Genomic DNA, 56,634 nt, shown 5'->3' on the forward strand with positions numbered 1-56,634 from the left:
TGCCAAAGCACACTTAATTCATTGATTAGGTATTGCCCAGACGTTGACATCACATTCAGGCCGTTTCGGAAAAGGAGTTTAGGGATGCCGGCGACTTTCAAAATCAGACCAAGAATGCGTACACTGCTATCACCAGCGGTAACCAAGATTGAAATGGCGGGAATTGTTTCCTGGCTTTGTGTGTTGCTGATTGAGCCTGCGACAACGTTAAATCTGTTAAATATGTTGGTTACAGCATCGTTGTTGGTTATTTGGTACGTTCATCGCGTAGTTGCTGATTTTCGCATATGGAGAATGCTCGGCGGCGTGTATATATTGATTTTGTCACTCGGCTTTGCGCATGTGATTGACACCAATGTGCAGCTGCGCGTCTTTACGCTGCCCCTAGCTGTGATCATCGTGGTAAGCAGTGCTATCTTATTCGTCACGGTTCAGGACTATCTTCTCTCTACATTGCTGGTCTGGATACTGATGTGGCCCAATTTGGACGTTGGCTTTTACCGGGAACTGGAAGTTTATCTGGTCATTTTTTGCGTTGCTTCCATGTCCATAGGGTTTACTCTCAGCTTTACCTATCTAAGAAACATGCGCTCAGTGTTGTTGGTCGAAAGTGAATTCAGGACATTGGCGGAGACGGATTTTCTCACATCCTTACTTAATCGACGGGCCTTTATGGGGTTCTTCCAAAATGCATTGGCAGAAGGCCGCAGCGGCTACTTTATAATGTTGGACATTGACGAATTTAAATTAAAAAACGATCAGTACGGTCACGATGTCGGTGACAAGATTTTGTGTGCCATGGCCGCGTGCCTGAAATCCACCCCTGGCAGCCACAGTGTCGGGCGGATTGGAGGTGAGGAATTCGGTGTCTTGTTGTTGGGCGAAGATGATGCGGTTGCTCATGAGTACGCATTGCGCCTGCTGGGCAACATCCGTTGCAGTGTATTGCCTCCGCATCAGTTCACTTGCAGCGCGGGCGTCGCGCAGTTCCGAGCGACATCGGACATGTCCGCAGTGCTCAAATGCGCCGACAGCAATATGTATAAAGCGAAGCATGATGGTAAGGATCGGGTGTTTCAGGATGGAAGGCAGGTCAAACCGCTACGTCCTGTAACTACGTAATTAAGGTTTGACTGGAGGACGTCTGTGAAAATCGTTTTCGAAGAAATCGAATCTCCCCCTTGCTGCTTGCTTACTCTGGGCACCTTCACTTTAATGTTCCAGAACCGCTCAGAGGCTGAAAGCTTTCTCAAGCTCCTGATGGGGGCGCAGACATCGTTTAGCCCCAATCGCTGAACGTCTGCTTCTGGCCGATTGCTGCCCTTCGTTGAGGGCAGGTTAGCGTCGGATGCTCTCCTTTGCCTCGTAGCATTCGATCACCGCCCAACTCAGTTTGTGACGGTGATCGTCGCAATCGTTATTCCTTCTCCAGCTCTGCAATACCTCTCACCGGATAGATCACTTCATGGGTGTCCAGATTTCGAATCTCGGATTCGATAGTAATGGTCGAGACCTGACGCCCCGGGGGCCCATTGATGTCGTCGCGGGTGGTGAAGTCCACGACATATCGCTGGCCTGCGCGGAATTCCACATCGCGAGCACCGAAGCCGCACTTGGCGCCACCGGTACCCAAGGCATTCATCGATACCCAACACCAGCTCAAGGAGTGTTTGCCTGGGGTCAAGCGCAGTGCCTGCTTGCCGGAAACGTCAAGGATTGAGCGCCGCCCGGAACCCTCTAGTAGTTGGTCGTCCACATGCGTGGCCAGCAGCAATCGATGGAATTTTACTCCCAATCCGCGAAAACGGGTGGTGGCGAAATACACCACTGGCGCATTGGCCGCGTTATTGGACAGGTCATATGGCGTCATCAACTCCGGTGCCCAATCGCCTTGGTAATCCTTGTAGTGGTAGTTGGAACAAGCGGTTGTGAGACCGACAATCAGCAGAACAGCTGGGAGTTTGAGATACGACAGAAATGACGACGAGCGCGTTATTCTTCCTTGTTTAACGAGTTGGTTAGGATACCGCATCGCGAAGCCAGCTAGTACTTGAGCGGATTAGGAAACTCATCGCCCATCAGTTTCGAGCCAGCGAAAGTACAAGCGCACTTTTAAAGCAGTCGTCGCTCTCGTCATCGCAGAGGGCTTTGTGCTGAGGCTGAATCCACCAAAGCCATCAAGCGCCAAATCGTCGAGTCGTTGTATGTGGCTTACAACGACGCGACGAGATCATCGATCTAATGAATTGAAGAGCTGATCATCAGCCAGGGCAGGGCGCTTCGCGGTCCAGGAGTCTGGCGGTGAGGAGTACGCCCAGTTCGCTCAGTTGGTGTATGGCGAGGGCGATGTCGCGGTGTTTGCCGTTGAGGTCTTCGGACAGGTCGAGCAGCAGGGTGCTGACGCTGGTGAAGGTTTCGTAGCTGTTGGTGATGAGGGTTTCGTTGCTGGTGTTGGGGGCGACGGTGAAGAGCGTTGTTGAATCTGCTTTTGGCATGAGTAGACATCCTGAGTGATGCCACCACCTTTCCGCTGCTAAACAGTGGGTGGCAGCTGTACGCAGGTTAGTAGACCGGTGGATATCTAAAGCCGGCGCGCCCGAAGACGCCCTACGCACAGCCACCATCAAGCACAGACGCACTGTCTGATTGATGAAACTCATGCACTAATAGATACCCAAGCTCAGGCTACTAAACCCGAATCACTGAACAATTCAGCGACCGAGCCACCTTAGAGACGGCCACCTCAGCGCACAAGCCGGCGGATTCTGACGCAGGCGTAGGCAATGGAGCAAGGCGCGGCAGGGGAATCGGATTTTGCCTTCAGGCGCTGCGTGATCGTTTGGGTTTTTCGCGAGCAAGCTCGCTCCTACAGGAGTGGGTTGTTATCAAGGTGCGGGTAGCTGGACAATAGAGGCCGACGAGCCAGCAACGAAGCATCAGATGTGCGAACGTTTGGTTCGCTCGGCTGGGCTCCACGAACTGCAAGATTACTGATCGGAAAAAAAACCAATGCTAGGGAAAGTCAGCAGTAAACATCTTGTCTGGGCCGCAGTCGCACTTTGCGCGACGCTTCTATCCGGGTGCGCTACGTCACGCTACGACGGCAAGCACGCACCGGACCCGAGTAAGGCGATCATCGTGGGTTCGGTTGGTGAGAGCTTTCCGATGATGCAGCCCCATGGGCTGGTGGTTGAGATCAAGCAACAGGGAGCCCCGGGCACCGTATTACGGCTGACGACGCTGGGCAATGAAGATGATCAGCCATCCCCCTCTGTGCTGGGCCATTACTTCATATATGAAGTGCCACCGGGTGAGTATGAGTACACGCAGTGGCATTACGTGTATTACGCGGGTAAGTCGATGCCGCGCCCGGTGCCTGCGGTTTTCTCGGTGAAGGCCGGGGAAACTCTCTATATCGGTGATCTGCGCGTCGATGCCCTGCGCTTTTGCCTGTCAAACGTGAACAATGCCGAGGACACGGTGCAGGCGCTCAAGCGCAAGTACCCGATGCTCAAGGACCGGAACATCGTGAATCTGACGCCGAAGAGTGGTTTTGCGCCTTGGCCGAGTTCTGATGCCACTGACTTCGGTAAAGGGCTGTGCACGATTTGAAGCCGGTACCGGTGACAGTCATCGACCCCAACGCCCATTGATCCACGTTCAAGGAATTCATGCATGAAGCGCTCTACGCTACTTTGGGCCAGCCTGTTCGCAGGCCTGGTCTCACTGACCGGCTGCATCAGCGGTCCGGACCTCAAAGGCCAACCGTTCTTCACGTCACCGGCTGAACCTCGTGCGGATGAGGCCACGGTTTACTTTTATCGCACGGCGGCGAGCATCGGTGGCGGGGTCGCCCCGACTATTCAGGTCGATGGCCGCACCGTCGGCAGCTTGCCTTCCGGTAGTTTTTTCAAGGCCGGCATTCCCGCCGGCAAGCACAGCGTTGCCTCCACCTCGCCACCGATCATCAGCGGTATGGTTAACCAGCGTTTCGATATCACCGTTGAGAATGGCAAGGTGTATTACATCGCCGATCAACTCAGCACCTCTGACTACAAGGATGGACAGACCTTGGGCGAAGTCGACGGCCGTCGTTTCAGCGGAACAATGTTTTACTCGCGCTACGCGCTTGTGCCTGCCGAGGAAGCGCTGCGTTCTATCAAGTGGTGCCAGGAGCTGCCGGCAACCGCACGGTAACCCCCCGCCCCACTTCATCAACATCCAACTCGCCGAGTCGTTTTACGTGGTTTAGGAAGACGCGGCGAGTGGCCGAGCTATTGAGTGAAGGGATAATCATCAGCCAGGGCAGGGCGCTTGGCGGGCAAGCTTGCTCCTACAGGAGTGCCATATTCAGGTGTTATGGTTGGCGCTGACGATGGAGGACTGAACATGACATTGACTGTCGACACCTTGCTCGAATTGGCCATGGCCAATCCTATCAACGCGCAAATCACCGCGCGCCTGCCGGATCTGGGTGTGCAGCAGTGCTTGCTCACGGCGGGCTGTTTGTTCCAGGCGGTGTGGAACCATCAGGCGAATCTGCCGGCGGCTCAGGGCGTGAAGGACTATGACGTTTTTTACTTTGACGAGGACCTGTCCTACGAGGCGGAAGACGCGGTAATTCGTGCGGCGCAGGTGCTATTCCAAGACCTGGGGGTGAATGTGGAGGTCAGGAATCAGGCGCGGGTGCACCTTTGGTATGGGCAGCGGTTTGGCCGGCCTTACCCGCAGTTGCATTCGGCCCGGCAAGGGGTTGACCGTTACCTGGTGGCGGGTACGTGCATTGCGCTGGATATTGCCTCGGGCGAGGTGTATGCGCCTTATGGCTTGGAGGATGTGGAGCAGGGTGTCTTGCGCATCAACCCTTTGCATCCGGAGCCGGCGCTGTTTTTGCACAAGGCCAGGAGTTATCAGGCGCGTTGGCCGTGGCTCAAGATTGTCGAGCCGGGCTGAGCCCCCGCTCACAAATCCAGTAACCCCCCGAGTACGCCGCAACCTAACACCACCAACCATGGCGGCAGCTTCCACACCATCAGCGCGATCAGTGCGAGCAACGCCAGTGCGGCGTCATAGCCAGTGAAAACCGCACTGGTCCACACCGGCTGGTACAGCGCCGCCAACAACAGGCCAACCACCGCCGCGTTCACCCCGGCGAGCGCCGCCTGGGTACGCGGGCTTTTGCGCAGGTCGGCCCAGAAGGGCAAGGCGCCGAAGATCAGCAGGAACGACGGGGCGAAGATCGCCAGCAGCGCGATCACCCCGCCAAGCCAACCGCTCGGGGCGTGGGTCATGGAGGCGCCGAGGAAGGCGGCGAAGGTGAATAGTGGGCCGGGCACAGCTTGAGTGGCGCCGTAGCCGGCGAGGAATACATCGTTGCTGACCCATTGGCTGGGCACCACTTCGGCTTGCAGCAATGGCAACACCACGTGGCCGCCGCCGAATACCAGCGCGCCGGTGCGGTAGAAGGCGTCCACCAGCGCCAGCGTGGGGTTGAGCGCCCATGCGGCGAGGAGTGGCAAGGCCACCAGCAACAGCAAAAACAGCATCAACCACAGGGCTCCGGTGCGGCGGCTGATGGCGATGGGCAGGGCGTCGGGCTCGGCACTGCTCTCGGGCTTGAACAACAACAGGCCAGCCACGCCTGCAGCCACCATGACCCCGACCTGAGCCCAGGCGGAGGGTTGCAGCACCACCACGCAGGCGGCGATCAACATCAACGCCACCCGTAAAACGCCTCGGCACAGGTTGCGTGCCATGCCCCACACGGCCTGGGCCACCACCGCCACGGCGACAACCTTGAGGCCGTGCAGCGCGCCATGGGGGAGGGCGCCGCCGTAGTGGGCCAGCCCCAGGGCAAACAGAATCAGGGCGATGGCCGACGGCAAGGTGAACCCGGCCCAGGCTGCCGCCGCGCCCCGGTAACCTGCTTGGGACAGGCCCAACGCGATACCGACCTGGCTGCTGGCCGGGCCTGGGAGGAACTGGCACAGGGCGACCAGTTCGGCATAGCTGCGCTCGCTGAGCCAGCGGCGGCGGGTGACGAACTCTTGGCGAAAATAGCCCAGGTGTGCAATCGGCCCGCCGAAAGAGGTGAGGCCCAGGCGCAGGAAGATCAGGAACACTGACCAGGGGCGGCTGCGGTGATCGGTAAGCTGGGGCAAGGGGATGTCTCGGGCAACGGTGCTGGATTTCGCCGACCATAACCAATTTTCATGACGCGTAGAAGCGCGGGTATTTTGCCGCCCCCATTGAATTTATCCGCGGTTGCTTGAGTCACTTAAAAGCAGTGTACTGTTTTCCATCCACTGGACCTCAAGGACCGACCATGACCTTTTTCATCTTCCTGCTTGCCTGCGCCGCCGCCGCCAGCACTGGCGTGATCTTCAAACCCGGCGCCTGGTACGAATCCCTGGTCAAGCCCAGTTTCACCCCACCCAATTGGCTGTTCCCAGTGGCCTGGACGATCATCTACCTGCTGCTGGCCTGGGCCGGTTACCGCTTGACCCTGATCCCCGGCAGCGAAATGGTGTTGGCCCTGTGGGCGGCGCAAATTGCGTTGAACACCCTGTGGACGCCGGTGTTCTTTGGTGCCCATCGGTTGTTCGCCGGGATGGTGATAATCGTGCTCTTGTGGCTCACCGTGGCAGCGATGGTGGTGCTGGCCGTGCGCCTGGATTTGATCACCGGGCTGATCCTGTTCCCGTATCTGGCGTGGCTGTGCGTGGCCGCGGCGTTGAACTTCTCGATCCTGCGCAATAACCGCTGATGGCCTACCAGCATTGGCCTGCCAGCGAGCCCGAACTGGCCCAGATGCGCCGCTTCAATCAGAGACTGGCGTGGATGCCGCGCTTTAAAGTACGCAACCGCGTGACGCCGCGTCTGATCCAGGCACTGCTACGCGCTAGCCAGACGTTCAAGAAGGCGCCCGTGGTTGAGCTGAAAAGGCTGGGCACGGTGCCCGTGCGCATCTTGCGCCCCAATGGCAGGCCCAAAGGCGTAGTGCTGGACATCCATGGCGGTGGCTGGGTGATCGGCAATGCGCAAATGGATGACGACCTGAACCTCGGCATGGTGAATGCGTGCGACGTGGCGGTGGTGTCGGTGGATTATCGGCTGGCGGTGGATACGCCAATTGAAGGGCTGCTGGAAGACTGCCTGACGGCTGCGCGCTGGCTCCTGGCGGACTGCCCGGAGTTTGCCGGCCTGCCGGTGTTTTTTGTCGGTGAATCGGCCGGCGGGCACTTGGCGGCGGCCACTTTGTTGGCGCTCAAGCAATGGCCCGAGTTGCTCCAGCGGGTAAGCGGCGCGGTGTTGTATTACGGCGTCTACGATTTGACCGGCACGCCCAGTGTGCGCACGGCCGGGCCGGGCACCTTGTTGCTGGACGGTCCTGGCATGGTCCAGGCGCTGCGCCTGCTGACGCCGGGGATCAGCGACGAGACGCGCCGTCAGCCACCGTTGTCGCCCTTGTATGGGGACTTTGAAGGGCTGCCGCCCGCGTTGATGTTTGTGGGTGAACTGGACCCGCTCAAGGATGACACCCTGCTGATTGCCGAGCGATGGCCAACGGTGGAGGCTCATTTGCTGCCAGAAGCGGCACACGGGTTTATTCACTTTCCGGTGGCGATGGCCGATCGCGTGTTGGCTTACGCTCGCCAGTGGATAACGGGCCGCATCCTTGGCGATGAGCGTTAGTATCGAGGCGGTGCAGGCCGCTGACATTCCCCAGGTGCTGAGCTTTGCTTTGCTGGCGCGGGATGAACTGTTTCCCACGCTCAGTGCCACCGGCGTGCCCCACGATCTGGCGCAGTTTGAAGCGATCTACCTTGAGGGGGGCGGACGGTTTTTGATTGCTCGTGCCGAAGGCCGGATCGTTGCCGCGGTGGCTTATCGGCCCTACGACGGCCGCTTCCCGCAGTTGAACTACCAGGGGCGCAAGACAGTGGAAGTGGTGCGCCTGTATGTGCTCCCGGCAGCGCGACGCTTGGGCCTGGCGGGCCAGTTATACCGCTCGCTGGAAGCGCTGGCGCGGGCCGATGGCGTAGAGATGATGTACTTGCATACCCATCCGTTTCTGCCCGGTGCGATTGATTTCTGGCGCAGGCAGGGGTTTGAGGTGGTGGATGTCGAGGCCGACCCGATATGGCAAACCACCCACATGCATCGGCCTCTGTAGGTGAAGTGTGGGAGGGGGCTTGCCCCCGCTAGCGGTGGGCCAATCACCGATGTATTTGCTGACACTCCCTCATCGGGGGCAAGCCCCCTCCCACATTTGGACCGCAGTTGGCCGTCAGACCGTCACCAGAGCAAGCTGCCCCAACCTACGGATTCAGTTGGAGCGCAGGCGCAGGATTTGCGCGCCGTCGAACGGGTCCGTCAGGTAATGCCCCTGCACGCCGAAGGTCTCTTGCAAGCGCTGTGGCGTCAGCACTTGCAGCGGCGCGCCCAGCGCCACCAGTTGCCCGCGATCCAGCACGGCCAGGCGATCACAGGTCAACGCCTGGTTCAGATCATGCAGCGCAATCAAGGTGGTCACGGGCAAGCCTTGCACGCCTTTGAGGATCGCCAGTTGATGCTGGATATCCAGGTGATTGGTCGGCTCATCCAGCAATAAAATCTGCGGGCGTTGCGCCAGGGCGCGGGCGATGTGCACACGCTGGCGCTCGCCACCGGAGAGGCTGCGCCAGGCGCGTTGGCTCAGGTGGGTGGCGTCTACGTCATGCAGGGCCTGGTGCACGATGGCGTCGTCCTCGCGTGACCACGGGCTCAACGCCGACAGCCATGGCGTGCGGCCCAGGGCCACGGCATCGAACACACGGATGGCGTCGTCGGTGTCGGCCTGTTGCTCCACGACCGCCAATTGCTGCGCGATGGTGCGGCGCGACAACTCACCGAGCCGCTTGCCACCCAGGCGAACCTCACCGCTGGCCGGCACACGCAAACCAGCCAGCAATTTGAGCAGGGTGGATTTGCCTGAACCATTGGGCCCGACGATACCCAGGGTCTCACCCAACTGCACGTCCAGGTCAATGTCGCGCAGCAACTGCGCGTCACGCACTTTGAAGCCCAGGCCGCGGCAACTGAGCACGCTCATCGCGCATTCCTCCGGCCAATCAGGATCAGCGCAAACACCGGCGCGCCTACCAATGCGGTCACCACCCCCACCGGAATCACCTGGCCCTTGATCAAGGTGCGCGACAGCACGTCTGCAGCGATCAGAAACAGCGCGCCCCCCAAGGCGCTGGCCGGCAGCAAGCGCGAATGCCCGGTGCCAAGCAACAGGCGCACCGCATGGGGAATCACCAAGCCGACAAACCCGATGGAGCCGACGATGGACACCATCACCGCCGTCACCAGCGCGGCGCAGGCCACCAGCACAAATTGCACGCGGCGCACCGGGATGCCGAGGGAGGCCGCCGAGTCGCTGCCGAAGGTGAACGCATCCAGTGCACGCCGGTGCCACAGGCACACCGCGAGCCCCACGACCGCCACCGGCACCGCCAACCACACCGACGGCCAGCGTACGCCGCTGAGGTTGCCCAGCAGCCAGAACATAATGCCGCGGGCTTGTTCGGAACTGGCCGACTTGGTGATCAGGAACGCGGTCAGGGCATTGAACAACTGTGAACCGGCGATGCCCGCGAGGATGATCTGCCCGGTACCGCTGGACGATCCGCTGGCCCGCGCCAGCAGCGTCACCAGCGCAAAGGCCGCCATCGCCCCCACAAACGCGCCCGCCGACAACGACACCAGGCCACCGCCCACGCCGATCAAGGCCACGAGCACCGCGCCGGTTGACGCGCCGGCGCTGATGCCCAGCAGGTACGGGTCGGCCAGCGGGTTACGCAGCAGCGATTGCAGGATCACCCCGCACGTTGCCAACCCTGCGCCGCAAGCTGCGGCCACCAATGCACGGGTGAGGCGGTAGTTCCACACCACGCCTTCGTCGATGGGGTCCAGTACATAGCCGGCGGCCCAGAGTTTATTGGCGAGCACCTGCAGCACTACCTGCGGTTCGATGGCGGTTTCACCGATGGCGACGCCAGCGAGCAGGGCGAGCAGCAGCAACGCCAGGGCGAGTAGGGTGCGCATCATTGGCCCAGGTGGTAGCCGTCAATGGCGGCCGCCAGTTGTTCAAGGCCCTCGAAGGTGCGCAGGCTCGCCTGCAAGGCCAGAGCGTCGAGGATGATGATGCGGTTGTTCTTCACCGCGTCCATGTTGCGGGTCACGGGGTCGCTGCGCAGGAAGGCGAGTTTCTTTTCATGGTCGTCGGCCGGGTAGCGACGGCGATCCATGCGTGCGATCACCAGGAAGGTGGGATTGGCCTTGGCGATGGTTTCCCAGCCGACAGCGGGCCACTCCTCATCGGACTGCACCACGTTACGCAGGCCAAGGGTTTGCAGCATGAATTGCGGCACGCCTTTGTGGCCGGCTACGTAAGGGTCGCTGGCCATTTCGGCGCTGGAGAACCACACCAGTGCACTGGCTTGCTGCAAGCCCTTGCCCTGGGCCATGGCGACGGATTTGGCCAGGCGCGCCTTGAGTTCGTCGGTCAGTTGTTGGCCGCGATCCTGCACGTCGAAAATCTGCGCCAGTTGCTGGAGGCTCTGGTAGATCGTCTCGATGCGAAAGGGCTCCAATCGCGTGCCATCGGCGCCCACCAGGTTGTCCTTGCCTTCGCAGTCGGACGGCAACAGGTAGGTGGGGATCTTCAGTTCATGAAACTGCTCACGGGTGCCGACCACGCCTTGGGGGCCCACCACCCATTCCAGCTCGGCGGCCACCAGTTGCGGGCGCTTGGCGAGTACGGCTTCAAAGCTGGGCTCGTTGTTGGCCAGGCGCTCGATGTGATCGTCCTGGGCCTTGTACTGCGCCGCCACGTTGTTGAACCACAGCGAAGTGCCGACCACCTTGTCGCCCACACCCAGGGCGTAGAGCATCTCGGTGGCGGCCTGGCCGATGGTCACGCTGCGGGCGGGGGCGTGCTGGAAGGTCAGGGTGCTGCCGCAGTTTTGCAGGGTCAGCGGGTACTGAGTGGGCGCGGCTTGCGCCAGGGCACACACACTCAAACCTGCGATCAGGGCGGTAACGCGTGGCAGCATGAGGCGATCTCCTTGTGAACCGTAGGTGCAGCAGGGGAGGTACGGCTCGGAAATACGCCCATGGGCGCTGCTGATGCGCAGGGCCAGGATGTCCTTCCCGGACACCCCGCCGGTTAGTGAATTAGCTGGGCCGGCAGGTCTCCTGACTGATGCGTCGTTGCCATGCCCCGCCTTCCCGGACGTGGTCCAGTGGCATTCAAGGGCAGGCTCGGCATCTACAGTTGCGGGGGCAGTTTCGGTTCACGCCGCGTGCGGCGTTTCGAATTCCCTGTTAGTCCCATACGGGAACCGGCGGCCGTATGGTAAGCGATCATCCTTGTAGGAGCGAGCTTGCTCGCGAAGGTCGTCAACGATAACGCTGGGCACCTGATGCCCCGCGGCGCTTTCCTGTTCTTCGCGAGCAAGCTCGCTGCTACAAAAGAAGCGTCAGAGCCGAATATCCTGGGGGCCGCGGATCAGCGCTTCGATCCGGGTGCCTGTGGCGCGCTCTTCGTTGCTGAAGCCGTCGTAGTCGGCCAGGTTGGCGAAGCGGATGCCGGTCAATTGTTCGATCGCAATCACACTGCGCTGGTAGGTTCGCAGCGGGCCGAATACCAGGTCGAGTTGGCCCAGCTCGCGGCTTTGGTCGATCATGTAGGCGCTGGCGGACGGCTTGCCCTCGTCGCTGAGGTAGGCCACCACTTTCCAGAACGCCTTGGGGATTTTCACGCCACGGTAAAGTCGGTCGTCATCGGCGAACACTGGTCCGGTAAATACCGTGGCCCGGGCTTTCCAGCGCTGGGTGTTGTCGAGGATGTAGTCTTCGAGTTCCAGCCAGGTCTTCTGGTTGAAGCCGCTCATCTGTGGCGAGCAGTTGGTGAAGTGAAAGGTGTCGAAGTTGGCGGTGTTCGCCTCGTCGCCCCAATTGGGATCCTGGCGCCGTACCAGGTGTCCGCGGTCCAGGCCATTGCCGGCATAGAGCTCTTCACCTACCTGCGCCTCCAGGGGGAGGCGACCATCGTAGGCCCAGGTGTCGTTGCTGCGGGTGATGTCTACATGCTTGGCGCCGTCGATATTCACCCCCACGTACAGCGCCAGTCGTCGAGAGCGCGACAGGGTGATGGAGAAATGCGTGTAGTCCAGACGCTTGGGTTGCACGTCGCCTGCCAGTGGCTGGTCAACCGTGGGCCATGGCACCACGAAGTCGCTGAGGAAGTCGTCGGCATAGCCTGCGCGGTTTTTGAGGTCCTTGGCCGCGGTGACGCGCGGCGTCGCGGCTCTGGCTTCCAGCAGGGTGGGGCTGGCCGCGACCAATGGGCGCAGGTCGGCAAGCCTTGGGCGGTGGGAAAGGTCGATGTTGGCTGCGCGGGCGGGCATGGGCATGTTCCTTATGGGCCTGGGATAAACACCACTGAAACACAAAACCATGACAATTTGGCCCAGGTGGCGAACTCAGGACTATCCTGAAAACCGTTACCCGGACGTTCATCACACGCCAAAAAGGAGCCAGCTCATGTGTGTTCGCCAACCGCGCAACCCGATTTTTTGCCTGATCCCGCCGTACATGCTCGACCAGATCGCCCGCCACGGTGACAAAGCCCAACGGGAAGTTGCACTACGCACGCGTGCCAAGGACAGCACGTTTCGCTCGTTGCGCATGGTCGCGGTACCCGCCAAGGGCCCGGCCCGCATGGCACTGGCCGTGGGCGCCGAGAAGCAACGCTCGATCTACAGCGCCGAAAACACCGACAGCCTGCCCGGCAAGCTGATTCGCGGCGAAGGGCAGCCCGCCAGTGGCGATGCCGCGGTGGACGAAGCCTATGACGGCCTGGGCGCAACCTTCGACTTTTTCGACCAGGTCTTCGACCGCAACTCCATCGACGATGCGGGCATGGCGCTGGACGCCACGGTGCACTTCGGCCAGGACTATAACAATGCGTTCTGGAATTCGACCCAGATGGTGTTCGGCGATGGCGACCAGCAGCTGTTCAACCGCTTCACCGTGGCACTCGACGTCATTGGCCATGAGTTGGCCCATGGCGTGACCGAGGATGAAGCCAAGCTGATGTATTTTAATCAATCCGGTGCGCTGAACGAGTCGCTGTCGGATGTGTTTGGTTCGCTGATCAAGCAGTACGCGCTGAAGCAAAAGGCCGAGGACGCCGACTGGTTGATCGGCAAGGGGCTGTTTACCAAAAAGATCAAGGGCACGGCGCTGCGCTCGATGAAGGCGCCAGGCACTGCGTTTGATGACAAGCTGCTGGGCAAAGACCCGCAGCCTGGGCACATGGATGATTTTGTGCACACTTACGAGGACAATGGTGGCGTGCATATCAATTCTGGCATTCCCAACCACGCGTTCTATCAGGTGGCCACCCGGATTGGCGGGTTCGCCTGGGAGCGTGCCGGGCGTATCTGGTATGACGCACTGCGCGATTCGCGGTTGCGGCCCAATTCCGGGTTTTTGCGTTTTGCACGTATCACGCACGATATTGCCGGCCAGCTTTATGGTGTGAACAAAGCTGAGCAAAAGGCAGTCAAGGAAGGCTGGAAAGCGGTGGGCATAAACGTTTAACGAAGCCGCCTGAGCGGCGAGGAAAAACCATGCGAATTTCAATCAAGGAAAGCGGCGGACCGGCGTTTTTTCCGGGGTTGGCCAAGCCGCGCACGGTGGAGTTGGACGCGCTGCCCGAGCCTGATCAGCAGGAGTTGCGGCAACTGATTGAAGCGTCGGATTTTTTCAAGTTGCCACAAAGTACCGATCCCGAGCCTGGCAACCCAGGCCGGGTGCATTACACCCTGACAGTGGCGGAGGGCAAGCGTGAGCACACGGTTTGTGTGCTCGCGCCGGTGAATCCCCCGGCACTGGACGGGTTGGTGCAGTGCGTGCGACGGCATAGTCGGGGCTGACTTGGGCCTATTGGCTAGATGAGCTCAGCAAGATCCGATGGGCTGAAGGCTTTCAGGCTGGAGGTCTCTCCCGTGCGAATTTTGCTGGCCCACTGTGGGTCGCTCAGTAATGCGCGGCCAACGGCGATGAGGTCAAATTCTTCGCGTTCAAGCCTGTGCACTAGATTATCCAGGCTGGCGGGTTGAGAGCTTTCGCCTCCGAAGGCGGCAAGAAAGTCCCCGGACAGGCCGACCGAGCCCACGCTGATGGTCGCCGCGCCGGTGAGTTTCTTGGCCCAACCCGCGAAGTTCAGCCCCTGCTCGCCATCCAGTTCGGGGAATTCTGCTTCCCAGAAGCGCCGTTGCGAGCAATGCAGGATGTCGACACCGGCTTCCACCAACGGCACCAGCCAGTCGGACATGGCGTCCGGCGTGGTCACCAGGCGCGCGCTGTAATCCTGCTGCTTCCACTGGCTCACCCGCAATATCACGGGGAACGCCGGGCCTACTGCTGCACGTATCGCCTTGACCACCTCTGCGGCGAAACGCGAGCGCTCCTTGATGGATGCGCCATTGAACTGGTCGGGACGCTGATTGGTGCCTTCCCAGAAGAACTGATCGAGTAAGTAACCGTGTGCACCGTGTATTTCAACGGTATCAAACCCTAACCGTTTGGAGTCGGCAGCCGCCTTGGCGTAAGCCGCAATCGTATCGGCGATGGCTTCATCACTCATCGCGTCACCGCGTGGCGTACTGGGTGCGGCGAGGCCGGAAGGGCCTTCGATACCTGTCTCGGGCGCCCAGTCGTTGAAGGGATTGCCCACCGATCCGACATGCCAGATTTGCGGCCCCATTTTGCCGCCTGCCGCATGCACGCCGTCGATGACCTGTTTCCAGCCCGCCAATGCCCGGTCGCCATGGAACAGCGGGACGCCGGGGTCGTTACGTGCGCCGGGGCGATCAATGGCGGTGCCTTCTGAGAGAATCAGCCCGACGTCGTGTTCGGCACGTCGGCGATAATAGGCGGCGACGTTTTCTTCTGGTACACCGGTGGGGGAAAACGAACGGGTCATGGGTGCCATGACGATGCGATTTTTCAGGGCCAGGGATTTCAGCGCAAATGGCTGAAACAAAGCATCCAGATTCGTAACACTCATTGCCAGAGACTCCATTTGAAATGAGTCTTGATAGTATATTGTGTATACCTAATATCAATTAGGCACTTTAAAGCTATCAGGTATCCCAGAGGAAACCACATGCTCGATCATGACCCGGCGCTGACTCAAGACGGTACCGTGCCCAAGGTATTCAAAGCCGATTGCTCCAGCCGATTATTGCTTGATCAGATCACCGACAAGTGGTCGGTGCTGATACTGGGCTCTTTGTGCGAAAAACCGTTGCGCTTCAATGAAATCAGGCGTCGCCTGGACGGCATCACGCAAAAAGCTCTGACCCAGAGCCTGCGCCGTCTTGAGCGCAGTGGCATTCTGGCGCGCCGGGTCATCGCGTCTTCGCAGGTGGCGGTGGAGTACAGCATTACGCCGCTGGGGGGGACGCTGGAAGAGCCGTTCAAGGCGCTTTACGCCTGGACGCTCAGCCATTCGGAAGCGGTGCTGCAGGCGCAGGCGGCGTTCGATGCGCGCACCGACGACGCCTAGCCGTTGCAGCTTTACTTGCGGTCCAGCCACACCGTTTGTGCGTTGCAGAACTCGCGTACACCGAAGTGCGACAGCTCGCGGCCGAACCCGCTTTTCTTCACGCCGCCAAACGCCACCCGCGGGTCCGACACGCTGAACGCGTTGACGAATATCCCGCCGGTTTCCAGCTGGTCGGCAATCGCCCGCGCCTTTGCGGAATCAGCCGTGAAGATGCTCGCGGTCAGGCCAAACTCGCTGTCATTGGCCAGCGCCACGGCGTGCTCGGCGTCGCGGGCGGTGATGATCGAGGCCACGGGGCCGAACAGTTCCTGTTTGAACGACGTCATTTGGTCGGTAACGTCGGCCAGTACGGTCGGTTCGTAGTAATTGCCCGCGCCCGCGACTTTATGGCCACCCAACAGCAGCGTGGCGCCTTCTTCCAGGGTCGCCTGGACCTGGCCGTGCAGTTCGTCACGCAGATCAAAACGCGCCATGGGGCCGATATAGGTGGCGGTCGAGGTGGGTTCCCCCATTACCAGGGCGCGGCTGGCTTCGAGGAATTTCGCGGTGAAGGCTTCAACCACGCCCGCTTCGATGATCAAGCGCTTGGCGGCGGCGCAGACTTGGCCGCTGTTCTGGAAGCGGCCGATGACGGCGGCTTGTACGGCGGCGTCGAGGTCAGCGTCGTTGAGCACGATAAAGGGGTCGGAGCCGCCTAGTTCCAGCACGCATTTCTTCAACGCGGCCCCGGCCTGTGAGCCGATGGCGATGCCGGCGCGCACGCTGCCGGTGAGCGTCACGGCGGCGATGCGTGGGTCGGCGATGGCGGTGGACACGCCGTCCTGGGTTACGTTGATGACTTCAAACACGCCTTCGGCAAAACCGGCTTTGCGCAACGCTTGCTGGATCAGGTAGGCGCTGCCCATTACGTTGGGCGCATGTTTGAGCACGTAGGTGTTGCCGGCAAGCAGGGTCGGCACCGCGCCGCGCAGTACTTGCCATACCGGGAAGTTCCAAGGCATTACCGCGAGGATCGGGCCCAGTGGGCGGTATTCGATCCGGGCGCTGCCGTTGTCCACCAGGGTGGGCTCCGGGGCGAGCATGGCCGGGCCGTGGGCGGCGTACCATTCGCTCAGTTGCGCACACTTTTCGATTTCGGCACGGGCCTGGGCGATGGGTTTGCCCATTTCCAGGGTGATCATTTGCGCCATGTCTTCAGCTTGCTCACGCAGGGCGGCAGCCAGGGCCAGCAGGTATTCGGCGCGCTGGCTCACAGGCGTGCGGCGCCAGGTGCGGAAGGCATCGGTCGAGCGGGCGAGGGCGGCGTTCAGCTGTTCCGCGCTTTCATAGGGGTAGCTGCCGACTGTTTCGCCGCTGGCGGGGTTGATCGACAGGGCGTGGGTCTGGTGGGAGATAGCATTGTTCATGGCACCGTCCGGCTGAATGAGTGGAATGGGGCCAGCGTACGGGGCTGTATATTTTCTGGAAACTGAATAATATTAAGCAATACGTTCATGAATGGAGAATGATTTGGATATTAGATCGTTCCCACGCTCTGCGTGGGAATGCATCCCATGACGCTCCGCGTCAAAGACCTATGCGCCAACGATCGGACGCGGAGCGTCCGAGGCAGCGTTCCCACGCAGAGCGTGGGAACGATCATGTACATGATTGGAGAATGATTTGGATCTGGTGCAACTGGAAATCTTCAAGGCCGTTGCCGAGCAAGGCAGCATCAGCGCCGCCGCGCAGTTGATTCATCGCGTGCCATCGAACCTCACCACGCGCATCAAACAACTGGAGCAGGACCTGGGCGTGGAGTTGTTTATCCGCGAGAAAAGCCGCCTGCGCCTGTCGCCGGCCGGGTGGAATTTCCTTGGCTATACGCGGCGCATTCTCGACCTTGTGCAAGAAGCCCGTGCGACGGTGGCGGGGGAGGAGCCCCAAGGCGCCTTTGCCCTGGGCTCGCTGGAGAGCACGGCGGCCGTGCGTATACCTGCGTTACTGGCGGCGTATAACCAGCAATACACCAAGGTCGAGCTAGACCTGAGCACCGGCCCCTCGGGCACCATGATCGAAGGTGTGCTGTCGGGCCGGCTGACGGCGGCCTTTGTCGATGGGCCGGTGCTGCATTCCACGCTAGAGGGTGTGGCGGTGTTCGAGGAAGAGATGGTGGTGATTGCGCCACTGCATCACGCGCCGATCACCCGCGGCCAGGATGTGAATGGCGAGAACATCTATACGTTTCGCTCCAACTGCTCTTACCGGCATCACTTCGAACGCTGGTTCTCACAGGATGGCGCGGTGCCGGGCAGGATCTTCGAGATCGAGTCGTACCACGGCATGTTGGCCTGTGTCAGCGCCGGGGCCGGGCTGGCGCTGATGCCACGCAGCATGCTGGAGAGTATGCCGGGGTGTGCGGCGGTGAGTGTGTGGCCGCTGCCCGACACATTTCGTATCTTGAATACCTGGCTGATCTGGCGGCGGGGCACGGTGTCACAAAGCTTGAACAGCTTCGTAAAACTGCTGGAAGAACGCAATCTGCCAGCATCCTAGATCAAATGTGAAAGCTGGCTTGCCTGCGATAGCGGTGTGTCAGTTAATGAATCTTTAACTGAACCGCCTCTATCGCAGGCAAGCCAGCTCCCACAGGTATCGTACATCAGCCGCCGAACTGCAGGGTGCCCATGGCCAGTTTGGCCATGATTGCCGTCGCGCCCAGTTGTACCAGCCATAACGCCAACCCACCGAGGAATACTCCCAGCGCAACCTGCAACACCAGGCTCTTCTGGCGCTTGGCTTGCGGTGCGCGTGGGGCGTAGTCGTGCAGTTCGTCGCGGTCGGCGCGCAGGTCCAGGTCATCGTTTCTCATTAGGGTTCTCGCAGCAAAGAGGCAGTCGGCGTTCAGTCTAGTGTGTTCGCCAATAAAAAGGGGGAAGCCAGTGGCTTCCCCCTTCGTCTTACGTTTGCCGGCTTGCTTACAGCACCTCGACAATCGCCTTGGTCACGGCACCAATGTTCGATTGGTTCAGCGCCGCTACGCAGATACGGCCGGTATCCAGTGCGTAGATACCAAACTCGCTGCGCAGACGGGTGACTTGCTCAACGCTCAAACCGGAGTAGGAGAACATCCCGCGCTGGCGACCGACGAAGCTGAAGTCGTGACCTGGCGCGGCCTTGGCCAGTTCGGCGACCATCTGCTCGCGCATACCGCGGATGCGCAGGCGCATCTCGGCCAGCTCGGCTTCCCACTGGGCGCGCAGCTCAGGGTTGTTCAACACTGCGGCAACGATGGCTGCGCCGTGGGTGGGCGGGTTGGAGTAGTTGGTGCGGATCACACGCTTGACCTGGGACAGGATGCGCGCGCTTTCTTCCTTGGACTCGCTGACGATCGACAGCGCGCCTACGCGTTCGCCATACAAGGAGAACGACTTGGAGAACGAGCTGGACACAAAGAAGGTCAAGCCTGATTCCGCGAACAAGCGCACCGCAGCGGCGTCTTCGTGGATGCCGTCGCCAAAGCCCTGGTAGGCCATGTCGAGGAACGGCACCAGGTTTTTCGCCTTGACCACGTCCAGCACGTTTTGCCAGTCGGCCGGGCTGAGGTCGACGCCGGTCGGGTTATGGCAGCAGGCGTGCAGCACCACGATGGACTGTGGCGGCAGGGCGTTGAGGTCTTCGAGCAGGCCGGCACGGTTCACGTCGTGGGTGGCGGCGTCGTAGTAGCGGTAGGCCTGCACCGGGAAACCGGCTTTTTCAAACAGCGCCTGGTGGTTTTCCCAGCTTGGGTCGCTGATGGCGACGACGGCGTTGGGCAGCAATTGCTTGAGGAAGTCGGCGCCGATTTTCAGCGCGCCTGTGCCGCCCACGGCCTGGGCGGTAATCACACGGCCGGCGCTCAACAGCGGCGACTCAGCGCCAAACAGCAGCTTTTGCACGGCCTGGTCGTACGCCACGATGCCGTCGATTGGCAAGTAGCCACGGGCGGCATGTTGCGCCACACGAATGGCTTCCGCTTCGGCAACGGCACGCAAGAGTGGAATCTTCCCCTCCTCGTTGCAGTAAACGCCCACGCCAAGGTTCACCTTGGTGGTTCGTGTGTCGGCGTTGAATGCTTCGTTGAGGCCCAGGATTGGATCGCGTGGTGCCATTTCGACAGCGGAGAACAGGCTCATTTTTGCGGCAGCTCTATGGGGGGTAGGAGGGACGTGTCGCGCTCCAGCCGAATGCACTAGAGCGGTGCACAAACGGGGAGCTAGTATAGAGGCCATCACGGCTGAGAGCGACAACGGAAACGGCTTTTCGGCCATGTTTTTCGGTTTATTTGCTGACCGTTAGTCTTATTGCAACATTGGCGAGCAAGGTCGTGTAGGACGACGGCCTTGAAACCCGTCACATTTGACACCACTTCTACAGCTATCATGGTTTTTTCCTGCAACCTGCGATGATTATTCGCGGGTTGCTGAGCTATTTCGTCCCTGGCGGTGTCGAGTCTGGGGTGACTTCACGAGGTACGTTATGTCGGATTTCCAGCTCGTTACCCGTTTTGAACCCGCCGGCGATCAACCGGAAGCCATTCGTCAGATGGTCGAAGGCATTGAAGCCGGCCTGGCGCACCAGACGCTGCTTGGGGTGACCGGGTCCGGCAAGACCTTCAGCATCGCCAACGTGATCGCCCAGACCAACCGCCCGACCCTGGTGCTGGCGCCGAACAAAACCCTGGCGGCGCAGCTCTATGGCGAGTTCAAGGCGTTCTTCCCGAACAACGCGGTGGAGTATTTCGTTTCCTACTACGACTACTACCAGCCCGAAGCCTATGTGCCGTCGTCCGATACCTTTATCGAGAAGGATGCGTCGATCAACGACCACATCGAGCAGATGCGCCTGTCGGCCACCAAGGCACTGCTGGAGCGCAAAGACGCGATCATCGTCACCACGGTGTCGTGCATCTACGGCTTGGGCAGCCCGGAAACCTATCTGAAGATGGTGCTGCACGTCGACCGTGGTGACAAACTCGACCAGCGCGAATTGCTGCGGCGCCTGGCGAGCTTGCAGTACACCCGTAACGACATGGATTTTGCCCGCGCCACCTTCCGGGTGCGCGGCGATGTGATCGACATCTACCCGGCGGAATCCGACCTGGAAGCGATTCGCATCGAGCTGTTCGATGATGAGGTCGAAAGCCTGTCAGCCTTCGACCCGTTGACCGGTGAAGTGATCCGCAAGCTGCCACGCTTCACCTTCTACCCCAAAAGCCATTACGTGACCCCACGCGAAACCTTGATGGGCGCCATCGAGGGCATCAAGGTCGAGCTGGCCGAGCGCCTGGAATACTTGCGCTCCAACAATAAGCTGGTGGAAGCCCAGCGCCTGGAGCAGCGCACTCGCTTCGACCTGGAGATGATCCTGGAACTGGGTTACTGCAACGGCATCGAAAACTACTCGCGTTACCTGTCGGGCCGTGACTCCGGGGCGCCGCCACCGACGCTCTATGACTACCTGCCGCCGGACGCCTTGCTGGTGATCGACGAATCCCACGTCAGCGTGCCGCAGGTGGGCGCCATGTATAAGGGCGACCGTTCGCGCAAAGAAACCCTGGTGGAATACGGTTTCCGCCTGCCGTCGGCGCTGGACAACCGGCCGATGCGCTTTGACGAGTGGGAAGCCATCAGCCCGCAGACCATCTTCGTCTCCGCTACGCCCGGCAACTATGAAGCCGAACATGCCGGTCGCGTGATCGAGCAGTTGGTGCGACCGACTGGTTTGGTGGACCCGGAAATCGAAATCCGCCCCGCGCTGACCCAGGTCGACGACTTGCTCTCGGAAATCAACAAGCGCGTGGCCCTGGAAGAGCGGGTGCTGGTCACCACCCTGACCAAGCGCATGTCCGAAGACTTGACTGATTACCTGGCCGACCACGGCGTGCGCGTGCGTTACCTGCACTCGGACATCGACACTGTGGAACGCGTGGAAATCATCCGCGACCTGCGCCTGGGCACCTTTGATGTGCTGGTGGGGATCAACCTGCTGCGCGAAGGCCTGGACATGCCGGAAGTGTCGCTGGTGGCGATCCTGGATGCGGACAAGGAGGGCTTCCTGCGCTCCGAACGCTCGCTGATCCAGACCATCGGCCGAGCGGCGCGGAACCTCAATGGGCGGGCGATCCTGTATGCGGACCGCATCACCGGTTCCATGGAGCGTGCGATTGGCGAGACCCAGCGTCGTCGCGACAAGCAGATCGCGTTCAACCTGGAACACGGCATCACCCCCAAGGGCGTGTTCAAGGACGTTGCCGACATCATGGAAGGCGCCACCGTGCCAGGCTCGCGCAGCAAGAAGCGCAAGGGCATGGCCAAGGCTGCCGAGGAAAGTGCCAAGTACGAGAACGAACTGCGCTCGCCGAGTGAGATCACCAAGCGGATTCGGCAGTTGGAAGAAAAAATGTACCAGCTGGCGCGGGATCTGGAGTTTGAAGCGGCGGCGCAGACGCGTGATGAGATTGGCAAGTTGCGTGAGCGTCTGTTGGCTGTTTGATTTGCGTAGATTGGGCTGGCCTCATCGCGGCCAAGCCCGGCTCCCACATTGATCTGTGAACACGGTCAATGTGGGGGCTGGCTTGCCTGCGATGGCCGCGCCTCGGTTTTCCAGAAATCACCCAGGCTGTTACCATTCGCCCCTTGTTTCAATTTTCAGTTATATCGCCCATTCGAGACCTGCCATGACCACCGTCCGCACGCGCATTGCGCCATCGCCTACTGGGGATCCCCACGTCGGTACTGCTTACATCGCCCTGTTCAACTACTGCTTTGCCAAGCAGCATGGCGGTGAGTTCATCCTGCGGATCGAAGACACCGATCAACTGCGCTCCACCCGTGAGTCCGAACAGCAGATTTTCGATGCCCTGCGCTGGTTGGGCATTACCTGGGCTGAAGGTCCGGATGTCGGCGGCCCGCATGGCCCGTATCGCCAGAGCGAGCGCAGCGACATCTACAAGCAGTACACCCAGCAACTGGTCGATATGGGCCATGCCTTCCCGTGCTTCTGCACCGCCGAAGAACTGGACCAGATGCGCGCCGAGCAACAGGCCCGTGGCGAAACTCCGCGCTACGATGGCCGTGCGCTGCTGTTGTCCAAGGAAGAAGTGGCTGCGCGCCTGGCCGCCGGTGAGCCTCACGTCATTCGTATGAAAGTGCCAAGCGAAGGCGTATGCGTGGTGCCGGACATGCTGCGCGGTGACGTCGAAATCCCGTGGGACCGCATGGACATGCAGGTGCTGATGAAGACCGACGGCTTGCCGACGTACTTCCTGGCCAACGTGGTCGATGACCATCTGATGGGCATCACCCATGTGCTGCGCGGCGAAGAGTGGCTGCCATCGGCGCCGAAACTGATCCTGCTGTACGAATACTTCGGCTGGGAGCAACCGCAGCTGTGCTACATGCCGCTGCTGCGTAACCCGGACAAGAGCAAGCTGTCCAAACGTAAGAACCCGACGTCGGTGACGTTCTACGAGCGCATGGGCTTTATGCCTGAGGCGATGCTCAACTACCTGGGTCGCATGGGCTGGTCTATGCCGGACGAGCGCGAGAAGTTCTCGCTGCAGGAAATGGTCGACAACTTCGACCTGTCCCGCGTCTCCCTCGGTGGGCCGATCTTCGATATCGAGAAGCTGTCGTGGCTCAATGGTCAGTGGCTGCGTGACTTGCCCGTGGAGGAGTTTGCCTCCCGTGTGCAGCAGTGGGCATTGAACCCCGAGTACATGATGAAAATTGCGCCGTTGGTGCAGGGCAGGGTAGAGACGTTCAGCCAGGTCGCACCCTTGGCCAGTTTCTTCTTTGCTGGTGGCGTGAATCCCGATCCCAAGCTGTTCGAGTCCAAGAAGCTTTCCGGTGATCAGGTGCGCCAGCTGATGCAGTTGATTCTGTGGAAGCTTGAAAGCCTGCGTCAGTGGGAGAAGGATGCGATCACCGCGACCATCCAGGCGGTGGTGGAATCCCTGGAGCTAAAACTGCGCGATGCCATGCCGCTGATGTTTGCCGCAATCACCGGGCAGGCCAGTTCGGTGTCGGTGCTTGATGCGATGGAAATTCTCGGCCCGGACTTGACTCGTTTCCGTCTACGCCAAGCCCTTGATTTGCTTGGGGGTGTATCGAAGAAAGAAAACAAGGAATGGGAAAAGCTGCTGGGCGCTATCGCTTAAGCAGGCCGCTTAGGGCACGAAACCCCGGTTTTTCGGGGTTTCGTCGGTAAGTGATTGTTATCCCGGCAAAAAATTTTGGAAATTGTTGAAAATAAATTTGACACGTTCCCAAACCGCCATTAAGATTCGCCCCGTCCTCACCGATGAGGGGCTATAGCTCAGCTGGGAGAGCGCTTGCATGGCATGCAAGAGGTCAACGGTTCGATCCCGTTTAGCTCCACCAATTTCCAGGTTCAAGGTTCCGGCCACACCGTCCTTGAATTGATCAGGTCTCAGCTCTGATCAGATGTACAGAAGGTTTTGTCCCCTTCGTCTAGTGGCCTAGGACACCGCCCTTTCACGGCGGTAACAGGGGTTCGAGTCCCCTAGGGGACGCCAGTTTCAACAAGCAGCTCGAAAGGTCTGCTGCGTCGCGAGACGAAAAATCCGGGGCTATAGCTCAGCTGGGAGAGCGCTTGCATGGCATGCAAGAGGTCAACGGTTCGATCCCGTTTAGCTCCACCAATTTTACAGGTTCAAGGTTCCGGCCACACCGTCCTTGAATCGATCAGTTCTCAGCGCTGATCAGTTGTATAGAAGGTTTGTGTCCCCTTCGTCTAGTGGCCTAGGACACCGCCCTTTCACGGCGGTAACAGGGGTTCGAGTCCCCTAGGGGACGCCACGATTACCCGCTCTGCGGGATTTTTAAGGGTCATTCAATTATTGAATGGCCCTTTTGTTTGTCTGGCGTTTGGCCAATTCCCTCCTTTATTAACCATTTTTCTGTTCTGACCGGCGGTCGTGCTTGTCGCTTGCCAAATATTATTATGGTAATAATATTAAGCCCATGAGAGACGGAGGCTACGATGAGCGATAAAAAAGCGCAAACCCGCGAACGTATTTTGCAGGCTGCCAGCGCGGCGTTGATCCAGCGTGGCCCGGCTGAGCCCAGTGTGGGCGAAGTGATGGGGGCGGCTGGGCTGACGGTAGGAGGCTTCTACGCGCACTTTGAAAGCAAAGACGCACTGATGCTGGAAGCGTTCAACCAGTTGTTGGCGCAGCGCCGCGCCTCCATCGATGACTTGGATGACCAGCTGACCGGCGAAGAGCGCCGCACGTTGGTCGCCGCGTTTTATCTGTCACGCAAGCACCGCGACTCCACGACCCAGGCCTGCCCGTTGCCCGCGACGGTGGGGGAGATGGGGCGCTTGCCGGACGCTTTTCGCGAGGTCTTGAACGAGCACGTCGAGTTGATGGCTGCGCAACTGGCCGGCAGCCCTGAAGAGATCGACAAAGCCCTGGCGGACATGGCCTTGATGGTCGGGGGGCTGACCCTGGCGCGGGCGCTGGGGCCGGGCGAGTTATCGGATCGGGTGATACGTGCGGCCAAGTCGGCGGTACGCTGAAAAAGGGGACGCGAGATGGGCGCATTGACCTGGGTTCGTGGTTTCAATGGCACGGTGGGGCGCCTTGCGCCGCATGCGGTCGCCAGCAAGATGCGTCGCACCTTCATGACCCCGCGCGATCTGCCGCCGCGTGACTGGGAGTTGCCGCTGTTGGCCCAGTCGGAGCGCATCACCCTGCGTTTCGGCCTGTCGGCGTTGCGATGGGGGCATGGCCCGGCGGTGCTGCTGATGCATGGCTGGGAAGGCCGGCCCACCCAGTTCGCTAGCTTGATCACGGCGTTGGTCGACAACGGCTATTCGGTAATTGCCCTGGACGGTCCCGCTCACGGCCGTTCGCCAGGGCGTGAAGCCCATGTACTGCTGTTTGCCCGCGCCATGCTTGAGGCGGCGGCCGAGCTGCCGCCGCTGTATGCGGTGGTCGGCCATTCCATGGGCGGCGCCAGTGCGATGTTGGCGGTGCAGTTGGGGTTGCGTACGCAGGCATTGGTCAGCATTGCCGCACCGTCGCGCTTTCTGGATGTGCTACGCGGGTTCACCCGCATGGTCGGCTTGCCGCCACGGGCGCGCTCAGCCTTTATCCAAGAGGTGGAGTTGAGCATGGGCATGGCGCTCAAGCATTTGGACGTGGCCCACTACCAACTGAACATTCCCGGCCTGATCGTCCACGCCGAAGACGACACCTTTGTTCCGGTCAGGGCGGCTCAAGCCATTCACGAAGCCTGGTTCGACAGCCGCCTGCTGCGCCTGGAGCAGGGCGGCCACCAGAAAGTGCTCGCCGACCCGCAGGTCATCGATGCTGTGCTCGCCCTATTGGCCGGCTGCCGTCTACAGGAGCGCCAGATCGCCTGATACACTGCCCCGCCGACATCAATCGACTGGAGCAAGGCATGGGCTGGGATTTGGCAACGCCGTTCATCATCGATCTGCAGGTTGCGGCTGAGGACATCGACGGCCTGGGGCACGCCAATAATGCGGTGTACGTCTCATGGCTGGAGCGTTGTGCCTGGCGCCATTCCCAGCGCCTGGGGCTGGACCTCACCGAATACCGCCGCCTCGACCGCGCCATGGCCGTGGTACGCCATGAGATCGACTACCTGGCGGCAGGCTATGAGGGCGATGAGTTACAACTGGCCACCTGGATCGTCGACTGGGACCAGCGCCTGAAGATGACCCGCCGTTTCCAACTGGTACGCCCCCGTGACGGCGCGACCCTGCTGCGCGCGCAAACAACCTTCGTATGTATTGAGTTGTCCAGCGGCAAGCCCAAGCGCATGCCCGCCGAGTTTATTGAAGGTTACGGCCCCGCCCTGACAGGGGGTTAACGGTTGCCGCGGGAAACCCAGTAAACTGCGCCACGATTTTTGTTGAGTGTTTTCCATGCAAATTGCTTTGGCGCCCATGGAGGGGTTGGTCGACAACATCCTGCGGGACGTGTTGACCCATGTGGGCGGTATCGACTGGTGCGTGACCGAGTTCATCCGGGTCAACGACCGCCTGCTCACGCCTGCCTATTTCCACAAGCTCGCGCCTGAACTGCTGCACGGTGCCCACACGGCGGCGGGTGTGCCGTTGCGGGTGCAGTTGCTCGGTTCCGACCCAGTGTGCCTGGCGGAAAATGCCGCCCTGGCCTGTGAATTGGGCTCTGAAGTGATCGACCTGAACTTCGGGTGTCCGGCCAAGACCGTGAATAAATCCCGAGGTGGCGCGGTGCTGCTCAAGGAGCCGGAGCTGCTCAACCAGATCGTCGAGCACGTGCGCCGCGCCGTACCCGCCCATATTCCCGTGACCGCCAAGATGCGCCTGGGCTTCGACAGCCCGGATGGCGCGCTGGTGTGCGCCACAGCCCTGGCCGAGGGCGGCGCTGCGCATATCGTGGTGCATGCACGCACCAAGGCCGATGGCTACAAGCCGCCGGCTCATTGGGAGTGGATCCCGCGGGTGCAGGACGTGGTCAAGGTGCCGGTGTTTGCCAATGGCGATATCTGGAGCGTCGAAGACTGGAAGCGCTGCCGCGAAATCAGCGGCGCCGAAGACATCATGCTGGGCCGGGGCCTGGTGGCGCGGCCCGATCTGGCGCGGCAGATTGTGGCGGCCAAGGCCGGCGAAGAGGTGGTCGAGATGACCTGGGCGCAGATGCAGCCGATGCTTCAGGAGTTCTGGCGTCAGTCGGTGGCGCAACTGACGGAGAAGCAGGCGCCCGGCCGCTTGAAACAGTGGCTGGCGATGCTCACGCGCAACTACCCGCAAGCGGTGGAGTTGTTCACGGCCCTACGCCGCGAGACGGACTTGAACCAAGTCAGCCGCCTGCTGGGTATGCCGCATCCAACAGCCGTTTAACCGGCAGCCTTACTCCAGCAGTTGCCTGAACCCCTCGATCGGCAACGGTCGGCTGTGCAAATAGCCCTGGAATAAATGGCAGCCGAGCTTTTGCAGGAACGCCAGTTGCTCCAGGGTCTCCACCCCCTCGGCGATGACTTCCAGGTTTAGGCTGCGCGCCATGGCCACAATGGCGCGGATGATTTCTGCATCATTGGGGTCGTGGGTCGCATCGCGCACGAACGACTGATCGATCTTCAGCGCATCCACCGGCAAGCGCTTGAGGTAGGTCAAGGATGAGTAGCCGGTGCCGAAATCATCCATTGCAAAGCTCACGCCGAGTTTTTTCAGGCGACGCATCTTCACCACGGTATCGTCCAGGTTCTGGATCACGATGCCTTCGGTGATTTCCAGTTTCAGCAGGCTGAACGGCAGGCCGTGTTGCTTGAGGCTGTGCTCCACCCGTTCCACAAAGTCGTTCTGGCGAAACTGCCGGGGGCTGATATTCACGCACAGGCTGAAATTGAGCGGGTCTACCAGGCCATCGGCAATCAACTGGGCAAAGGCGCCGCAGGCTTCATCGAGAATCCAGGTGCCGACCTCCAGGATCAGGCCGCTGTCTTCCAATACCTTGATAAATTCCGCCGGTGACTGCGCGCCCAATTGTGGGTGCTGCCAGCGCACCAGGGCCTCGGCGCCGACTATCCGGTTGCCGCGCGCATCCACCTGGGGCTGGTAATGCACGCTGAATTCGCCGCGTGACAAGGCCAGGCGCAAGTCAGTCTCCATGCGCAGGCGTTCGCTAGCGGTTCTTTGCATGCTGTTGTGGAACATCTGCGTGGTGTTGCGCCCGGAGTCCTTGGCGCGGTACAGGGCGATGTCGGCGCGCTTGAGCAAATCGGCGGGTGTGGTGCCGTGGTCGGGGATCAGTGCCACGCCGATGCTGGGTGTGACTTGCAGCCGATGACCGTCGAGAAACATCGGCTCCGAGAGCAATTCGCGCAGGGTATCGGCCAGCGCTTGCACTTGGCTGCTGACCGTCTGGCGGGTGCCCTCCAGGCCGCTGAGCAATACCACAAACTCATCGCCGCCCAAGCGCGCCACGGTGTCCTCCATGCGCACGCTGGCTTCCAGGCGCGCGGTGACGATTTTCAACACGGTATCGCCAACGGGGTGGCCGAGGGAGTCGTTGATGTGCTTGAAGTGGTCCAAGTCCAGAAACAGCAGGGCGCCGCGCAGGTTGTGGCGCTTGAGCAGGGCGATCTGCTGGCTCAGGCGGTCCATCAGCAGTGCGCGGTTCGGCAGGTTGGTCAGCGGGTCGTGATAGGCCAGGTGCCGGATTTGTGCCTGGGCGTTCTTCAATAGGCTCACATCCCGTGCGGTCAGCAGCAGGCAGGGGGTTTCATTCAAGGTGATCGGCTCCACCGAGACCTCCACCGCCAGTACCTCGCCACGCTTGTTGCGCCAGAGCATTTCCAGGTGGTGAATGCGCCCCTTGATCTGCAACTCGGCCAACAGTGCGGCGCGTTGGTTTTCGTCGGCCCAGATGCCGATCTGGTACAGGGTCAGGCCGATGGCCTCTTCGGTGCGGTAACCGGTCAGGCGGCAAAAGCCATCGTTGACCTCCACATAGCGGCCGGTGTCGCGCTCGGTGATGGAAATCGCATCGGGGCTGGAGTGGAACGCCTTGGCGAACTTCTCTTCGCTGGCCTTGAGTGCGGCTTCCGAGCGTTGCTGTTGGGTAATATCGCGCAGCGTGGTGACGATGCACGGCTGGTCGCTGACCTTGATTAAACGGCTGGAAATCATGCAAGTCAGGCTTTGGCCGTCCTTGTGATGCACCACGATGGCCACATTGCTCAGGGCCTGCTCGCGAATCACCTGCTCGATGCGTTGCAGGCGCTTGCTGGAGTCGTCCCACAGGCCGATTTGTTCGGCGCTTTTGTCGAGTACTTCGGCGGCTGTAAAGCCAAACGTCTGGGTAAACGCCGGGTTGATCTCGATGAACGCGCCGCTGTCCAGGCAGGTGACGCAGATCGGGTCGGGGCTGGCCTGGAACAGACTGGCGAACTTTTCCTCCGAGGCGGTCAGCCGCTGCTCGCGCTCGACCTGGTCGGTGATATCCAGCAAGGTGCCGGCCATGCGCAGGGGCTTGCCTGACTCATCGCGATACAGGCGTGCGCGACTCTCCAGGTAACGCGGGCTGCCGTCTTCCATTTGCACGCGGTAGGTCAACTGATAGTTGCCGTCCGGGCCTTCGCGCAGACTGCGGTACGCATGGCGCATACCCTCGCGGTCTTCATCGGACATGCCCTCAAAAAACGCATCGAAGGATTCATGGAACGGCGCGGGTTCCAGCCCGTGCAACTGGGCGGCACGCGCCGAGCCGTAGAGCATGCCACTGGGGATGTGCCAATCCCAGGTGCCCAGTTGCGCGGAATCCAGAGCCAGGTCCAGGCGCTCCTGGCTATCCTTGAGTGCTTGCTCGGCGTTTTTACGTTCGGTGGTGTCCAGGAACGTGCTGATCAGGTACGCCTCGCCGTCCAGTTCGACCTTTTGTGCGCTGAGGGTGCCGTCATGGATCTGGCCGTTGCTGGCGCAGAACTGCACTTCCATGGTGATGGGTTCGCCTTTGCGCTGGGTGGCCTTGACCAGCAGCGCCCGCTGTTCCGGATGGCGCCACAGGCCCAGTTCCAGGGTGGTGCGGCCGATGGCATCGGCCACTGGCCAGCCGAACAGCATCTCGAAATACTGGTTGGCTTCGCTGATCAAGCCGTCGGCCTGGCGCGTCAGCAGCACCATGTTCGGGCACAGGTGGAAGAGTGTGGCGAAGCGCTTTTCCGAATGGCTGAGGGCGTGTTCACGGTCGCGTTGGTGGGTGATCTCGCGGATCACCCCGATCATGCGTCGCCGTCCGGCTTTGTCGGGGGCCAGGTTGCCGCTGATTTCCAGCCAGTGCAGGCTGCCATCGGGCCATTGGATACGGTGGTGCATGGCGCGGTCGAAAGGCTCTCCGGCGAGCACCGCATGAAAGCCGCGCACCACCCGCGCGCTGTCTTGCGGGGCCAGCAGGTCGAGGTAGTCCAGGTCCTTGGGCAGAGGCTGGCGCGGGTCAAAGCCGAATAGCGCCTGGGTGCCCCGTGACCAACTGATTCTTCCTGTGTCGATTTCCCAGCACCAGGCACCCAGCCGCGCGGCATTGAGGGCCGCCAGCAGCTGCGGGGCACTGTCCCAGCTTTGTTCCGCCGCTTGAGGGTCCAGGGCGTAGATGCGGGGCAGGGGTGGAATCGGGTCAAGGGGGTTGCGCATTATCAAAGGGCCTTGGCTCATTGAGAAAACCGCGCGGTTTGACCCAAACCCTTGGCCCGCACGGTGTCATGCCGGTAACCCTGGCAGATCGACCTGTGCATCCAACAGGCTCATGAAAGCCCGCGCAGCGTTCGACAGCGTCCTTTCGGTGTGCACGATATAGCCTAGCTGGCGACTGAGCTGTATGCCCGGCAAAGCGATACTTGCCACCTGATCGTCGAGCATGGTGCGTGGTAACACACTCCAGGCCAGACCGATGGAGACCATCATCTTGATGGTTTCCAGGTAGTTAGTACTCATCGCGATATTGGGCATCAGGCCCTGCGCCTCGAACAGGCGGCTGACAATATGGTGGGTAAAGGTATTGCCTCCGGGAAACACCGCCGGATGCCCGGCTATATCCGCCAGGCTGACGGAACCGTTGCTGATCAGGCTGTGTTCCGGCGCCACCACAAAATCCAGCGGGTCGTCCCACACCCGGGTGGCGCGTACCAGGTTGTGGGGCTCTGGCGCCAGGGTGATCACTGCGACTTCCGCACGGCCGTGGAGGATTTCTTCGTAGGCCACTTCTGAATCCAGAAACTGAATATCCAGCGCCACATTCGGGTATTGCCGGGTGAAGGTGCGCAGAATCGGTGGCAGGCGGTGCAGGCCGATATGGTGGCTGGTGGCCAGGGTGAGGCGGCCGCTGACTTCGCCGGTGAGGTTAGTCAGGGCCCGGCGGGTGTCGTCCAGCACGTTGAGGATTTGATAGGCGCGGGGCAGCAAGGCCCGCCCGGCTTCGGTCAGGCCGACTTCGCGGCCCAGGCGGTCGAACAGCCGTACCTTCAATTGTTGTTCCAGACCGGCGATGCGCTTGCTGATGGCCGGCTGTGTCAGGTGCAGGCGTTCGCCGGCGCCGGAGAAGCTGCCGGTCTCGGCGATGGCGATAAAGGCGTTGAGGTTTGCCAGGTCCATGGTGCTATTCCAGTTGGTAATCCAAAGCATAAAAAATATGAATTTGAGTTATTTAATGTAGCGCCATACCATCAGCCTCACAAGCCAAAGGGTTATTGAAAAGCCCGGCGTATAGAAGCACCGCTGATGAGGACCGACTGATGGCCGGCAAAACGCTTTACGACAAGCTTTGGGATTCCCATGAAGTGAAACGTCGCGATGATGGATCGTCGCTGATCTATATCGACCGTCACATCATCCATGAAGTGACCTCGCCCCAAGCGTTCGAAGGCCTGCGACTGGCCGGGCGCAAGCCTTGGCGCGTCGACTCCATCATCGCCACGCCGGACCACAACGTGCCGACGACTCCTGAGCGCAAAGGCGGCATCGAAGCCATTGCCGACCAGGTCTCGCGCTTGCAGGTGCAGACCCTTGACGACTATTGCGACGAATACGGCATCACCGAATTCAAGATGAACGACGTGCGCCAAGGCATCGTCCACGTCATCGGCCCGGAGCAGGGCGCAACCTTGCCGGGCATGACCGTGGTCTGCGGTGACTCCCATACCTCCACCCATGGTGCGTTCGGCGCCCTGGCCCACGGCATCGGTACTTCCGAGGTGGAGCACGTGTTTGCCACCCAGTGCCTGGTGGCCAAGAAAATGAAGAACATGCTGGTACGCGTCGAAGGCCAATTGCCGTTTGGCGTGACCGCCAAGGACATCGTACTGGCTGTGATCGGCAAGATCGGCACCGCGGGCGGTAACGGCCATGCCATCGAGTTCGCCGGCAGTGCTATCCGCGAGCTGTCCATTGAAGGCCGCATGACCATCTGCAACATGTCCATCGAAGCCGGTGCCCGCGTGGGTATGGTGGCGGCGGACGAAAAAACCGTCGAATACGTCAAAGGTCGCCCCTTCGCGCCGCAAGGCGCCGATTGGGACGCCGCCGTCGAAGCCTGGAAAGACCTGGTCTCCGACGCCGATGCGGTGTTCGACACCGTGGTCGAACTCGACGCTGCGCAGATCAAGCCGCAAGTCAGCTGGGGCACTTCGCCGGAAATGGTCTTGGCCGTTGACCAGAACGTGCCGGACCCGGCCAAAGAGGCCGACCTGGTCAAGCGCGGCTCCATCGAGCGCGCCTTGAAATACATGGGGTTGACCGCCAATCAGGCGATCACTGATATCCAGTTGGACCGTGTATTTATCGGCTCCTGCACCAACTCGCGGATCGAAGACCTGCGCGCCGCGGCGGTGATCGCCAAGGGCCGCAAGGTGGCCTCGACTATCAAGCAAGCCATTGTGGTGCCAGGTTCCGGGCTGGTTAAAGCCCAGGCGGAAGCCGAAGGGCTGGACAAGATCTTCCTCGAAGCCGGTTTTGAATGGCGGGAGCCGGGCTGCTCGATGTGCCTGGCGATGAACCCGGACCGCCTGGAGTCGGGCGAGCATTGCGCATCGACCTCCAACCGTAACTTCGAAGGGCGTCAGGGCGCGGGTGGGCGTACCCACCTGGTGAGCCCGGCCATGGCCGCCGCTGCTGCCGTCAACGGTCGTTTCATCGACGTTCGCGAATTGATCTGAGGAAAACCCGATGAGAGCTTTTACCCAACACACAGGCCTTGTAGCGCCGTTGGACCGTGCCAATGTGGACACCGACCAGATCATCCCCAAGCAATTTTTGAAGTCGATCAAGCGCACCGGTTTCGGCCCCAACTTGTTCGATGAGTGGCGCTACCTGGACGTGGGCTACGCCTACCAGGACAACTCCAAGCGCCCCCTGAACAAGGACTTTGTGCTCAACGCCGAGCGTTACCAAGGTGCCAGCGTGTTGCTGGCCCGGGAAAACTTCGGTTGCGGCTCCAGCCGTGAACACGCGCCGTGGGCCCTGGAAGAGTACGGCTTTCGCAGCATCATCGCGCCGAGCTACGCCGATATCTTCTTCAACAACAGCTTCAAGAACGGCCTGTTGCCGATCATCTTGAGCGACGCAGAAGTGGACGAGTTGTTCCAGCAAGTGGAGGCCAATGTCGGCTACCAATTGACGGTGGACCTGGCCGCGCAAACCGTGAGCCGCCCTGACGGCAAGGTGTACCACTTTGAAGTGGATGCCTTCCGTAAGCACTGCCTGATCAACGGCCTGGATGACATTGGCCTGACCTTGCAGGACGGCGATGCGATTGCTGCGTTTGAAACCAGGCACCGGGCGAGCCAGCCCTGGTTGTTTCGCGATGCCTGATTTGATGTAAGCAGGTCTGGCCTCTTCGCGAGCAAGCCCGCTCCCACATTTGATTGCATTTCAACTGAAGAAACTCGGTCGAATGTGGGAGCGGGCTTGCTCGCGAAGGCGTCAGTACAAACAGCACAAGTCTCAAGGACAACATCATGACCACCACCGCCCACTCCCAAGTCGTGCAAAAACAATTCGGCGAGCAAGCCTCGGCCTACCTGAGCAGCGCCGTACACGCCCAGGGCACCGAATTCGCTGTGCTACAGGCCGAGCTGGCCGGGCAGGGCGCTGCACGACTGTTGGACCTGGGCTGCGGCGCAGGTCATGTCAGCTTCCAGGTGGCGCCTCTGGTCAAAGAAGTGGTGGCCTACGACCTCTCCCAGCAGATGCTTGACGTGGTGGCTGCCGCCGCCAAGGACCGCAACCTGGCCAACATCCGCACCGTGCACGGCGCCGCCGAGCGCTTGCCCTTCGCCGAGGGTGAGTTCGACTTCGTATTCAGCCGTTATTCGGCCCATCACTGGAGCGACCTCAGCCTGGCCCTGCGTGAAGTGCGCCGGGTGCTCAAGCCGGGCGGCGTGGCGGCATTTGTGGATGTCTTGTCACCGGGCAGCCCACTGTTGGACACTTACCTGCAAACCGTCGAAGTGCTGCGCGACACCAGCCACGTGCGTGATTACTCCGGCGCTGAGTGGATGCGCCAGTTGAGTGAGGCCGGCCTGCACGTACGCAACAGCAGCCGCCAGCGCTTGCGCCTGGAATACACCTCGTGGGTCGAGCGCATGCGCACGCCCGAGGTACTGCGGGCAGCAATCCTGGAGCTGCAAAAGGCGATGGGCCAGGAAGTACGCGATTATTATGACATTCAAGCCGACGGCACCTTCAGCACCGATGTGCTGGTGGTCTTCGCCGAACGCTGATTGATTTTTCCCGACCTGCCCACGGGCGGGTCGCTTGATGAAATGAGGAACGCATGAGCAAGCAGATTCTGATTCTCCCTGGCGACGGTATTGGTCCGGAAATCATGGCCGAAGCGGTCAAGGTCCTTGAGCTTGCCAACAGCAAGTACAACCTGGGCTTCGAGCTGAGCCACGATGTGATCGGCGGCGCCGCCATCGACAAACACGGCGTGCCGCTGGCCGACGAGACCCTCGACCGCGCCCGGGCTGCCGATGCCGTGCTGCTCGGCGCCGTGGGTGGGCCGAAATGGGACAAGATCGAGCGTGACATCCGCCCTGAGCGCGGCCTGCTGAAAATCCGTGCGCAAATGGGCCTGTTCGGCAACCTGCGCCCGGCCATCCTCTACCCCCAACTGGCCGACGCGTCGAGCCTCAAGCCGGAAGTGGTGGCGGGCCTGGATATCCTCATCGTGCGCGAGCTGACCGGCGGTATCTACTTCGGCTCGCCACGGGGCGTGCGCGAGTTGGAAAATGGCGAACGCCAGGCCTACGACACGCTGCCGTACAGCGAGAGCGAAATCCGCCGTATCGCCCGTGTCGGTTTCGACATGGCGCGGGTGCGCGGTAAAAAGGTCTGCTCGGTGGATAAAGCCAACGTGTTGGCTTCCAGCCAGCTGTGGCGTGAAATCGTCGAAGAAGTCGCCAAGGATTACCCGGACGTCGAACTGAGCCACATGTACGTCGACAACGCCGCCATGCAGTTGGTGCGCGCACCCAAGCAGTTCGACGTGATCGTCACCGACAACCTGTTCGGCGACATCCTGTCCGACCAGGCGTCGATGCTCACCGGTTCCATCGGCATGCTGCCGTCGGCGTCCCTGGACACCAACAATAAAGGTATGTACGAGCCGTGCCACGGTTCGGCGCCAGACATCGCGGGGCAGGGCATTGCCAACCCGCTGGCGACGATTTTGTCGGTGTCGATGATGCTGCGCTACAGCTTCAACCTGGGCGATGCGGCGGACGCCATCGAGAAGGCTGTCAGCCTGGTGCTGGATCAGGGCTTGCGCACGGGCGATATCTGGTCCCAGGGTTGTACCAAGGTCGGGACGCAAGAAATGGGCGACGCAGTAGTCGCCGCGCTGCGGAATCTGTAATCTCTCGGGCCCGCTTGCAGTTGTTGCTGCAAGGCGGCCCACTTTTTAACAAGGTGTAGTTGCGATGAAACGTGTAGGTCTGATCGGTTGGCGCGGTATGGTCGGTTCCGTGCTCATGCAGCGGATGCTGGAAGAGCAGGATTTCGATCTTATTGAGCCGGTGTTTTTCACCACTTCGAACGTAGGTGGCCAAGGGCCGTCCGTGGGCAAGGATATTGCCCCGCTCAAGGATGCCTACAGCATTGAAGAGTTGAAGAGCCTCGACGTGATCCTGACCTGCCAGGGTGGCGACTACACCAGCGAAGTCTTCCCCAAGCTGCGCGAAGCCGGCTGGCAGGGTTACTGGATCGACGCCGCTTCGAGCCTGCGCATGCAGGATGACGCGGTGATCATCCTCGATCCGGTCAACCGCAAGGTCATCGATCAGCAACTGGACGCCGGCACCAAGAACTACGTGGGCGGCAACTGCACCGTGAGCCTGATGCTGATGGGCCTGGGTGGCCTGTTCGAAGCGGGCCTGGTGGAGTGGATGAGCGCCATGACCTATCAGGCGGCCTCCGGCGCCGGCGCGCAGAACATGCGCGAACTGATCAAGCAGATGGGCGCGACCCACGCCGCTGTCGCCGATCAACTGGCTGACCCGGCCAGCGCCATCCTCGACATCGACCGCCGTGTGGCCGAGGCCATGCGCAGCGACGCTTACCCGACCGAGAACTTTGGCGTGCCATTGGCCGGTAGCTTGATCCCGTGGATCGACAAGGAACTGCCTAACGGCCAGAGCCGTGAAGAGTGGAAGGCCCAGGCCGAAACCAACAAGATCCTGGGTCGCTTCAAGAACCCGATCCCGGTGGATGGCATCTGCGTGCGCATTGGCGCCATGCGTTGCCACAGCCAGGCGCTGACCATCAAGCTGAACAAAGACGTGCCGATCGCCGATATCGAAGGCCTGATCAGCCAGCACAACCCCTGGGTCAAGCTGGTGCCGAACAACCGCGATATCAGCATGCAGGAGCTGAGCCCGACCAAGGTCACCGGCACCCTGAATGTACCGGTGGGCCGTCTGCGCAAGCTGAACATGGGCAGCCAGTTCCTCGGCGCGTTCACCGTCGGCGACCAACTGCTGTGGGGCGCGGCTGAGCCGTTGCGTCGCATGTTGCGGATTTTGCTGGAGCGTTGATCGCTTGAAGCAATAACAGAAACCCGCGTTCTGGTGACAGGCGCGGGTTTTTTGTTGCCTTTGTGATCATTCCCACGCTCTGCGTGGGAATGCAGCTCTGGACGCTCTGCGTCTGCTTTAGAGGCGTGACGCGGAGCGTCACAGGAGGCATTCCCACGCAGAGCGTGGGAACGATCAGGGGGGCTGTAATTGCCTCACCCTCTACCACCCGGTAAAGTGCCGCTCCCCCGTAATGCCCGAGGCAACCCCATGACCCAGACCTTTGAAATCGCCGTGATCGGCGCCACCGGTACCGTGGGTGAAACCCTGGTGCAGATTCTCGAAGAACTGGAGTTCCCGGTGGGCACCTTGTACTTGCTGGCGGGCAGCAACTCGGCGGGGGCTTCGGTGCCGTTTCGGGGCAAGAACGTGCGGGTCAAAGAAGTCGACACGTTTGACTTCAGCAAGGTGCAGTTGGCGTTCTTCGCTGCAGGCCCGGCGGTGACCTTGAGCTTCGCCCCGCGTGCCACCGCCGCTGGTTGCGCGGTGATTGACTTGTCCGGCGCATTGCCCGCCGAGCAGGCGCCGCAAGTGGTACCGCAGGCCAACGCCCATGTGCTGAACGCGTTGAAAAAGCCTTTTCAACTCGGCAGCCCGAGCCCCTGTGCCACGTACCTCGCGGTGGTGCTGGCGCCCTTGCGCGGTGTGGTGGACATCCAGCGCGTGAGCGTCACCGCTAACCTGGCCATCTCTGCCCAGGGCCGCGAGGCCGTCAGCGAGTTGGCGCGCCAGACCGCTGAACTGTTGAACGTGCGTCCCTTGGAACCGGCGTTCTTTGATCGGCAAGTGGCGTTCAACCTGCTGGCGCAAGTCGGCACGCCGGATGCCCAAGGTCATACCGCCCTGGAGAAACGTCTCGTACACGAACTGCGTGCGGTGCTGGAAACACCTTTACTAAAGATTTCCGCCACCTGCGTTCAAGCCCCGGTGTTTTTCGGCGATAGCCTGGCTGTGTCGCTGCAATTGGCCGCGCCGGTCGACCTGGACGCGGTGAACCGTGCGCTCGACGCTGCACCGGGAATAGAGCGGGTCGAGGAGGGCGATTACCCCACGGCCGTAGGCGATGCCGTCGGCCAGGACGTGGTGTACGTAGGGCGAGTTCGCGCCGGTATCGACGACCCGGCGGAACTAAATCTTTGGCTGACGTCAGATAACGTACGCAAAGGCTCGGCCCTGAACGCCGTGGAGCTGGCGCAGTTGTTGATAAAAGGCCTTGTGTAAAAGATACTTGGCGGCAATTTGTAGATTGATTCTAACCAGGCGCTATGCTTGGTCCCAAGTGAAACACAAGCGCGTCGGTGACCTATCGGCTCGCCATGCCTAATGGCAGCGGTTACCAACCTTCTCGCAGGGCGGGAAGCGTTCAAACAAAGGATGAGGCTATGGTTCAAGTTCGCAAACTGGTGTTAGCAATAGCGGCCGCCTCGGCGCTGTCCTCCGGTATGGCGCAGGCGCTGCAACTTGGGGAGATGACCCTCAAGTCGAAGTTGAACCAGCCGCTGTCGGTGGAAATCGAATTGCGCGATGTGGGCGGCCTTACGGCGTCCGAGATCACCCCTAGCCTGGCGTCGGCCCAGGCCTTCGTGGATGCGGGTGTCGACCGCCAGGCGTTTCTCGATGACCTGACGTTCACGCCGGTGATCAACCCCGAAGGTCGCAGCGTGGTGCGCGTGACCTCCAGCAAGCCTCTGCCCGATTCCTATGTGCGCTTCCTCATGCAGGTGCAATGGCCCAATGGCCGTTTGATGCGTGACTACAGCGTACTGCTCGACCCGGCCAAGTTCGATCAGCCAGCGCCGACGGCGAGCGCGCCGGCCAGTACCGCGCCAGCCGCCAGCACGCCTGCCCAGCACACCACCACGTCCCGCGACACCTTGTGGGAAATTGCCGCAAAGAACCGCAATGGCGCCTCGGTCCAGCAAACGATGCTGGCCATCCAGGCGCTTAACCCGGATGCCTTTGTCGACGGCAATATCAACCGCCTGAAAACCGGCCAGGTCCTGCGCCTGCCAGATACCACGCAAAGTACAGCGCTGGCGCAGCCGCAAGCGATTGCCGAAGTGAGCGCGCAGAACGCCGCCTGGCGCCAGGGCCGCCGTGGCCCTCAGAGCCAAGTGGCCGGCAAGCCGCAGTTGGACGCGACCAAACGCACCCAGGCCGGCAATGCGCCGTCGAGTACCCAGGCCAAGGATAACCTGAGCCTGGTGTCGGCCGAAGCTGCCAAGAAAGGCGCGAAGGGCACCGTCGGTGACAGCCGCGCCCTGAGCGACAAGCTGGCAATGACCCAGGAAGAGCTCGACACCACGCGGCGCGACAACGAAGAACTGAAAAGCCGTGCCGCCGACTTGCAAAGCCAGTTGGACAAGCTGCAGAAGCTGATCCAGCTGAAGAATGACCAATTGGCTCGTTTGCAAGCGCAAACGGGCGAGCCACAGACAGCCGCGATGCCCGCGCAGTTGCCGGGTGAACCTGCAGCTGAGCCGGCGGCCCCCGTTGCAACACCAGCGCCAGTGCCTGAACCGGCCAAGCCGGCTGCTGCGCCGGCCAGCACCGAAGGCAAGTTCAACGACCTGCTGACCAACCCGATTGTGCTCGGCATCCTTGGCGGTGCGGCCCTGCTGGTGGTGTTGCTGCTTCTGCTGCTGTGGGCACGCCATCGCAATGCTCGCCGCGAAGAAGAGAAACATCTGCGTATGGCACGGGCGTTGGCCGAAGAGCCTGAGTTCGTTTCCAATATCGATCAAGACCTGCCGCCTGACAGCTTCGAGGGCCTTGAAGTGCCGCCGCCGAGCGTCAAGCTCGCCACCGCAACGCCGCCAGCATCTGCGCCCGCGCCGGCGCCGGTGGTTGAGACGGTAGTGGCACCGACGGTCGCCTCCGTGCTGGCGCCGTTGGCGGTTGCCGTGGCTCAGGAAAACGCCAGTGACGCCCTGGCCCAGGCCCAATCCCATATCGACCGTGGCCATCTGAACCAGGCGGCGGATGTGCTTGAACAAGCCATCAAGCGCGAGCCCAAGCGCAGCGACCTGCGTTTGAAGCTGATGGAAGTCTATGGGCTGCAGAACAACAAGGACGGGTTCGTCACCCAGGAGCGCCAGTTGGTGGCCAACGGTGAGAACCATGCCCAGGTCGAGCAGCTCAAGGCGCGTTTCCCGGCCATGGCCGTGTTGGCGGCGGGTGTCAGTGCCGCAGTGGCTGCCGCGGCCCTGGATGCGCAGTACGTCAAGGACCTGCTCGATGACAAGCCGACCCCAGCCCCGCAGGCAGACACCTTCGACACCGATTTCGACCTGAGTCTGGATGACCTGGAAGCCGCCTCGCCGGCCGAGATCGCGCAAGACCAGCAAACCTTTGAAGCGCTGCTCAAACAACAGACTGAGCCCAAGGCCGATGCGCAGGATCTGTCGGACTTTGACCTGGACCTGCAACTGGACCCGCCGACGTCGAAATCCGATGACGACTTCCTGTCGGGCCTTGAAGGGCAGATCAAGGATGTCCCGCCGGTTGAGCCGCCGACCCTGACGCCGGCCGCGCTGGACGAATTCGACCTGCCAGAAGACTTTGACCTGTCGCTGGCGGACGAGCCGAGCGCCCCGGCAGCCAAGCCCGATGCTTTTGCTTCGGAGCTGGACGACGTCAACGCTGAACTGGATCGTTTGTCACAGAGTCTGGAGCATCCGCCGATCGAGCCTTCCTTCACGGCTGAAGATGCCGCGCTGGGTGCTGAGGATGAGCCAGAGTTCGATTTCCTCTCTGGCACTGATGAAGTGGCCACCAAGCTCGACTTGGCCCAGGCCTACATCGACATGGGCGATGCGGACGGCGCGCGAGACATCCTGTCCGAAGTGTTGACCGAAGGCGACGAGGGTCAGCGTAGCGAAGCCAAGGAAATGCTCGGCAGAATCTAACGGCCGACGCAGAAAAATGTGGGAGCGGGCTTGCTCGCGAATGCGGTGGTGCAGTTGCTGATGTGCTGGATGACACGGCGCATTTGCGAGCAAGCCCGCTCCCATATTTAAAGTCCACTCATGCACCCTGACGCCCTATAATGCCCGCCTTTGCGCAACTCATCAGGCTCTCAGTTCTTGGCAAATATAGATAACGCGGCTGCCGAAATGGCGGCCGCAGGCTTTTACCGCATCGCCCTGGGCGTGGAATACAAAGGCTCGCGCTATCGCGGCTGGCAGCGTCAGGCCTCCGGGGTGCTGACGGTGCAGGAAACCCTGGAAAACGCCCTGTCCAAAGTCGCCAACTCGCCGGTGTCGCTGATGTGTGCCGGGCGCACCGATGCCGGCGTGCACGCGTGTGGCCAAGTGGTGCACTTCGACACCCAGGCCGAGCGGTCGATGAAGGCGTGGGTGATGGGGGCCAATATCAATTTGCCCCATGATGTCAGTGTCAGCTGGGCCAAGGTCATGCCCGCGCATTTTCACGCCCGTTTCAAGGCCATCGCCCGGCGTTACCGCTACGTGATCTACAACGATCAGATCCGCCCGGCGCACCTCAATGAAGAAATCACCTGGAACCACCGCCCGCTGGATGCCGAGCGTATGGCCGAAGCCGCGCAGCATCTGGTGGGGGTGCATGACTTCAGCGCCTTCCGTGCCGGGCAGTGCCAGGCCAAGTCGCCGATCAAGGAAGTCCACCACCTGCGGGTGACGCGCCACGGCAAGATGATCGTGCTGGATATCCGTGCCGGGGCCTTTCTGCATCACATGGTGCGCAATATCGCTGGGGTGCTGATGACCATCGGCACCGGTGAGCGCCCGGTGGAGTGGGCCAAGGAAGTGCTGGAAAGCCGCATCCGCCGCACGGGCGGGGTCACGGCGCATCCGTTCGGCTTGTATCTGGTGGATGTGGAGTACCGCGACGAGTTCGAACTGCCGGAACGCTTTATCGGGCCGCACTTCCTCACCGGTTTCAGCGAACTTGGCGGCTGACGCCCGGAAAAGCTTTTGTTACCATCCGGGACTTTCTCGGACCAACCCTGAGGTTCCTACGACATGTCAGCCGTTCGCAGCAAGATTTGCGGGATTACCCGCATAGAAGACGCGCTGGCGGCAGTCGAAGCGGGGGCGGATGCCATTGGCCTAGTGTTTTATGCCAAGAGCCCACGGGCGGTAAATGTGCTGCAGGCGCGGGCGATTATCGCTGCGTTGCCGCCCTTCGTGACCACCGTGGGGTTGTTTGTCAATGCCAGCCGCTGCGAGCTCAACGAGACCCTGGATGCGGTGGCGCTGGATATGTTGCAGTTCCACGGCGACGAATCGCCAGAGGAATGCGAAAGCTATCAGCGCCCGTACATCAAGGCGTTGCGGGTCAAGGCCGGGGACGATATTGCCGCAGCCTGCGCCGCGTATGCCGGCGCTCGCGGGATTCTGCTGGACACCTACGTCGAAGGCGTACCCGGTGGTACGGGCGAGGCGTTCGACTGGTCGCTGATTCCCGAGGGGTTGAGCAAGCCGGTTATTCTCGCGGGTGGGCTCACCCCAGGAAATGTCCAGGCGGCCATCGAACAGGTTCGGCCGTATGCCGTCGACGTCAGCGGTGGGGTGGAGCAGGGCAAGGGGATCAAGGACCCGAGCAAGATTCGCGCGTTCATGCAGGCCGTGCGCAACAGCAGGGGTGGGATGTGACGGCTGGCAGTCTGCCGCCGTCCATAACTACCACTGTGTAAAACAGCCCGGCGCCGCCTGTGGGTGGCCCGGAAACGAAGTGGCAACCCTGCGCTGGCAGGTTGTCTGGAAGGCTGAGGATACGAGCGGGAAATGGCAGGTCCAACGTCTGACCCCGTCCCGCCTGTGTCATCGCCACATATGAATTTAGCTCAAGGGCATACGCGGGGCTGTGTTCAAGCCACCGGTACTGGAGAAAAGAAAGCATGAGCAACTGGTTAGTAGACAAACTGATCCCTTCGATCATGCGTTCCGAGGTGAAGAAAAGCTCGGTTCCTGAAGGTCTGTGGCACAAATGCCCATCCTGCGACGCGGTACTGTATCGCCCGGAGCTGGAAAAGACCCTGGACGTTTGCCCCAAGTGCAACCACCACATGCGTATTGGCGCCCGCGCCCGTATCGACATCTTCCTGGATGCCGACGGCCGTAATGAGCTGGGCGCCGACCTGGAGCCGGTTGACCGTCTCAAGTTCCGCGACAGCAAGAAGTACAAGGACCGTCTGGTCGGCGCGCAGAAGCAGACCGGCGAGAAAGACGCGCTGATTTCGGTCAGCGGCAAGCTGCTGGGCATGCCGGTGGTGGTTTCGGCCTTCGAATTCTCCTTCATGGGCGGTTCCATGGGTGCCATCGTCGGTGAGCGCTTTGTTCGCGCTGCCAACTATGCCCTGGAAAACCGTTGCCCGATGATCTGCTTCGCCGCCTCCGGTGGTGCGCGTATGCAGGAAGCCCTGATTTCCCTGATGCAAATGGCCAAGACCTCGGCGGTTCTGGCGCGTCTGCGTGAAGAAGGCATTCCGTTCATCTCCGTATTGACCGACCCGGTCTACGGCGGCGTGTCCGCCAGCCTGGCAATGTTGGGCGATGTGATCGTTGGCGAGCCTAAAGCCCTGATCGGCTTTGCCGGCCCACGCGTGATCGAGCAGACCGTGCGGGAGAAACTGCCGGAAGGCTTCCAGCGCAGCGAGTTCCTGCTGGAGCACGGTGCGATCGACCTGATCATCCCGCGTGGCGAGTTGCGCCCGCGCCTGGGCAGCCTGCTGGCGCAAATGATGGGCCTGCCGACGCCTGTGTACGTCGCGCCTAAAGTCGAGCCGATCGTCGTGCCGCCGGTGCCTGCAAACCTATGACCCAACGTACCCTGGGCGAGTGGCTCGCCTACCTTGAGCAGTTGCATCCGTCCGCCATCGACATGGGCCTGGAGCGCTCGCAACAGGTAGCGGCCCGCCTCGGGTTGGGTCAGCCGGCACCGCGTGTGATCACGGTGACCGGCACCAACGGCAAAGGCTCCACCTGTGCTTTTGTGGCCGCGCTGTTGCAGGCCCAGGGCCTCAAAGTCGGCGTGTACAGCTCGCCGCACCTGCTGCGCTACAACGAGCGGGTGCAGCTCAATGGCGTAGAAGCCACTGATGCCCAGCTGTGCGAAGCCTTCGCAGCCCTGGAGGCCGGGCGTGGCGAGACTTCCCTGACCTATTTCGAAATGGGCACCCTGGCGGCGTTCTGGCTGTTCGAGCGTGCGCAGCTGGATGTGGTCGTGCTGGAAGTCGGCCTCGGCGGGCGCCTGGATACGGTCAACGTGGTGGATGCCGACCTGGCGCTGGTCACCAGCATCGGTGTTGATCACGCCGACTATCTAGGCAATACCCGCGAGTCTGTGGCCTATGAAAAGGCCGGGATCTTCCGCCAGAGCAGGCCCGCGCTCTGTGGCGACCTGGATCCGCCGCAACCTTTGCTGGACAAGGTGCGCGAGCTGGATTGCCCGTTCTACCTGCGCGGTCGTGAATTCAATCTCGACATCGGTGCGACCCACTGGCAATGGCGTGGGCGTGATGCCCGTGGCAAGGTGGTAGAGCTGCTCGATTTGCCGTTGCTGAACCTGCCGATGGAAAACGCCGCACTCGCGCTGCAAGCCTATTTGCTGCTGGATCTGCCGTGGGATGCCAAGCAGATCGGCGCAACCCTGCGAGCGACGAAGGTGGTGGGGCGCCTGGATCGCCGGGTGCTGGACTGGCAAGGCAAGCGCCTGAACCTGTTGCTGGATGTCGGGCATAACCCCCATGCGGCTCACTATCTGGCTCAGCGCCTGGCGCGCACACCACCGGCCGGCCGCCGCCTGGCGGTGTTCGGGTTGCTGGCCGACAAGGATCTTGATGGCGTAATAGCGCCGTTGTTTGGCAGCGTACAGTCTTGGGCCGTTGCGCCGCTGGATACGCCGCGCAGCCGTCCTGCGGTTGAGCTGGAAACTGCCTTGCAGAACCTTGGCGCGCCCGTGACGTCGTATGCAAGCATCACTGCCGCCCTTGAGGCGCAGTGTGCGCTGGCTGCGGCCGAAGACGAAATCCTGTTGTTCGGATCATTTTATTGTGTTGCCGAGGCGCTCGAATGGCTGGCCCGGCGCTCCACGGAGGAAGCTGCACATGGCATTACTGGATAGCGCATACAAGCAGCGAATGGTCGGGGCCCTGGTGCTGGTGGCGTTGGCGGTGATCTTCCTGCCGATGCTGTTTTCCCGTCAGGACGAACAGCGCCAGGTGGTGGTTGAAGCTCCCGCTGCGCCCCAGGCGCCGGTGGTGCCCCAGGTTCAAGTCGAACCGGTAGTTGTGCCTGAGCCTCAGGTGTTGCCGGAAGAACCTGTGCCCGTCGAGGAGGAGGTCGTCACCCAGCAGGCACCTTCGCAGGCCCCTTCGATGCCGGTGCAGCCAAGTGTGCCGGTGGTCAAGCCGACGCCAGCCCCGGCTGTCGCCGCCAAACCGGCTGCACCGGCGCCAGCGCCCAAGCCTGTGGCGCCGCAGCCTGCTGCACCGGGTAAGCCGGATGTGGGTCAGAGCCGCATCGACCCTAATGGCTTGCCGATCAGTTGGTCGATCCAGCTCGCCAGCCTGGCCAATCGCGAAAGCGCCGATGCCTTGCAGAAAAAGCTGCGTGCCCAGGGGTATAACGCCTATATCCGCAGTGCCGATGGCAAGAACCGTGTGTTTGTGGGGCCGCTGATCGAGCGTGCCGAGGCAGATCGCCTGCGCGATTTGCTGGGTCGTCAGCAGAACCTCAACGGGTTTGTGGTGCGTTTCCAGCCCGAGCGCGGCTGAACAAACACCGGCTTTGGCTGGCGGCGCGGTTCAAATGTGGGAGCGGGCTTGCTCGCGAATGCGGTAGATCAGTCGACTTATTTGTTGCTGGCCCACCGCATTCGCGAGCAAGCCCGCTCCCACATTGGTTTTGTGATGGGGTTGAGATCGACTTGCTCGCTCCCAATCTATTGATTTGCAAAGCAGCCGCAATCACCGCTTACCGATAGCCCGGCGCTCTGCTAAAATGCGCCGCCTTATCCGTACGTAGGCTGCACTGTGCCATTTACCTGGGTTGATTGGGCGATCGTTGCAATCGTCGCCATCTCCGCTTTGATCAGTCTGAGCCGCGGCTTCGTAAAAGAAGCACTGTCGTTGCTGACCTGGATCATCGCAGGAGTCGTAGCCTGGATGTTCGGTGGTTCACTGTCGGTCTACCTGGCCGGGTACATAGAGACACCTTCGGCTCGCGTCATCGCGGGCTGCGCCATCATGTTCATCGCCACGCTGTTGGTGGGGGCAATGGTCAATTATCTTATTGGCGAGTTGATACGTGTCACCGGCATCGAAGGGACCGATCGATTTCTCGGCATGGCCTTCGGGGCTGCGCGTGGCGCGCTGCTGGTGGTGGTGGCGGTCGGGCTGTTGAGCCTGGGGCCGGTACAGCAGGATTCGTGGTGGCAGGAGTCGGTACTCGTGCCAAAATTTCTATTGGTTGCAGACTGGTCCAAGAACCTCATTCTGGGGTGGAGCAGTCAGTGGCTGGCCAGCGGAATCAGCGTACCCGCTGATCTTCCGTTCAAGGAACACCTCTTACCGGCCAAAACGCCTCAGTAAGCTGTGTTCAGTCAAGATTCATTAAGTAGGGGTTGCGTCGCATGTGTGGCATCGTCGGTATCGTCGGTAAGTCGAACGTCAATCAGGCGCTGTATGACGCGCTAACCGTCCTCCAGCACCGCGGCCAGGACGCTGCCGGTATTGTGACCAGCCACGACGGCCGGTTATTCCTGCGCAAGGACAATGGCCTGGTGCGTGACGTGTTCCATCAGCGTCACATGCAGCGCCTCGTCGGGCACATGGGCATTGGCCATGTGCGCTACCCGACTGCCGGTAGCTCGACCTCGGCCGAAGCTCAACCTTTCTACGTCAACTCGCCTTACGGCATCACTTTGGCGCACAACGGTAACCTGACCAACGTTGAACAACTGGCCAAGGAGATCTACGAATCTGACCTGCGCCACGTCAACACCAGCTCCGATTCGGAAGTGTTGCTCAACGTGTTCGCCCACGAGCTGGCCCAGCGCGGCAAGCTGCAGCCGACCGAAGAAGACGTGTTCGCCGCCGTGATCGACGTGCACAACCGTTGCGTCGGTGGTTATGCGGTGGTGGCGATGATCACCGGTTACGGCATCGTCGGTTTCCGCGACCCCCACGGCATTCGTCCGATCGTATTCGGCCAGCGTCACACCGACGAAGGCGTCGAGTACATGATCGCCTCCGAAAGCGTGTCCCTGGACGTGCTGGGCTTCACCCTGATCCGCGACCTGGCGCCGGGCGAGGCTGTCTACATCACTGAAGACGGCAAGCTGCACACCCGTCAGTGCGCCGTAGCGCCGAAACTCACCCCGTGCATCTTCGAACACGTCTACCTGGCGCGTCCGGATTCGATCATCGACGGCGTCTCGGTCTACAAGGCGCGCCTGCGCATGGGCGAGAAGCTGGCCGAGAAGATCCTGCGCGAGCGTCCCGAGCACGATATCGATGTGGTCATCCCGATTCCGGACACCAGCCGTACTGCCGCGCTGGAGCTGGCCAACCATCTGGGCGTCAAATTCCGCGAAGGCTTCGTGAAGAACCGCTACATCGGCCGTACTTTCATCATGCCCGGCCAGGCTGCGCGCAAGAAGTCGGTTCGTCAGAAGCTCAACGCCATTGAACTTGAGTTCCGCGGCAAGAACGTGATGCTGGTGGATGACTCCATCGTGCGCGGCACCACTTGCAAGCAGATTATCCAGATGGCCCGCGAAGCCGGGGCGAAGAACGTGTACTTCTGCTCTGCGGCGCCCGCGGTGCGTTACCCGAACGTGTACGGTATCGACATGCCGAGCGCCCATGAGCTGATCGCGCATAACCGTTCGACCCAGGACGTGGCCGACCTGATCGGCGCCGACTGGCTGATCTACCAGGACCTGCCGGACCTGATCGAAGCGGTTGGCGGTGGCAAGATCAAGATCGAGCAGTTCGACTGCGCCGTGTTCGACGGCAAGTACGTGACCGGCGATGTCGACGAGGCCTACCTGAACAAGATCGAGCAGGCGCGCAACGACTCGTCGAAGATCAAGACCCAGGCGGTCAGCGCGATCATCGACCTGTATAACAACTGAGTAAACACCGGCCCTGAGGGGCCGGTTTTGTATCTTAAACAAAGAATTGAATAAGGAGTCGCAGCATGAGTCAGGAATGGGATGCCGGTCGGTTGGACAGCGACCTCGATGGCGTAGCTTTCGATACCCTGGCTGTGCGCGCCGGCCAGCACCGTACCCCGGAAGGTGAGCACGGCGACCCGATGTTCTTCACCTCCAGCTACGTGTTCCGTACTGCCGCCGACGCCGCTGCGCGGTTTGCTGGCGAAGTGCCGGGCAACGTGTATTCGCGCTACACCAACCCGACCGTGCGTGCGTTTGAAGAGCGCATCGCGGCCCTGGAAGGTGCCGAGCAGGCCGTGGCGACTGCCACCGGAATGGCGGCCATCCTGGCGGTGGTGATGAGCCTGTGCAGCGCCGGCGACCATGTGCTGGTATCGCGCAGCGTGTTCGGCTCGACCATCAGCCTGTTCGAAAAGTACTTCAAGCGTTTCGGTATTGAAGTCGATTACGTGCCCCTGGCGGACCTGTCCGGTTGGGAGGCGGCCATCAAGGCCAATACCAAGCTGTTGTTCGTCGAATCGCCGTCCAACCCGCTCGCTGAGCTGGTGGACATCGCCGCGCTGTCCGAAGTCGCCCATGCCAAGGGCGCGATGCTGGTGGTGGACAACTGCTTCTGCACCCCGGCCTTGCAGCAACCGCTGAAGCTGGGTGCGGACATCGTGGTGCACTCGGCAACCAAGTTCATCGACGGCCAGGGCCGTTGCATGGGCGGCGTGGTGGCCGGTCGCAGCGAGCAGATGAAGGAAGTGGTGGGCTTCCTGCGCACCGCCGGCCCGACCCTCAGCCCGTTCAACGCCTGGATCTTCCTCAAAGGCCTGGAAACCCTCAGCCTGCGCATGAAAGCCCATTGCGCCAACGCCCAGGCCCTGGCCGAGTGGCTGGAGCAGCAGGACGGTATCGAGAAAGTGCATTACGCCGGCCTCAAGAGCCACCCGCAACACGCCTTGGCCCAGCGCCAGCAGCGTGGTTTCGGGGCGGTGGTGAGTTTTGAAGTGAAGGGCGGCAAAGACGGCGCCTGGCGCTTCATCGACGCGACACGCTTGATCTCCATTACCGCCAACCTGGGTGACAGCAAGACCACCATCACCCACCCGAGCACCACCTCCCACGGGCGCCTGGCGCCGCAGGAGCGTGAAGCGGCCGGCATTCGTGACAGCCTGATCCGCATCGCGGTGGGCCTGGAAGATGTTGCTGATTTGCAGGCAGACCTGGCCCGCGGGCTGGCGGCCTTGTGATCGAGTGGTCCATGGAGGCTGCGGCGGCCAGTAACGGGCGCGTGGCGCTGGTGACGGGCGCGGCGCGGGGCATTGGCCTCGGGATTGCCGCGTGGCTGATCAGTGAAGGTTGGCAGGTGGTGCTGACCGACCTGGACCGCGAGCGCGGTGCCAAGGTGTCCAAGGTGCTGGGCGACAATGCCTGGTTTATCACCATGGACGTGGCCGACGAGAAGCAAGTGGCCCAGGGTGTCGCCGAGGTGCTGGGGCAGTTCGGGCGCCTGGATGCGTTGGTGTGCAACGCGGCGGTGGCCGACCCGCGCAATATCACCCTGGAAAGCCTCGATCTGACGTATTGGAATCGGGTGCTGGCGGTCAACCTCAGCGGGCCGATGCTGTTGGCCAAGCACTGCGCGCCTTACCTGCGTGCCCACGGCGGCGCTATCGTCAACCTGGCCTCGACCCGGGCGCGTCAATCCGAGCCCGACACCGAAGCCTATGCGGCCAGCAAAGGTGGGCTGTTGGCCCTGACCCACGCGTTGGCCATGAGCCTGGGGCCCGAAGTGCGGGTCAATGCGGTCAGCCCTGGCTGGATCGACGCACGTGACCCGGCTGCGCGGCGTGCAGAGCCGCTCACCGACTCCGATCATGCCCAGCATCCGGCGGGCAGGGTGGGGACGGTGGAGGACGTGGCGGCGATGGTGGCCTGGTTGCTGTCACGCCAGGCCGGGTTCGTCACCGGGCAAGAGTTCGTGGTGGACGGCGGCATGAGCAAGAAGATGATTTACAGCGAGTAGGGCGGGTAGCCGCCTTGAAGTTATTTTGTCTTTTTCAGAAAAACTTCAAGCAGGCTATTGACTTAGGTCCGCTACCTGCGTAAATTTCGCGGCCTCAACGAAGCAAAGGGTGATTAGCTCAGCTGGGAGAGCATCTGCCTTACAAGCAGAGGGTCGGCGGTTCGATCCCGTCATCACCCACCACTTCTTGAGAGTTTTGCCCCTAGGGCAAGACGCAACGTTAAAGGTTGCACCGACGCGCAGCGGTAGTTCAGTCGGTTAGAATACCGGCCTGTCACGCCGGGGGTCGCGGGTTCGAGTCCCGTCCGCTGCGCCATATTTTCCAGGTTCGATCTGTCGGGCTTGAGATTGAACAGCCAAGGCTGATCGATCAGATGTTTAAAGGTGGTTGAGGGTTCATGCTCAATCAGCCAAGCGATACGCAGCGGTAGTTCAGTCGGTTAGAATACCGGCCTGTCACGCCGGGGGTCGCGGGTTCGAGTCCCGTCCGCTGCGCCATATCTGCCTCAAGGCCCACTGAACGCCTTGAAGCACAAGGAAAGCCACTGGCTCACCTTGATCCGATAGCAAAGACCCTGGTCGAAAGACCGGGGTTTTTTGTGTCTGGGGTTTGGAAAAAACCTCATCTTCTTCGCTACCACCAGCGCTCATTATCGGCAAACGGCCGACAGATCATTTCGATTCTGTCGGCCGTTTTTGCGTTCTTGTGTCAAAAAATTTCAATGTGGTTATTTGCCGCAGGCGCAGAAACCTTTAAAGTTAACCCTTCGGTCAACTTTGCACTGTCATCATGGCCTTTTGATTCGTCGAGAAAGGCTTCTGCAAGTCTCCAGATTCGGTGTACTTAACCATAAGGGCGGATTTATAACCGCTCAGAGGATGATCCATGTCCAACCGTGAAATAACCCGGCGCTCGTTCCTTCAGGGCGGGCTGGTGGCGGGTGTGAGTGTCACGCTCACGCCGCTCAGCACCCAGGCGCTGGCTGCCTTGATGGAAAACAGCGTGACCGTGCCGTCTGAAAAGTGGCTCGGCCATAACGGCAAGGCGCGCCAGCGTAACGATGCCTTGTCGAAAGTCTGCGGCAGCAAGGTGTTTGCCCGCGACATCCGCTCCAAGGACATGCCCGGCTGGCCTGCGCAGCAAGGTCACGCCATGTTGCTCAAAACCATCAAGGCCGACCACATCTACGCGGGCTACGACCTGTCGTGGCTTGGCGCCGAGCTGCAGCCGGACCGTATCGTCACCGCTGCCGACCTGGACAAGGACGGTATCGTCTTCCCGGAAGAACATGCGCCGGACCCGTTGTTGCCCGAGGGCAAAGTGCCGATGTTCATCGGTCACCCGGTGGCGATCCTGATCTGGAACGACTTCGAGCGTTTCCGTCAGGCCAAGAACAAACTCAAGTTCAATGACAAGGCGATTCGTTACGGCGCCAAAGTGCCGTATTACGAAGGTGACCCCTACGGTAGCTTCCGCTACGTGCGCGTGGGTGGCCCGACCTCGGCCGACGAAGACGAATTCGCCAGCCTCAAGGATTCGATCCTGTTCCCGATGCTGAAAAACCGTCGCCCGGTGTGGAATTCCCAGCCAAACCTGCACGGCAACCTGACCGAGCGCGGGCTGTTCTACGCCGAGCGCATGAAGAGCCAGATCAACACGCCACCGGACAACTGGCTGGTGTTTGACGAGCGCTACAAAACCCCATCGATCGAACCGGCCGCCATGGAGCCGGACAACGGCAACGGTTGGTACGATCCAGCAACCAAGACCCTGCACTTTGTGGTGGCCACCCAGTGCCCATTGGAAGTGGCGACCGAGACCGCCAAGATGATCTCGCCGTCGCGCTTCGGCCTGGCCCACCTGAACATGCATCCGGGTTATACCGTGGGTTACGGTTCCAAAGACCACAACATTTTCGTCTACTACGCCGCCCTCGCTGCGTTGTATGGCGCCGGTGTACCGGTGCGTCTGGCCAATGATCGTTACGAGCAATTCCAGAGCGGCATCAAGCGTCACCCGTTCGATATCCGCTATCAGTTGGCGGTCGACAAGAACGACCACAGCTTCAAAATCTTCCTCGCCGACATGAGCGTCGACGGCGGTGGCCGGATCAACTACAGCCCGTCGGTGGCTGCGGTCGGCGCCACGGCGGCGCAGTCGATCTACTACATGCCGCAGAACGACCTGCAAGTCACCGCGTACCATTCCCGTGGCGTTGAAGCCGGTTCGATGCGGGGCTACGGCACCCTGCAAAGCATGGCGGCGACCGAAATGATGGTCGACGAAATCGCCGGTCGCCTCGGTGTGGATGCCATTGAATTGCGACGCAAGAACGCACTGCGTTCGGGCATGAAGAACACCCAGGGCGCGATCCCTGCCGGTGCGTTGCGGCTGCACGAAATTCTCGACAAGGCCGCTGCGCACGACGTATGGAAAAACCGCGACGCGATCAAGCAACAGCGCGAAGCCGCAGACCCGGATAACTGGTATGGCGTCGGTTTTGCCATCTGCCAGAAAGACTTCGGCACCGGTTCCGAAGCGCCGATGGCCAGTGTTGAATTCAGCGCTGACGGCCGCATCAGCCTGCGCCACATCGGGATCGAAATCGGCACCGGCATGTCCACTTCGCAATCGCTGGTGGTCGCCGACTTCCTTGGCAGCCCGGCCCACGAAGTGAAAACCGGCGAAACACAATGGCAGGAAATGCAACTGGTCACCGGCGGCAACCCCTACACCATGAGCCAGGCCGAGCAGGACAACCTGCTGCGCAACCCGCGTTGGGTGGGCAAGCTCGCGTCGGCGTCGTCCGCGACCAACTCGGCGTACTACTTCAGCCACGCCACCCGTGAAGCGGCGCGTGTGCTGTTCAACCACGGCTTGTGGCCGGCAGCGCTGGAGATCTGGCGCCAGGGCCCGTTCGGCGGCCAGGCCAACCCCTATGTGGTGCGCCGCGAAGACGCACATTGGGTGGACGGCAAGCTCACTGCCAACGGCATGCAGCCATTGAGCTTTGAAGAACTGGCCAAGCGCGCTCATGAGCGCGGCCTGGTCACCGCTGCCACGGTCCACGGGTTCAACCGCTGGAGCTGGGCCGAGGCTGAGTACAGCATCGACGGTGTGCGCGAGCGCCTGCCGCTCGACGGTCTGGCGGTGAAATACGGCGATGGCGCACCGAAAGCCAAGCAGGCGCTGATGAGCACTGCCGGTTTCCACCTGCTCGATCGCCAGAACGTCAGCTATCCCGCCACCCAGTTGAATAACGCTGCGGTGACGTACTACAGCCCCGTCGCCACGTTGGTCGAGTTGAAGGTCAACAAGGGTTCGGCGCAGGTCGAAGTGCTCAATCACCATTCATGGGTCGAGTGCGGGCGTGTGCTGGTTGAAGAGTTGGTCAAAGGCCAGCTCGAAGGTGGAGTGGCCATGGGTATCGGTCACGCGTTGATGGAGGAAATGCCGTTGTACGAAGGCGGGCCGGGGGAGGGCGACTGGAACTTCAACCGCTACCGTCTGCCGATGGCGCGTCACGTTGCCGTATGGAAACAGACCTCGGAGATTCTGCCGGCGCTGTCGCCAAGCGACCCGTCCAAAGGTATCGCTGAAGTGGTGATGATCCCGATTGTCGGGGCCATTGGTAATGCGGTGGCACACGCCATCGGTAAACGTGTTCGCGACCTGCCAATCACGGCTGCACGCATCAAGGAGGCCCTCAATGGCTAACCGTCCGCTTCAACTGACCCTCAATGGTCAACCCGTCGGCCCGGTGGACATCCCTGATGACCTGCCGATGATCGACTACCTGCACGAATACAAAAACCTCACGGGCTCGCGGCTGGGCTGCGGCCAAGGCATTTGCCACGCCTGTGTGGTGATCGTCGACAACCCGGACGGCACCAGCGAAGAAGTGCGCACCTGCATCACCGGCGCGCATTACTTTGAAGGCAAGCAAGTGCGCACTATCGAAGGCCACGCCAAGCGCGATGAGTCGGGCCAGGTCACTGAGCTCAACCCGATCCAGCAGCGCTTCGTGGATGAGTTCGCCTTTCAGTGCAGCTATTGCGCGCCGGGCTTCGTCAATGCGGCGACCGTTTTAGTGGAGAAACTGCAACGCCAGCCGACCGTGTACAGCAAGCTGGAACAAATCATCGAGGACAGCCTCGGTCATCACGTCTGCCGTTGTACCGGGTACGTGCGTTATTACAACGCCACCCGCAACGTGCTGACCGATCTCGGCCTGGTCAAGGAGGGTTAAGCATGAAGCTTTTTCTGACCCGCCTGGCCTTGGCGGTCGGCCTGGCCGCGCCGGTATTGTTTGCCCACGCTGATGATCAAGCCAAGCGCGGCGAATACCTCGCCCGCGCCGCTGACTGCATGGCCTGCCACACTGCACCGGGCGGTGCGCCGTTTGCCGGCGGGCTGCCGATTGTCTCGCCGTTTGGCACCATCTATGGCACCAATATCACGCCAAGCAAAGAACACGGCATCGGCTTGTACAGCGATGACGAGTTCTTCGCTGCGTTGACCGAAGGCAAGCGTCGCGACGGTGCGTACTTGTATCCGGCGATGCCCTACACCTCGTACCATCTGATGCCGCGTGAAGACTCGGACGCCATTCATGCGTACCTCAAAACCATCGAGCCGATCGAGCGCGCAGCGCCGGTCACGAGCCTGAGCTTTCCCTTCAACGTGCGCCTGGGCTTGATGGGCTGGAACGTGTTGTACGGCAAAGCGCTGAAACTGGAACCGGCCGAAGGCAAGAGCGAAGCCTGGAAGCGCGGCCAGTACATGGTCGAAGTGCTCGGCCACTGCGGCGAATGCCACACGCCACGTGGCCTGCCCGGTGCGATGGAGCTGGACAAGCGCCTGACCGGCGGCATCCTCAATGGCTATCTGGCGCCCAGCCTGCTCGCCACGGACCTGGCCGCACGCGGCTGGAATGAGCAGGACCTGGCCACGTTCCTCAAGCACGGCATGAGCGCACAAGGGACGATGTTCAACGAGATGTTCCCGGTGTTCCACAACAGCACCCAGGGCCTGAGCGATGCGGACCTGGCCGCGATGGCGACCTTCCTGCTCGGCGATAAACCGCCGGCAGCCAAGGCGTTGGTCGAAGTGCCGGTGGACAAGCTCGGCCCGAGCGCTCAGCGCGGCCGCCAGGAATACCTGAACGTCTGTGCCGGTTGCCATGCCGCCGGTGGTGAAGGCAAGCCGCACATCGCGGTGGCGATGCGCGGCAACACCACGCTGCGTCTGGAAGACCCGCGCAACCTGGTGCGGGTGATCGAGGACGGGATCGGTGAGCAGAAGTTCTCCGGGTTCGAGCACATGCAACCGATGCCGGGCTTCGCTGGAAAACTCAGCCCGGCGCAACTCACCGATCTGATCAATTACCTGCGCCAAGGCTGGGGCGGGCAATCGGCGGAGCTGGCGGTGAGCGATGTGCAGAAGTTGCAGGCTGAGGCGCCGTCCATCGAGCACAAGGCGCACTGACATGCAGCATCTGGACCTGCAGGTGATACGACGGGCGCTGGAGTGGTCGGTGGCCGGGCAACGCATCTGGCTCTGTACGGTACTGGCCACCTACGGCTCGGCGCCGCGTGCGCCGGGTTCGTTGCTGGCAGTGAACGCCGCAGGGCAGTGGATTGGGTCGTTGTCGGGTGGTTGCGTCGAGGAAGACTTTCTCGAACGCGTCGCTGACGGTGCGTTTCTCGATGCGGTCAACGTGGTGCGCTACGGCGCAGGGGACGATCCGCGCTCGCGGGTCAGCCTGCCCTGCGGCGGCATTCTCGAAGTATTGGTTGAGAAGTTCGAGCCTGACTGCGAGGTGCAGGCGCACCTGCGTGAAGTGGAGTCGGCGCTGCTCGGGCAGCGGCGCTTGATTCGCCAGGTCGACCTGGCCAGCGGGGCGCGCCGCCTGGTCGCTGATTGTGAGCAGGGCGCGCGCATCGAGCGTGACAGTGAGCGGGTGCGCCTCCGCGTCGGTGCGGCTCAGCGTCTATTGCTGGCCGGGTACTCCAGCGTGGCGCAGGCGTGTGCCGAGTTTGCAGTCGGCCTCGGGTTCGAAGTGATTCTCTGCGACCCACGCGATGAAGTGCTCGAAGGCGTGGTGCTCAATGGCGTGGAGATTCGTCGCCAGTTGCCGTCGGTGTTTATTGCCGATGGCGGCTGTCACCGTGATACGGCGGTGGTTGCGCTGACGCATGACCCGCGT

At 61.2% G+C, this 56,634-nt stretch carries 50 protein-coding genes, 7 tRNA genes and 1 riboswitch (1 of these 58 only partly in view); of the genes, 44 read left to right on the top strand and 13 right to left on the bottom strand.

The features are described 5' to 3' along the window. Window positions 1-84: 84 nt before the first annotated feature. Complete coding sequence (locus BT199_RS02150; RefSeq protein ID WP_003192619.1) at window positions 85-1,122, top strand: GGDEF domain-containing protein; 1,038 nt, start codon at window positions 85-87, stop codon at window positions 1,120-1,122. A 295-nt stretch (window positions 1,123-1,417) separates the two neighbouring features. On the opposite strand, the gene BT199_RS02155 is transcribed toward BT199_RS02150, so the two are convergent. Next, window positions 1,418-1,870 carry a hypothetical protein gene (locus tag BT199_RS02155; RefSeq protein ID WP_232964678.1) on the bottom strand — a complete coding sequence of 151 codons (453 nt, stop codon included), beginning with the start codon at window positions 1,868-1,870 and terminating at the stop codon, window positions 1,418-1,420. 391 nt (window positions 1,871-2,261) lie between these two features. Further along, the gene (locus BT199_RS02160) at window positions 2,262-2,495 is read right to left on the bottom strand and encodes a DUF6124 family protein (RefSeq protein ID WP_072433770.1); all 234 of its coding nucleotides are present in this window, start codon (window positions 2,493-2,495) and stop codon (window positions 2,262-2,264) included. 643 nt (window positions 2,496-3,138) lie between these two features. Here BT199_RS02160 and BT199_RS02165 point away from each other — a divergent pair. From BT199_RS02165 to BT199_RS02175, 3 genes are all read left to right on the top strand, one after another. Further along, entirely contained in the window at window positions 3,139-3,612 is a 474-nt protein-coding gene (locus BT199_RS02165; protein ID WP_256575922.1) for a hypothetical protein, read from the top strand. Between the two features lie 63 nt (window positions 3,613-3,675). Then, window positions 3,676-4,197: a DUF2846 domain-containing protein gene (locus BT199_RS02170; RefSeq protein WP_072433772.1), complete on the top strand. Its 522-nt coding sequence runs from the start codon at window positions 3,676-3,678 to the stop codon at window positions 4,195-4,197. A 192-nt stretch (window positions 4,198-4,389) separates the two neighbouring features. Next, the gene (locus tag BT199_RS02175) at window positions 4,390-4,953 is read left to right on the top strand and encodes a nucleotidyltransferase family protein (protein ID WP_072433773.1); all 564 of its coding nucleotides are present in this window, start codon (window positions 4,390-4,392) and stop codon (window positions 4,951-4,953) included. An 8-nt stretch (window positions 4,954-4,961) separates the two neighbouring features. Here BT199_RS02175 and chrA read toward each other — a convergent pair whose 3' ends face one another. Next, window positions 4,962-6,161, bottom strand: a complete 1,200-nt coding sequence (chrA, locus tag BT199_RS02180; RefSeq protein ID WP_072433774.1) for a chromate efflux transporter — start codon at window positions 6,159-6,161, stop codon at window positions 4,962-4,964. A 164-nt stretch (window positions 6,162-6,325) separates the two neighbouring features. On the opposite strand from chrA, the gene BT199_RS02185 reads away from it, so the two are divergent. The 3 genes from BT199_RS02185 to BT199_RS02195 are packed head-to-tail and all read left to right on the top strand — an operon-like array spanning window position 6,326 to window position 8,176. Then, window positions 6,326-6,766, top strand: a complete 441-nt coding sequence (locus BT199_RS02185) for a tryptophan-rich sensory protein TspO (RefSeq protein WP_003192600.1) — start codon at window positions 6,326-6,328, stop codon at window positions 6,764-6,766. After that, entirely contained in the window at window positions 6,766-7,695 is a 930-nt protein-coding gene (locus tag BT199_RS02190) for an alpha/beta hydrolase (protein ID WP_072433775.1), read from the top strand. Before BT199_RS02185 ends, BT199_RS02190 begins: the two co-directional genes overlap by 1 nt. Then, the gene (locus BT199_RS02195; protein ID WP_072433776.1) at window positions 7,685-8,176 is read left to right on the top strand and encodes a GNAT family N-acetyltransferase; all 492 of its coding nucleotides are present in this window, start codon (window positions 7,685-7,687) and stop codon (window positions 8,174-8,176) included. The genes BT199_RS02190 and BT199_RS02195 overlap by 11 nt, the downstream gene beginning before the upstream one ends. Before the next feature lie 153 nt (window positions 8,177-8,329). On the opposite strand, the gene BT199_RS02200 is transcribed toward BT199_RS02195, so the two are convergent. From BT199_RS02200 to BT199_RS02215, 4 genes are all read right to left on the bottom strand, one after another. Next, a complete protein-coding gene (locus tag BT199_RS02200) occupies window positions 8,330-9,094 on the bottom strand; it encodes an ABC transporter ATP-binding protein (protein WP_014719176.1) in 765 nt (254 codons plus the stop codon). After that, complete coding sequence (locus BT199_RS02205; RefSeq protein ID WP_003192595.1) at window positions 9,091-10,095, bottom strand: FecCD family ABC transporter permease; 1,005 nt, start codon at window positions 10,093-10,095, stop codon at window positions 9,091-9,093. Before BT199_RS02205 ends, BT199_RS02200 begins: the two co-directional genes overlap by 4 nt. After that, entirely contained in the window at window positions 10,092-11,102 is a 1,011-nt protein-coding gene (locus BT199_RS02210) for an ABC transporter substrate-binding protein (RefSeq protein ID WP_072433777.1), read from the bottom strand. The genes BT199_RS02205 and BT199_RS02210 overlap by 4 nt, the downstream gene beginning before the upstream one ends. A gap of 114 nt (window positions 11,103-11,216) precedes the next feature. Next, a riboswitch (cobalamin riboswitch) is annotated at window positions 11,217-11,410 on the bottom strand. A gap of 118 nt (window positions 11,411-11,528) precedes the next feature. Next, complete coding sequence (locus BT199_RS02215) at window positions 11,529-12,458, bottom strand: DNA/RNA non-specific endonuclease (protein ID WP_072433778.1); 930 nt, start codon at window positions 12,456-12,458, stop codon at window positions 11,529-11,531. Between the two features lie 136 nt (window positions 12,459-12,594). On the opposite strand from BT199_RS02215, the gene BT199_RS02220 reads away from it, so the two are divergent. Together BT199_RS02220 and BT199_RS02225 are read left to right on the top strand one after the other, a co-directional pair. Then, window positions 12,595-13,656, top strand: a complete 1,062-nt coding sequence (locus tag BT199_RS02220) for a M4 family metallopeptidase (RefSeq protein ID WP_072433779.1) — start codon at window positions 12,595-12,597, stop codon at window positions 13,654-13,656. A gap of 29 nt (window positions 13,657-13,685) precedes the next feature. Then, complete coding sequence (locus tag BT199_RS02225) at window positions 13,686-13,991, top strand: protealysin inhibitor emfourin (protein ID WP_072433780.1); 306 nt, start codon at window positions 13,686-13,688, stop codon at window positions 13,989-13,991. Between the two features lie 14 nt (window positions 13,992-14,005). Here BT199_RS02225 and BT199_RS02230 read toward each other — a convergent pair whose 3' ends face one another. Next, window positions 14,006-15,127: an NADH:flavin oxidoreductase gene (locus tag BT199_RS02230; protein WP_072433781.1), complete on the bottom strand. Its 1,122-nt coding sequence runs from the start codon at window positions 15,125-15,127 to the stop codon at window positions 14,006-14,008. Window positions 15,128-15,226: 99 nt separating this feature from the next. Between BT199_RS02230 and BT199_RS02235 the strand changes: the two genes are divergently transcribed. After that, window positions 15,227-15,628 carry a winged helix-turn-helix transcriptional regulator gene (locus BT199_RS02235; RefSeq protein ID WP_038450891.1) on the top strand — a complete coding sequence of 134 codons (402 nt, stop codon included), beginning with the start codon at window positions 15,227-15,229 and terminating at the stop codon, window positions 15,626-15,628. Window positions 15,629-15,639: 11 nt separating this feature from the next. Here BT199_RS02235 and BT199_RS02240 read toward each other — a convergent pair whose 3' ends face one another. Beyond that, the gene (locus tag BT199_RS02240) at window positions 15,640-17,034 is read right to left on the bottom strand and encodes an aldehyde dehydrogenase family protein (protein ID WP_072433782.1); all 1,395 of its coding nucleotides are present in this window, start codon (window positions 17,032-17,034) and stop codon (window positions 15,640-15,642) included. A gap of 256 nt (window positions 17,035-17,290) precedes the next feature. Here BT199_RS02240 and BT199_RS02245 point away from each other — a divergent pair, with 256 nt between their 5' ends. Then, window positions 17,291-18,163, top strand: a complete 873-nt coding sequence (locus BT199_RS02245) for a putrescine utilization regulator PtrR (protein ID WP_019820847.1) — start codon at window positions 17,291-17,293, stop codon at window positions 18,161-18,163. A 106-nt stretch (window positions 18,164-18,269) separates the two neighbouring features. On the opposite strand, the gene BT199_RS02250 is transcribed toward BT199_RS02245, so the two are convergent. Next, on the bottom strand, window positions 18,270-18,479 hold the full coding sequence (locus tag BT199_RS02250; protein WP_005789784.1) for a hypothetical protein: 210 nt from the start codon (window positions 18,477-18,479) through the stop codon (window positions 18,270-18,272). Window positions 18,480-18,585: 106 nt separating this feature from the next. Then, window positions 18,586-19,782, bottom strand: coding sequence for an amino acid aminotransferase (locus tag BT199_RS02255; protein ID WP_032903807.1), 1,197 nt, complete (start codon window positions 19,780-19,782; stop codon window positions 18,586-18,588). 343 nt (window positions 19,783-20,125) lie between these two features. On the opposite strand from BT199_RS02255, the gene uvrB reads away from it, so the two are divergent. The 10 genes from uvrB (at window position 20,126) to BT199_RS02305 (ending at window position 27,529) form a co-directional block, all read left to right on the top strand. Beyond that, the gene (uvrB, locus tag BT199_RS02260; protein WP_003192575.1) at window positions 20,126-22,141 is read left to right on the top strand and encodes an excinuclease ABC subunit UvrB; all 2,016 of its coding nucleotides are present in this window, start codon (window positions 20,126-20,128) and stop codon (window positions 22,139-22,141) included. Window positions 22,142-22,325: 184 nt separating this feature from the next. Beyond that, on the top strand, window positions 22,326-23,807 hold the full coding sequence (gene gltX / locus BT199_RS02265) for a glutamate--tRNA ligase (RefSeq protein ID WP_019820852.1): 1,482 nt from the start codon (window positions 22,326-22,328) through the stop codon (window positions 23,805-23,807). Window positions 23,808-23,954: 147 nt separating this feature from the next. After that, window positions 23,955-24,030 (top strand) — tRNA-Ala (locus BT199_RS02270). 79 nt (window positions 24,031-24,109) lie between these two features. After that, window positions 24,110-24,185: transfer RNA gene (locus tag BT199_RS02275), tRNA-Glu, on the top strand. Window positions 24,186-24,235: 50 nt separating this feature from the next. After that, window positions 24,236-24,311: transfer RNA gene (locus BT199_RS02280), tRNA-Ala, on the top strand. A gap of 81 nt (window positions 24,312-24,392) precedes the next feature. Continuing rightward, window positions 24,393-24,468: transfer RNA gene (locus BT199_RS02285), tRNA-Glu, on the top strand. A 184-nt stretch (window positions 24,469-24,652) separates the two neighbouring features. Then, window positions 24,653-25,192, top strand: coding sequence for a TetR/AcrR family transcriptional regulator (locus BT199_RS02290; RefSeq protein ID WP_014719166.1), 540 nt, complete (start codon window positions 24,653-24,655; stop codon window positions 25,190-25,192). Window positions 25,193-25,207: 15 nt separating this feature from the next. After that, complete coding sequence (locus tag BT199_RS02295; RefSeq protein ID WP_019820855.1) at window positions 25,208-26,041, top strand: alpha/beta hydrolase; 834 nt, start codon at window positions 25,208-25,210, stop codon at window positions 26,039-26,041. 38 nt (window positions 26,042-26,079) lie between these two features. Continuing rightward, on the top strand, window positions 26,080-26,514 hold the full coding sequence (locus tag BT199_RS02300; RefSeq protein ID WP_020300953.1) for an acyl-CoA thioesterase: 435 nt from the start codon (window positions 26,080-26,082) through the stop codon (window positions 26,512-26,514). 55 nt (window positions 26,515-26,569) lie between these two features. Then, a complete protein-coding gene (locus BT199_RS02305; RefSeq protein WP_014719164.1) occupies window positions 26,570-27,529 on the top strand; it encodes a tRNA dihydrouridine synthase in 960 nt (319 codons plus the stop codon). A 9-nt stretch (window positions 27,530-27,538) separates the two neighbouring features. On the opposite strand, the gene BT199_RS02310 is transcribed toward BT199_RS02305, so the two are convergent. Then, window positions 27,539-30,817: an EAL domain-containing protein gene (locus tag BT199_RS02310; protein WP_014719163.1), complete on the bottom strand. Its 3,279-nt coding sequence runs from the start codon at window positions 30,815-30,817 to the stop codon at window positions 27,539-27,541. Window positions 30,818-30,883: 66 nt separating this feature from the next. Beyond that, complete coding sequence (locus BT199_RS02315) at window positions 30,884-31,774, bottom strand: LysR family transcriptional regulator (RefSeq protein ID WP_038450884.1); 891 nt, start codon at window positions 31,772-31,774, stop codon at window positions 30,884-30,886. A 140-nt stretch (window positions 31,775-31,914) separates the two neighbouring features. Between BT199_RS02315 and leuC the strand changes: the two genes are divergently transcribed. The 23 genes from leuC to BT199_RS02430 all read left to right on the top strand — a co-directional run. Then, a complete protein-coding gene (gene leuC, locus BT199_RS02320; RefSeq protein ID WP_054922598.1) occupies window positions 31,915-33,333 on the top strand; it encodes a 3-isopropylmalate dehydratase large subunit in 1,419 nt (472 codons plus the stop codon). 10 nt (window positions 33,334-33,343) lie between these two features. After that, window positions 33,344-33,988, top strand: a complete 645-nt coding sequence (gene leuD / locus BT199_RS02325; protein ID WP_072433783.1) for a 3-isopropylmalate dehydratase small subunit — start codon at window positions 33,344-33,346, stop codon at window positions 33,986-33,988. Window positions 33,989-34,134: 146 nt separating this feature from the next. Then, complete coding sequence (locus BT199_RS02330) at window positions 34,135-34,899, top strand: class I SAM-dependent methyltransferase (RefSeq protein WP_072433784.1); 765 nt, start codon at window positions 34,135-34,137, stop codon at window positions 34,897-34,899. A 53-nt stretch (window positions 34,900-34,952) separates the two neighbouring features. After that, entirely contained in the window at window positions 34,953-36,035 is a 1,083-nt protein-coding gene (gene leuB, locus BT199_RS02335) for a 3-isopropylmalate dehydrogenase (RefSeq protein ID WP_072433785.1), read from the top strand. A gap of 64 nt (window positions 36,036-36,099) precedes the next feature. Further along, a complete protein-coding gene (gene asd / locus BT199_RS02340; protein WP_003192554.1) occupies window positions 36,100-37,212 on the top strand; it encodes an aspartate-semialdehyde dehydrogenase in 1,113 nt (370 codons plus the stop codon). 249 nt (window positions 37,213-37,461) lie between these two features. Further along, a complete protein-coding gene (locus BT199_RS02345) occupies window positions 37,462-38,472 on the top strand; it encodes an aspartate-semialdehyde dehydrogenase (RefSeq protein ID WP_072433786.1) in 1,011 nt (336 codons plus the stop codon). A gap of 161 nt (window positions 38,473-38,633) precedes the next feature. Beyond that, on the top strand, window positions 38,634-41,159 hold the full coding sequence (locus BT199_RS02350; protein WP_072433787.1) for a FimV/HubP family polar landmark protein: 2,526 nt from the start codon (window positions 38,634-38,636) through the stop codon (window positions 41,157-41,159). 207 nt (window positions 41,160-41,366) lie between these two features. Beyond that, on the top strand, window positions 41,367-42,191 hold the full coding sequence (truA, locus tag BT199_RS02355; RefSeq protein WP_003192549.1) for a tRNA pseudouridine(38-40) synthase TruA: 825 nt from the start codon (window positions 41,367-41,369) through the stop codon (window positions 42,189-42,191). Window positions 42,192-42,254: 63 nt separating this feature from the next. Then, on the top strand, window positions 42,255-42,887 hold the full coding sequence (locus tag BT199_RS02360) for a phosphoribosylanthranilate isomerase (RefSeq protein WP_072433788.1): 633 nt from the start codon (window positions 42,255-42,257) through the stop codon (window positions 42,885-42,887). Between the two features lie 245 nt (window positions 42,888-43,132). After that, window positions 43,133-44,053 carry an acetyl-CoA carboxylase, carboxyltransferase subunit beta gene (accD, locus tag BT199_RS02365; RefSeq protein ID WP_014719154.1) on the top strand — a complete coding sequence of 307 codons (921 nt, stop codon included), beginning with the start codon at window positions 43,133-43,135 and terminating at the stop codon, window positions 44,051-44,053. Next, window positions 44,050-45,357 (top strand): bifunctional tetrahydrofolate synthase/dihydrofolate synthase, encoded by a 1,308-nt coding sequence (folC, locus tag BT199_RS02370; RefSeq protein ID WP_019820868.1) that lies wholly within the window; start codon window positions 44,050-44,052, stop codon window positions 45,355-45,357. Before accD ends, folC begins: the two co-directional genes overlap by 4 nt. After that, entirely contained in the window at window positions 45,341-46,009 is a 669-nt protein-coding gene (locus BT199_RS02375) for an SPOR domain-containing protein (RefSeq protein ID WP_014719152.1), read from the top strand. Before folC ends, BT199_RS02375 begins: the two co-directional genes overlap by 17 nt. Before the next feature lie 258 nt (window positions 46,010-46,267). Beyond that, window positions 46,268-46,825 (top strand): CvpA family protein, encoded by a 558-nt coding sequence (locus tag BT199_RS02380; protein WP_014719151.1) that lies wholly within the window; start codon window positions 46,268-46,270, stop codon window positions 46,823-46,825. Window positions 46,826-46,866: 41 nt separating this feature from the next. Then, window positions 46,867-48,372: an amidophosphoribosyltransferase gene (purF, locus tag BT199_RS02385; RefSeq protein WP_003192537.1), complete on the top strand. Its 1,506-nt coding sequence runs from the start codon at window positions 46,867-46,869 to the stop codon at window positions 48,370-48,372. A gap of 65 nt (window positions 48,373-48,437) precedes the next feature. Next, a complete protein-coding gene (locus BT199_RS02390) occupies window positions 48,438-49,649 on the top strand; it encodes an O-succinylhomoserine sulfhydrylase (protein WP_014719150.1) in 1,212 nt (403 codons plus the stop codon). A gap of 11 nt (window positions 49,650-49,660) precedes the next feature. Further along, a complete protein-coding gene (locus tag BT199_RS02395; protein WP_072433789.1) occupies window positions 49,661-50,425 on the top strand; it encodes an SDR family oxidoreductase in 765 nt (254 codons plus the stop codon). 107 nt (window positions 50,426-50,532) lie between these two features. Continuing rightward, a tRNA-Val gene (locus BT199_RS02400) sits at window positions 50,533-50,608 on the top strand. A 56-nt stretch (window positions 50,609-50,664) separates the two neighbouring features. After that, window positions 50,665-50,741: transfer RNA gene (locus BT199_RS02405), tRNA-Asp, on the top strand. Between the two features lie 105 nt (window positions 50,742-50,846). Beyond that, window positions 50,847-50,923 (top strand) — tRNA-Asp (locus tag BT199_RS02410). Window positions 50,924-51,311: 388 nt separating this feature from the next. Further along, window positions 51,312-54,143 carry a xanthine dehydrogenase family protein molybdopterin-binding subunit gene (locus BT199_RS02415; RefSeq protein WP_072433790.1) on the top strand — a complete coding sequence of 944 codons (2,832 nt, stop codon included), beginning with the start codon at window positions 51,312-51,314 and terminating at the stop codon, window positions 54,141-54,143. After that, complete coding sequence (locus BT199_RS02420; RefSeq protein WP_014719147.1) at window positions 54,136-54,675, top strand: (2Fe-2S)-binding protein; 540 nt, start codon at window positions 54,136-54,138, stop codon at window positions 54,673-54,675. The genes BT199_RS02415 and BT199_RS02420 overlap by 8 nt, the downstream gene beginning before the upstream one ends. A 2-nt stretch (window positions 54,676-54,677) precedes the next feature. Then, window positions 54,678-55,913 carry a c-type cytochrome gene (locus BT199_RS02425; protein ID WP_072433791.1) on the top strand — a complete coding sequence of 412 codons (1,236 nt, stop codon included), beginning with the start codon at window positions 54,678-54,680 and terminating at the stop codon, window positions 55,911-55,913. Between the two features lies 1 nt (window position 55,914). Continuing rightward, window positions 55,915-56,634, top strand: the 5' portion of a protein-coding gene (locus BT199_RS02430) for an XdhC family protein (protein WP_014719145.1). The gene runs 252 nt beyond the window's last position; only the first 720 of its 972 coding nucleotides appear in the window; the start codon lies at window positions 55,915-55,917; its stop codon lies beyond the right edge, outside the window.

The sequence above is a fragment of the Pseudomonas sp. NFR02 genome (assembly GCF_900119375.1).
GTDB lineage: Bacteria > Pseudomonadota > Gammaproteobacteria > Pseudomonadales > Pseudomonadaceae > Aquipseudomonas > Aquipseudomonas paracarnis.

Bases quoted from the DNA above. Each gene is read 5' to 3' on its own strand.
- BT199_RS02235 (WP_038450891.1), top strand. From the start codon at position 15,227: ATGCTCGATCATGACCCGGCGCTGACTCAAGACGGTACCGTGCCCAAG.
- folC (WP_019820868.1), top strand. From the start codon at position 44,050: ATGACCCAACGTACCCTGGGCGAGTGGCTCGCCTACCTTGAGCAGTTG.
- BT199_RS02250 (WP_005789784.1), bottom strand. From the start codon at position 18,479: ATGAGAAACGATGACCTGGACCTGCGCGCCGACCGCGACGAACTGCAC.
- accD (WP_014719154.1), top strand. From the start codon at position 43,133: ATGAGCAACTGGTTAGTAGACAAACTGATCCCTTCGATCATGCGTTCC.
- BT199_RS02155 (WP_232964678.1), bottom strand. From the start codon at position 1,870: ATGACGCCATATGACCTGTCCAATAACGCGGCCAATGCGCCAGTGGTG.
- BT199_RS02290 (WP_014719166.1), top strand. From the start codon at position 24,653: ATGAGCGATAAAAAAGCGCAAACCCGCGAACGTATTTTGCAGGCTGCC.
- BT199_RS02175 (WP_072433773.1), top strand. From the start codon at position 4,390: ATGACATTGACTGTCGACACCTTGCTCGAATTGGCCATGGCCAATCCT.
- BT199_RS02305 (WP_014719164.1), top strand. From the start codon at position 26,570: ATGCAAATTGCTTTGGCGCCCATGGAGGGGTTGGTCGACAACATCCTG.
- BT199_RS02315 (WP_038450884.1), bottom strand. From the start codon at position 31,774: ATGGACCTGGCAAACCTCAACGCCTTTATCGCCATCGCCGAGACCGGC.
- BT199_RS02160 (WP_072433770.1), bottom strand. From the start codon at position 2,495: ATGCCAAAAGCAGATTCAACAACGCTCTTCACCGTCGCCCCCAACACC.
- BT199_RS02190 (WP_072433775.1), top strand. From the start codon at position 6,766: ATGGCCTACCAGCATTGGCCTGCCAGCGAGCCCGAACTGGCCCAGATG.
- purF (WP_003192537.1), top strand. From the start codon at position 46,867: ATGTGTGGCATCGTCGGTATCGTCGGTAAGTCGAACGTCAATCAGGCG.
- leuB (WP_072433785.1), top strand. From the start codon at position 34,953: ATGAGCAAGCAGATTCTGATTCTCCCTGGCGACGGTATTGGTCCGGAA.
- BT199_RS02170 (WP_072433772.1), top strand. From the start codon at position 3,676: ATGAAGCGCTCTACGCTACTTTGGGCCAGCCTGTTCGCAGGCCTGGTC.
- BT199_RS02295 (WP_019820855.1), top strand. From the start codon at position 25,208: ATGGGCGCATTGACCTGGGTTCGTGGTTTCAATGGCACGGTGGGGCGC.
- BT199_RS02345 (WP_072433786.1), top strand. From the start codon at position 37,462: ATGACCCAGACCTTTGAAATCGCCGTGATCGGCGCCACCGGTACCGTG.
- BT199_RS02240 (WP_072433782.1), bottom strand. From the start codon at position 17,034: ATGAACAATGCTATCTCCCACCAGACCCACGCCCTGTCGATCAACCCC.
- BT199_RS02200 (WP_014719176.1), bottom strand. From the start codon at position 9,094: ATGAGCGTGCTCAGTTGCCGCGGCCTGGGCTTCAAAGTGCGTGACGCG.
- BT199_RS02210 (WP_072433777.1), bottom strand. From the start codon at position 11,102: ATGCTGCCACGCGTTACCGCCCTGATCGCAGGTTTGAGTGTGTGTGCC.
- truA (WP_003192549.1), top strand. From the start codon at position 41,367: ATGGCGGCCGCAGGCTTTTACCGCATCGCCCTGGGCGTGGAATACAAA.
- leuD (WP_072433783.1), top strand. From the start codon at position 33,344: ATGAGAGCTTTTACCCAACACACAGGCCTTGTAGCGCCGTTGGACCGT.
- BT199_RS02415 (WP_072433790.1), top strand. From the start codon at position 51,312: ATGTCCAACCGTGAAATAACCCGGCGCTCGTTCCTTCAGGGCGGGCTG.
- BT199_RS02205 (WP_003192595.1), bottom strand. From the start codon at position 10,095: ATGATGCGCACCCTACTCGCCCTGGCGTTGCTGCTGCTCGCCCTGCTC.
- BT199_RS02360 (WP_072433788.1), top strand. From the start codon at position 42,255: ATGTCAGCCGTTCGCAGCAAGATTTGCGGGATTACCCGCATAGAAGAC.
- BT199_RS02310 (WP_014719163.1), bottom strand. From the start codon at position 30,817: ATGCGCAACCCCCTTGACCCGATTCCACCCCTGCCCCGCATCTACGCC.
- BT199_RS02150 (WP_003192619.1), top strand. From the start codon at position 85: ATGCCGGCGACTTTCAAAATCAGACCAAGAATGCGTACACTGCTATCA.
- BT199_RS02330 (WP_072433784.1), top strand. From the start codon at position 34,135: ATGACCACCACCGCCCACTCCCAAGTCGTGCAAAAACAATTCGGCGAG.
- BT199_RS02390 (WP_014719150.1), top strand. From the start codon at position 48,438: ATGAGTCAGGAATGGGATGCCGGTCGGTTGGACAGCGACCTCGATGGC.
- BT199_RS02220 (WP_072433779.1), top strand. From the start codon at position 12,595: ATGTGTGTTCGCCAACCGCGCAACCCGATTTTTTGCCTGATCCCGCCG.
- BT199_RS02375 (WP_014719152.1), top strand. From the start codon at position 45,341: ATGGCATTACTGGATAGCGCATACAAGCAGCGAATGGTCGGGGCCCTG.
- BT199_RS02350 (WP_072433787.1), top strand. From the start codon at position 38,634: ATGGTTCAAGTTCGCAAACTGGTGTTAGCAATAGCGGCCGCCTCGGCG.
- gltX (WP_019820852.1), top strand. From the start codon at position 22,326: ATGACCACCGTCCGCACGCGCATTGCGCCATCGCCTACTGGGGATCCC.
- BT199_RS02395 (WP_072433789.1), top strand. From the start codon at position 49,661: ATGGAGGCTGCGGCGGCCAGTAACGGGCGCGTGGCGCTGGTGACGGGC.
- leuC (WP_054922598.1), top strand. From the start codon at position 31,915: ATGGCCGGCAAAACGCTTTACGACAAGCTTTGGGATTCCCATGAAGTG.
- uvrB (WP_003192575.1), top strand. From the start codon at position 20,126: ATGTCGGATTTCCAGCTCGTTACCCGTTTTGAACCCGCCGGCGATCAA.
- BT199_RS02215 (WP_072433778.1), bottom strand. From the start codon at position 12,458: ATGCCCGCCCGCGCAGCCAACATCGACCTTTCCCACCGCCCAAGGCTT.
- BT199_RS02185 (WP_003192600.1), top strand. From the start codon at position 6,326: ATGACCTTTTTCATCTTCCTGCTTGCCTGCGCCGCCGCCGCCAGCACT.
- BT199_RS02195 (WP_072433776.1), top strand. From the start codon at position 7,685: ATGAGCGTTAGTATCGAGGCGGTGCAGGCCGCTGACATTCCCCAGGTG.
- BT199_RS02425 (WP_072433791.1), top strand. From the start codon at position 54,678: ATGAAGCTTTTTCTGACCCGCCTGGCCTTGGCGGTCGGCCTGGCCGCG.
- asd (WP_003192554.1), top strand. From the start codon at position 36,100: ATGAAACGTGTAGGTCTGATCGGTTGGCGCGGTATGGTCGGTTCCGTG.
- BT199_RS02420 (WP_014719147.1), top strand. From the start codon at position 54,136: ATGGCTAACCGTCCGCTTCAACTGACCCTCAATGGTCAACCCGTCGGC.
- BT199_RS02255 (WP_032903807.1), bottom strand. From the start codon at position 19,782: ATGAGCCTGTTCTCCGCTGTCGAAATGGCACCACGCGATCCAATCCTG.
- BT199_RS02230 (WP_072433781.1), bottom strand. From the start codon at position 15,127: ATGAGTGTTACGAATCTGGATGCTTTGTTTCAGCCATTTGCGCTGAAA.
- BT199_RS02225 (WP_072433780.1), top strand. From the start codon at position 13,686: ATGCGAATTTCAATCAAGGAAAGCGGCGGACCGGCGTTTTTTCCGGGG.
- BT199_RS02300 (WP_020300953.1), top strand. From the start codon at position 26,080: ATGGGCTGGGATTTGGCAACGCCGTTCATCATCGATCTGCAGGTTGCG.